This is a genomic window from Sphingobacterium sp. 18053 (genome assembly GCF_902706145.1).
GTDB classification, from domain to species: Bacteria; Bacteroidota; Bacteroidia; order Sphingobacteriales; family Sphingobacteriaceae; genus Sphingobacterium; species Sphingobacterium paramultivorum.
The window spans coordinates 403,700-447,898 of sequence record NZ_CACSJW010000006.1 but is presented as its reverse complement, the minus strand read 5'-3'; the positions used below and the strand labels follow the sequence as shown (position 1 = coordinate 447,898).

The following is a 44,199-nucleotide window of genomic DNA, read 5'->3' as shown; positions in this document are numbered from 1 at the left end:
CATAATCAGAATTCTTTTTTTATATCTCTGATCTTGGATCGAATTGAACTAATTCTTGAATTTGTTCATGACTTTCGTTTGTCTACTCGTCACGCTTACATGATTGTGTTTTCTTAAAGAACTTTTCTCGCTTCAACTTCCGTATCCGCTATATTCCGATGGCATTGCGCCGTCTTTATCTTTTTTGTTTTTCCCTTCGTTTCCGTCGGGACTGCAAAGGTAGAAATCTTTTCTGAACTTCCAAAAACTTTTTAAAGTTTTTTTTCTTTTCCCTTTTTTCGATTTCCGCGTTTAAAATAAACTGAACGGGATTTTAAATCCTGTCAGGCTTCTCTTAAACCCTTCTTTTTTCATGATTCCCTCTTTCGGGGTAACCGTTCCTCCCTTGCGGAGTGGTGCAAAGATAGGGAGTTTTAACAATCACTTCCAAGCCTTTTGTTCTTATTATTTTCATTTCGCCCTTAACTGCCTGTAACGGTGCGAGATTCTTTTTGTAAAACAGGTGATCGGAGGGCCAGGATGGCAGATCCGGCCCCCAGATTGGGCCTTTGGAGAACCCCAGGTCATCATATAGAGTATGGAGACAGGCTTCGCATCGGATCTATTACCAATTTCGTTCAACTTTTGTTCCTAATTAAAAGGGGTATTACAGGGGGATAACAGGGGGTTAACAGGGGGTTAGCAGGGGTGTACCCCCTATTAACCCCCTGTTAAAGCGGTGCTATAGTGCTGTTAATTACAAATCAATATTCAATTTGAACATAAGCAACGCAACAACAGAGCTCCGCAGCGTTTAATACCATCGATATACATAATAGAGATAGGACGTGACAGCGAACCGCAACCGCAGCGGAATAGAGGATGGCGGAACCAGTCTAAAGTAAACCTTGATCAATTCTCATTTTGGTATAGCTTTTACTCAAGGTTTACTTAGGGTTTAGTTAGGGTTTGTTTAGGTATAGCTTAGGTTATACCTAAACAAACCCTAACTAAAAGCTAACTAAATACCAATTAAAATCTAGCTTAAAGAAGAACTAAATAAAAGCGAATAAATAGAACACTACACAAATAGCCCTAAAAGTGTCCCAGCATCCAACCAGAATCGCCATGATATAGGCATTTTTGGAGGGTTTATGGGATTAAAGAAAATGAGCAGGAGAAAGCGTTCAGCTTGTAAAACGTTTAGAATAACGACTAAGTTCAAAAGACATAACAACCAAACAAAAGGCTCCGAATCAATTTAGATGATTCGGAGCCTCAGACATTATTATAGTTTACATTCTCTAGTCTCTTAATGCTGTAAGATCAGCCTTAGGCTTGGGCAAGTTCATGTTTTTAATTGCCAGGCGGCAGGCATCAACCATTTCCTGCGTCATGGTATAGGTATACTTTCCATAATCGTCGTATTCCAACGTACCAACAAAAAAGAATCCGTATTTATCAAAGAAATCCGTCAAATCCAATTTGGCCACTTCGCAGGCTGTTTTAACAAAATTCAGCTGATGAACGGCAGGATTGCGCTCTCCCATCATTCGATCGGAGCTCCAATCTGAACGCTGTCTTCTGGGTTTATTCATATTCTGCTGACGGAAGGCTTCAAATAGATCCGCATAAAAATCGGAACGTTTTCCTTCGCCCTCAAAATAGAGCTGTAACTGCCAAAAAGGAATCAAACGATCGAATACATCCGGATCTGACAAATAAGAAATTCGCTTTTCAATAATATTGGTCTTCGCTTTTTCAAAATTGTTCTGTTCTGAAACCCGAGTTTTATTACCAAACGAACGTGTTACGTATAAGGAGAACAGGTTGTTGCTCACTTCACCCAAGCCACCCCAATTAAACATTGGACGTGTCTGGTGTACGTGGCCCACCTCATGACTGAAACCCCAACAAGGATCCCCTTTAATCACCGATTCTGGCGTTACCACCATTTTCATCGCGTAACCAACTTTATCACCCATATAGGCAACACCATCTCCATCACGGAACATGTAATAATTATAGTTCACCCGCGCCAGAATACGATTTTTAGGTACTTTATTATACTTCTCCAGTCCCATCAATCGATGTTGCCTATACACCAGCGAATCATAATTACGAATTAGCTCGACGCCTTTTCCATAAGCATACTGTTTCAATGCCTCTATTGGATAAGCGGTCTGAATATGCTCGCCTTTTGCATCCATAATCGGGAATACAGCATGATCGATCAGACTATCCCATTCCTTATTCCCCTGTTTTTTAAGATCAAAGTAACCGTTTACCTGCCCTGTCGGAAAATGAACACTAATCGGGTTTTCCTTTTCAGGTTCTTCCGAGAAATAATCGATATAAGCTAAACTTCCGTAATCATCGAGCTGGATAATGTTCACGCCATTCTGCAATCTGAATTCCTGTTTTTCCAATCCCCAACCTTTCGGGTCTTTTGTAGGATCCTGCGGATTAGGGGCTTTTCGCAACCAGTTGGGTACAACAAGGTTTACCTCTTTACCAGCTGCAATACCGTCCACGATAACAATATGCTTCCCTTTGGGAAGATACACACCGGTCATATTTTCATATTTACTGTAACCGTCCCCAATACTTAAGTGATCTCCTAATGTTGTCGGATTCAACAAGGCATAATAAGTTGCATATTTATAATCCTTATTATAGTTGCCATCAAGTATAGACTGCGCAACCCTGCGCAGGGTAGTATCAGCAATCTGATTGAGCTGTTTTTTCTTAATCCCCTTTTTTAGTGTTAATGCCAGAGGATCTTCGAATACAGAAAGATCGGCATAGGTTTGTTTAAAATCCTGAGCGGTTTGAGCTTTTAGATTGACGGTTAGTATAAGACCTAACCCGAAAGCGATAAATTTTCTTTTCATCATTAATTTAATGTAATATAAAAATAACCAATAGACCACCGCAGCAATTAGGACAATTTACATCGCTAGCGTTGATGCAAAGAATAACTCAGGTGTAAAAACAAGTTTGTCATTACATTGAATTGCGGATTTAAGTTCATATTCTGTTGTAGGCTTTAAACCAACAATTCGTACAAGAGTAAGTTTTCCCACACCAGTGAAATAAGCTCCTATTGAATTTATTGGATCCGTTTGACTCCACTCTTGATTAGATCCCTTTTCTCTATATAATACTACTATATTTACATTAATTTTATTATCAGTTGGATATAATACAAATAACTCACCATCTTCCATCCATAAATAGCTCCCGTTTCTATCAATGACAGAGGGAAAACTGGGATAAGCCAATGTTGGGGGATAAGTGCATGATGCGCTTCCTCCGGACTGAGAAATATTCAATATTGCTGTTTTTGTAATTGGGGACATTGCGGATCCCGTCTTGGATTGATAAGAAACGGTAGCTACAACCGTATAGCTAAATCCCTTAATTCCATAAAATATCGCATTTCCTCCTCCGGCACCCAAAACGCTATTCATAACAGTTCCGTCTGTCCCATTACAACTAACGCTCACCTCAGTAACCACATAATTTGGATCAAAGTTGCTTAGACTCACATTTGCCGTAATAGCCGTCCCTGTACTTGATGCTTGCAAAGTAACTGTTGGCTGCGTAAGCTGATTAGCCTTTAAAACTTGATTTGGAGAATCTACATTTTTAACAACATCGTTAACATCGGGCTTTGAACAACCTGAATTGATACCGATCAAAACACATAATAGAATAAGGAAATTAAAATTTTTCATAAAAATTTAAGTTTAATTAAAAAATATAAAAGGGTTATAATTTTCTGTTAGCAAAAAAAGGGAGAGTATTATTTCACACTCTCCCTCTCAATATATTCAGTTATAATCTAAACACAACGCTTCCTACTTCGCTGTGGGATTTTTCGTCGCTTTTAAATGTAGCTCATAAATATACTTTCCGGCTTTGTAAATCTTCGTATTAAACCTTATGTTAAGTTTAACAGGTTGATCATAAGTCAAATACTTCATATCCGTTGGCGGGTTCCAGTTTTTAGTATCCGCATAGTCTATTGACTGAATCCATTTTGATTGGATTCTGTAATAGCAGTTGATACCATTCGACTGACTATCCCAATATACATCCGGGAATCTCACCTGCGCATAATCGTAGACCACAGCAGTATCTGTAACTGTTGTTTTATAAGCAAAGGTCGCTAATGTTTTAAGGAAATCATTGCCAGATGGTCTTCTGTCCAAAGCACTACCAGGAAATAATGCTCCATTTTTGTCGTAAACTTTCAATACAATTTGATTTGGACCGTCTGCTACACGTTTAATATTTAAGGTCAAACTAGTACTCTGCCCTTTGGTCTGATCAATCCATTGATCATCATAGGGGAAACGGATACCTGTTTCGCTATTTGCCTCAACCGCGATAAAGTAAGGAACATTTTCATAGGTATATTCTTTTACCGCAGACAACTTGATTGTTGTTATATTCTTATAATCTTTTGTACCCTTTGGATTTTGAACGCGTATATCGACCTCATATTCTCCCGTAGGTACATTATCTGTCGCTTGGGTAAACATAAACTGGCCGCTTTTTTCTAAAACTGTAAACGGCAGTTTCTTCTCTATACCTCGTTTACTATTAATCAATTCAAGTGTTGTATCTGTTTTCGGATCATATTTCTCTTTCCAAACAGTAACGTCATATTCCTTAAAAAAAGTTTCTTCTCGCTTGCCAGTTGCTTTATTACGGACATCCAAAAGAGTGACAGTAAACGGCGGCGTTGAAGCATCTGGGATAATTCCAGTTGCTATATAGAACGTTCCTTGATCTACAGCAATCGGATTTGATCCATAACGGATATTGTCACTTAGGTAACCAACTTCAATTTTCTTACAACCTGCATACATTAAGGATGCCAATACACCGATGTATACAAATATTTTATATCTATTTTTCATATCAATACCAATTAAATTTATCTTCTAAATGCCCAAATATGCTGGTTGTTCAACACGTGTATTATACCTGTTGTTGAAATAATGCCCGACGTCTGACAGAGCAATTTGGTGTCATTCAGATTTGCTTTTCCTGAAGGATCAGATAATAAGCCATTTTTCATGACATCACGCTCGCCATAGATCTTGGTTAAATAGAGCAATTTAGGTCCTTGAGAAATGACACCATCCTCCAAATAATCATCACTACTTGATTTTTCCAAGGTCACCAAGAGTTTTGTCATTGGTTCCTGTGTCTGAAACATAGTTCCCGTTTCGGTTAAATTATCCCGGACGATACGATCAGAGAAAAGATAAACACTCATCGTGTCCTGGAGCATTTTTTGTGGATAATATTTAAACAATGAATCCAGATTAAAGTTAAGTCGTTCATCCTTTTTACGCCATTCATTCTGTTTCGCTAACAGGAAATTACGAATGGAATAATTTGTTGGGACAAAAAAGGTTCCCGCGCTGTTTACTTTATCTTTTAGTCCAGCTTTATCGATAATCATCAAGGTCGTATCAAATAAGTGCTGTGGATGCGATTTCAAGAAATCATAGGTTGTCATATTGACATGTGGATCACTTACGCCACCATCTATTACCGCTTCTTTTTTACAACTAAAAATTGTTACCAAAGCAATAATACTTAAATATATAAATGTATTTTTCATGTTGATTCGCTTAATATTTACCCATCCAATAAGGATTCTGTGAGATTAATCGGTTCGAGTTTAAAATGCTGTTCTCGATTGGGAATAGATAACCTTTTTGTTCCATACGCGTAGCATCCATACTCCAGGAAGCCAACTGCACGAAAAGATTATTATTTTTCGTTTTCCAGGCATTTCGAACAATATCAAAGTAACAATGACCTTCACCAATCAATTCACGTTGTCTTTCTTTCAATATATCACGCTTTAGATTTGCTCCACCGCTGCTAATCATGGTTTTGGCACCTGCTCTGCTTCTGATCGAATTTACAGCTGTCAACGCTTCACCATCCTTTCCAAGCGCATTTAAAGCCTCCGCTTTTAGCAAGATCATATCGGCCAATCTAAAAATCACCAAATTACTTTCAACCCTAGGATCCGAGTTTGTCGCCGCATTTTTGTAGACAATATCAGAATACTTCATCAGCGAATTATTTTGCGAATTGGTGATATTTCTAAAGAAGTCAGTTCTTCTGGTATCCCCATCTTCCTCCTTACCATACATTTCCTCTAATTTTGTATTTGTCACATAATAGACTGGAACCAACGACGGCATATTTACGTATATACTACTACTTACCGTAATAAAACCCACTGCTCCTGAAAATACCCCCATCCCTTGATAAGACGCAGATTCATTTTCCGCATCCTTATTTGTAAACACGAATATGTTTTCTTTCGCGCTCGCTTCCTTAAAAACGTTTCGGACATTTCCTTTTGTCTGCAATGCGAAGAGATCTGGACGACTGATAATAGAGTCCGCGTATGTTACCGTTTTCGCGTAGTCATTTTGCCAGGCAGTCGCATGTGTTAACAAGGCCAAAGCTGCAGCTTTATTTGCCCGACGACGACCAAGCCCGTCAACCCCTTCCCAAGTCAATAAACTTGAGGCTTTCTGCGCATCACTAACAATAAACTTCAAGATCTCATCGGTCGACGTACGGCCAATCAATACAGCCTGATCAGCTGTCTCCGTTGGTTCAGTTTGTAAAGGTAAGTCACCCCAAACCCGTGTCATATAGAAATAGGAAAGTGCACGCATAAAATATGCTTCACCAAGAAGGTAGTTTTTGGTTCCAGCTGAAAATTTATCTTCCGAAATGTCCGGAATCCTCTTGATAATCAAATTAGCTTCATTTATGACTCGGTACCAGTTTGTCCAATTAAGCCCGCCCCCTTCTCGATAGGGCAATTTAAAGCTACCACTCGTATAGATATCCGAATGCAATGTACCCTCGCTGGTTGTCAAAATTCCAACAGGGGTATCTCCCCATGCGAAAAAAGCTTGGTTCGTCACCATGGCTTTTCGGAATAAACTGTACATTCCCAACGTAGCACCCGTAAAATCCTTTTCATTCTTCCAAAAGGTATCCGCATAGGTATCATTAATTAAATTATTCTCCAATTGCTTGTTACATGATCCTAGAATCATAGCGGAGAAAAGAGTCGCGACTACTCCTATCTTTTTATATGTTATTTTTAAAATCTTCATATTGCTAGCTATTAAAATTCGAATTGAACACCTAAAGTATACTTAGATGGCAAAGGGTAGCCGTCACCATAATCAAAGCCTCTCGCATCAACCATTTCGGCATCTACACCTGAGAATTTTTGGAACATGTGAACGTTATCCACTGTACCATATAATCTGAGTGAATTAATTCCTAAACGATTCATCCAAGGATTTTGACCTTTATTGAAACGATATGCTAAGTTGATATTTTTGATGCGCACGTACCATCCTGGCTCCATAAACATCGATTGACCGGCTCTCCAAGCATACAATCCCATATATGGATTTGCCGCAGGGTATCTAGCCATATCGCCTTCTTGTCGCCAAAAATCATACTTGTCTAGATCTCCGATCGATGCTTTAGATAGGTCTTTAGGATTTCCGTAGAAGAATCCATTGGACATACGGCGCGCAAAAGTACTGTTGATAATATCTCTTCCTAAGGTAAAAGTTGTTAAAACTTGTAAAGAGAAACCTTTATAGGTGAAATTATTGATAAAACCACCGGTCACTTTAGGATTGGGATCGCCGAAAAAGGTCATATCATTTTCACCAATGGCATCTGAAATTTTGTAATCACCATTCACATCCACCCAATTTGGATATCCCGGCTTAAGTGTACCCCATTTTGTTGCGCCTACCGCTCCAGTGTATGGGTTTACGATAATATCATTGGATGAACTAATGGCTCCATTCACAAGATAACCATAAAACATGTTCAGGGGTTTACCCACAACATATACACCTTGATCATAATATAAGTCTCGGTTACCATTAGGCAATGCTGTGACAACATTCTTGTTAAACGATAAGTTCAGTTGCGGAATCCATTGGAATTCTTTACTCTTTTCAAATACTTTTCCCTGGATATTAATCTCGATTCCTGAGTTCCGCACTCCTGCAGCATTCGTAAAAGTTTGCAGGTAGCCTGAATACTCTGGTATCCAGATTTGCAACATCTGCCCTGTCGTTGTTCTTACATAGGTGTCAAAATTGACAGTAAGTCTGCCCTTTAATAGGTATGCATCAAATCCAGCATTCCAAGTATCTGATTTCTGCCAGGTGATGTTATCATTGGTTATACCTGAATAGTTTGGAATAATTGCTGTGCCACCGCCATAAGTATTTCCAGAATTTCCTGGATAAGATCCGTCTCCGGCAACAAACGCATTATAGCGATCATTATCACCGATGCTACTTTCATCACCCGTACGTCCCCAGCTAGCACGCAGTTTGAATTCATCTACCCATTCTTTGGATTCCATAAAAGGTTCTTCCGAAACAATCCATCCAGCACCTACCGATGGGAAATATCCCCATTTGTTATTCTTACCGAATCTTGAAGAAGCATCCGCTCTCCATACGGCATCCAACAAATATTTACTTTTATAATCGTAATGAAACGCACCAAGGAATGACAACTTCGCATAGGTCGATTGATCAGAATATCCATTTAGGTTTTGAGAACTCACACCTTTAATCACTTGAATATTGTCATTTGGGATATCCTTTCCTAACAAATATAAACCCTCATTTTTACGCGTCTCATATTCCTGAACTGCCGTAGCCGTGAAGTTATGTACGTCATTTAAGGATTTTGTCCATAGTAAAGAGTTGGTCAACAAATATTTTCTGTACTGGGTATAAGTCGATTTCGCATAGGCTAGACCATCAGTATTTAAAATAGATGGTGAAGCAAAATCATTTTTTGCCGTAGAATAGTTAATAATACTACGTGTGCTCAAGCGGAAATCTTTTAAGAAGGTATATCTTAACTCACCGACTCCACTTAGGTCCACATTAATATTATCGTTGCGCTGATAGTCATAGGGATTCACAATACTATTGATATCGTCTTGACTCATACCCAGCAATGACGTTGGCATATCCACTGGATTGATAGCAAAAACATTACGGTATCTATTAGTTTTTAAGAACTCCGTACTGCCTTTACCGTCCATGCGTCTGTTTGTTGAAGCCTTGAAGTTGGTCAGAAATTCCAATTGCTTCGTGATATTAAAAATCAAGTTACTTGTAAAAGAGTAACGCTTTAGACCAGTACTTTTTACAATTCCTTTTTCATTATACATCCCGCCGCTGACCCTATAGTTTAAATTCTCGGTAGCCCCCGAAACGGAAAGGTCATAGTTTTGTACGTACCCAGATTGATAAAATAAGTCCTGATAATCATTGTTATTGTTAAATGCTGGATTCAAACTATCTGTCAATAACTGAGGTATTGTTTGAAGTTGAGCATCATTCGCAAACTTATAAATCAATTCCAGTTTCTTTCTTCTTTCTGCCGCACCGATCAATGTAGCAACTGTTGCAGGTTTAGTCACATATCCTTGATAGGTATTTAGGCTAAATTTGGGACGCCCCAGCTGACCACGCTTTGTCTTGATCAAGATAACACCGTTGTTCGCTCTCGCTCCATATAGCGCTGCTGCCGATGCATCCTTCAAAACGTCAACAGACTCGATGTCATTGGGGTTTAGACTTGCAAGAAAGTTGGTTCCAGTAACATTAAAACTTTTGATTTCATCTTCTGATGTAGGAATTCCATCAATGACATACAATGGGTTACTCGTCAAATTGTCCGCGTCAAAATCATTATTCGAGCGAGGAATATTAGTATTCCCGCGAATGACCAAAGAGGTCTTCATTCCAGGTTGTCCGGTGAAGTTCTGCACGTTTACTCCAGGTAACTTTCCTTGAAGCAACACGTCGATACTAGCAGCAGGAAGATTCTCAATATCTTTACTGGTGACGCTGGCAATCGAACCGGTACTTTTTTTACGATTGATTGTTGTATATCCTGTCACAATCGCCTCTCCGAGTTCGTTACTTGATTCAACTAGATTCACTGAGACATTTTGCCTCCCTCCTAGGGCTATCTCCTGCGTCTCAAACCCTACGCTTTTAACAACCAGAATATCATCTGATTTGGCCTGGATTTCAAATGTTCCTGTACCATTGGTTGAGGTGACAGTTTTTGTATTATTTTTAATAAAAACCGTTGCTCCAGGGAGAGGTCGGTTATTGTTTAAAACTTTTCCCGTTATCTTCGATTGTGCAAAAGAAAATAACTGAAAGAGCATTAGGCTAAACAGAAGCGGGATTATTCTCGTCCACTTCCTTTTGGTGTAGATGTCCATTTCCATAAATTGGGTTTGGTTTATAGTGTTCTTTTCAACACTAAAATCTTCCAATTTATCAATATATCAAAACCTCGATTTTACTAAAAATGGTGCTTTTGAAAACACAATCGATTGCGTTTTGTTACGCAATCGATTTCGCTATTTTCAAAATGTTAAAAAATCTTAATTTTTTTGTAACGTAAAAAACTTTTTCCATAAAACGTACTGTATTTCGTCCATCTATGCAGTGTAATTCCTAAATCAAATTCTCATCAAGGAAACTCCACCACATACGTCCGGTTATCGCGCCAGGTATTATAGGTACTTTTTCCAACTTGATTGATCACATAGCCATAGCCGCGATTGGGACCACTGGACAAGCTGTTGTTACAGATATGTTTGAGTCTTACACCAGGTTTTACCGGTACTTCCACCGAACTTTCAATGCGAATCGGATTGACCAGCACATCATATATCCCAAAAGCATAGGCCTCATGTTGCTGTACCGCATCGGCAACTTTATAGGCCGCATATCCGTCACGCGTTCCATGCTCACTTCGATAGGCCGCCTGATTCGGCGCATCGTAAGGGCTTTCACATTGAAAGAAATAGGTGCGGCCATAATTACCGGTCCAATAGGTTTGATACTCCTGAAAATGTTCATTGAACAAGGCATACATGGTCATATAGTCTCCATTGACCACCAAGCCATTGCGTGTCGTATTAATATCCCAGCCAACACTGCCCTTCACCCCATGATCGGCACGCCATATCCAAAAGTGATCACCGATCACATCATTACTATTGATAATAACCGATTGGTCTACATGAACTTTGTCGGCCCGAAATCCGCCAATACGTAGAAATAGATCTGCCAGCAGGGTTGGGTTACTGTCATGTCTTATTCCGCTCTTTTCCTGCCCGACCTGAATCAAACTATGCGAACTATAATGCGCATCAAACATCAATGAGGCAACAGTGACACCTGCAACATCATCAACGTCTATTGCCGTCTGCGGATTTGCCGAGCCGGGTATCAATGTGGCCAACCCAAGTCCAAGTATGATGGTATTGGCCTTGCTGACATGAAGGGGTTCGGATAACTCATACATCCCAGGTGTAATCAGCAAATGCTTGCCATTCCCTAACTGTCGGTTCATCTCCGCCGCTGTATCGCCGGGTTTGACAACATAAAAATCCTTCTCCACATCAATAATATCTCCCGCCCCCATATTGTCCCGTGTATAGGATACGCCTGTATGATTATGCTTTAGCGCTGGTCGAAACACCTTATAACGTCCATCTCTGTCAAAAAACACAAAGGGCTTTTCACGAATCACGGGTGTTGTTGGAATGACTGTCACGTTACCCCCTGTTGCCCAATTATTTTGATAGCTATTCTTATCAACAGAAGGTCCAAAATCGACCCCCTGAAAACAATAATTGTATTTAATTTCTTCAAACTCACCTCTTCCTTTGTTTAGAAATGAGTTTCGTGTATACCACTGCTGTTGATTTTTGGAGCCTGCCGCTGCCTCAAAATAGCAGTCTGCGGTATAACCACCACTAACCCATCCATTTGCCCATTGATTGCGCACCGCCCGTGTGGAATAAATACGACGCAGTGGGGCCGCTTGGGAAACCGCCCATTTAAATGTTTGCTCTTCCTCATAGCTCTCCGGACCAATGACAGACAGATTCTCAGCAGCACGCCAGAATGTACAGGTCCCATTCCCATCGGCAAGATGAGGCGGCGTGTGTATATTTGAAATCGCAACATCATAAGGTACTTTGCCCAATCCAGCAATCTGCACATAAAAAGGAATCTTCAATAGTCCTGCCTCTTTGTAATCTCCCGATTTGAACAGCAATGCATAACGATTGGGACTAAATTCTTTTCCAAACATCTTTTCATGGAGCTGATTGACTTCATTGCCGACACGCGCCTTATTATCTGTTGGACTATAAACAAACGTATTTTCACCAAACAGCTGGAGTTCTAGACTCAAACGTGCAACAAGCTCTCCTTTTACGGTCTGGATCTCATAATAATAGTCGTATGGACTACCATCGAGCACTTGATCCACAAATTTGGGCTGCGTGACTTTGGCAATAGTTTGATAATCGCCCAACCTGCCCTGGCTCCGTCGGATAAGAAAGGGCCCTTTTATCTCTTTATCGGTCAGCCGTTTACTAAAGTTAAGGCATATTCGCCCCTTTTGTATGAAGACTTCTGGACTTCCTTCCTGGGATTTATCTTTCTCAACAGCGGTTTGTGCCCTGGCTTTTGCCGCAGTCTTTTTCCTTAGGCCATTTGGTCTTTCCGCTACCTCACTTAGATCAGGTTGATGTACCACAACGGCGGCTACTGTAGTTCCTTGCGCCCCAGTATAGGCTGGTTTAATTAGATTATAGTTATAGCTTGTTCCTGCAAGGACGGGTTGTATCATCAACAACGCTATAATAGGCTTAATATAGTTTCTAAATGGCTGCATAAGTTTTATTTTTTTATGGGTTGACTGACTGGTTTATCTTTTTAAGTCGGATCGCATTCAGCATAGGTTCACCTTTCTTAGGAATAAACGAAATCACTAAGTTACCATCGTCGTGCACTTTCACCTGAAATTTTCGACGAAGGATCCTAAATGCCCCGGCTTCAAGCAACACATTTAAATCCGTAGCAAGCGCATGGTCTCCAATGCGAATGTCAAAAACGCGATCTATCCCATTTTGCTCCTGTTTCTTCTCTCGCTGCTCGAGATCATATAAGAGATTTTCCTTGTCATTCGGGCCATCCAATTCGGCAAAAAATAATTCGACCTCGTAATTGCCATTAGGCAGATCAAATCGGTAGGATTCCAATCCCTGCAATTGTGTCTGGAAGAGCGGATCGTCTTCTGTACCTCTAATATTCACATCGGTTCCCAGGTTTTCACGGCCTGTATTTTTTAGACGATATTTCTCGCCATTTAAATAGCCCCAGCTTCCCCTTTCATAAGGCTGGTCTGGGAACCACCGATTTCCCATGGAGTCAATGTATTCTCGATTGTCGCCAACATTGATGCGGAGTTCTTGCCAGTCTTTATCCTTCTTCAGATCATAAGGCAATACCTCACAATCCATTACGGTTTCATCGATAGAACTTAATTTTCCGTTATGGAAAGCCTGGGCTTTCACAGTGTGTAATCCACGGCTTAGGTTTACAGGCCATAATATCATCCGATCCACAGGCTTGCTTACGCCCAACGACATACCATCCAGCAGGAGTTCCACCGAATCAGCATTACTGAATATGGGCAGCTTTAGCCATCCGGATCCTATTAATGCTCGGTCCGGTTCAGTCCTTACAGCCCATTTTTTTCCAAAAGTACCTCCTATTTTTACAAAAGGGACTTTCTTGAGATAAGCTTGATATAGAAAGTAGCTATCCTTCGCTTTCCGGTCCCAGGTCAGCAATCCTTTGGTATTGATATGTGGCATGCTTTCCTCCCTGGTCTCCGAATTAAAATCGGATAAATTCCATGCCACCCCGCCAGCGACAAATGCTTTCTGTAGGATATCATTGAGATAGCCCTGATGGTACCTAATAGCATATTCAATACTTTTGTCGAAACGAACTGGTTTATCCGAATGTATTCGATAGTCGGCATCTGCTCCATATTCGGTTACCAATAAAGGTTTCTCGGGCAGCTGTTGATGAATATGTTCTAACTGCTTGCCAAAATCTGCAATTTTACCACCATACCAGCCCGGATACAAATTCCAGCCCACAAGCATAGGAACCTTGGTCAGCCCCGTCCGATGATAGAGATCAAAGTTCCCATGATTGGCGATCATCGTATAGCGTGTAGAATCTTCTGTTCGTGTGAGCGTTTCCAGTTTTTCCGCCAATGATACCACTGATTTAAAATATTTTTCCTGACGTTCTTTATCTTTTGGAAAATGGGGCCGAAGAAAGATTTCGTTCATATAACCCCAGATAATGATACTCGGATGGTTAAAATATTGTCTAATCATCTCCTTCTGCATCTGAAAGCTATGATCGGCAAAAGCAGGGCTTTCCGTAATCTCGTTTACAAGCGGAATTTCCACCGATGCCAACAAGCCCAAGCTGTCACAGGCTTTCAATACGGCAGGATCCTGCGGATAATGTGCCACGCGCAGGAAGTTACCACCCATCGCTTTTAATTTCACAAGATCCTGTACTTGTAGGGTATCGGGAACAGCATTGCCCATACCTTTAAAATCCTGGTGTCGGCTGGCTCCTACTAATTTTAGTGGTTTCCCGTTTAAAAAAAAGCCTTTTTCGGGATGGAATGAAAACCAGCGGAAACCAACGGAATTATCCAGATGATCCAGCTGTCGGCCCTTGGAATCATAAATCCGCGTTATTAAACGATACAAGTACGGCAAGTCTGGCGACCACAATCTTGGGTGCTCAATTTCAGCCATGTTCAATTGGAAATTGTTCTGTGAATGAGGTTTCAGATTTTCTTTCTGCTGTACTTTTTTTACCGCCACCCCATCGGCATCCACAAGCGTAGTTTCAATCACAATAGCTTGTTGTGATGCTGAAGCATTCTGAATAGCTCCATCAAGATTAATTGTCGCATTTTCTCGGGAATCAACTTTTGCATTTACGCGCAAACCACTACTTCCGTAAACAGGATCTGCAAAATGGATCTGATCCAACAGCAGCAAAGACACTTTTCTGTAAATACCTCCAAAAAAAGTAAAATCGCCACTTAATGGCGCGATATCCTGATTGAAGCGATTGGTGACCTGAATGACTATCGTATCTTTTCCATTTACTCTTCGATTGAGATAGTCTGTAATGTCGACATTGAACGCCGTATAACCACCAATATGTGCTTTCACCTGTTTACCGTTGACAAATACGGTTGCTTCCTGATTGGCGGCCCCTACATGAAGTACTATTCGTTTAGTTTGCCAGGCGGTTTTCCAATAGAGGGTGTTTTGATATTGGGTGGCACCACGATAATAGCCAGGCGTATCGTCCATGACATCAGCTATATTCCAGGTATGCGGTAGATCAACAATCTCTTCCCTTTGTTTTTGTTTAACTATACGGTCTGTGGAAGATTCCTCCTTCCTGAATTTCCAGTTTGACGAGAAATCAACTGAAACTCTTCCATCTAGTACGGTTTGCGCATGTACGCTCGAAGAGAAAAATAGACAGGCTATATAGCCTAGGCTGATGAGTTGTTTAAATATAATATTCATGTATAGCATTTATGTTGGTCGATCCAGTGCGTGCAGCACCAGTCTTGTCCAACCTGATTTTTCATTTTTTTTATGTTTTTTACCACTTGTTGTCAGGATGTCTTTTACCTTGCTTGCATAATTCCAGCAGGTACTCTGCCGAATACCCAATTTCTGCGAAAGCTTATAGGAAGAGATATCGCCCTGATGGAAATGGACGAGATAAACCAGATAAAAAGCTTTATTAATTGGAATACGTACGTTTTCAAAAATCGTATTGTTCAACACAGATTCTTCATAGGTACACTTGGTGCACCTTCGGCTATAGGGTGTTTTACCGACACAGTAGTTATCGTACCCACATTTTATACAACGGTATTCTTTTTTCCATTTCAGCTCGGACAAGACCTTATAACAGGTCTCCTTATCTGGATATTTTACCCCAAATTCTTCAAAATTCATTTCCTTGGAAAGCACCCGATCATCGGTAATCCGTTCAATATTGGTCTGTAGGTTTTTATTATCCTTTGTCAACAACTGGTTCATCCGGCCAATCTCTTCCGACTGAGCCCATAACAGGCTATTCATCTCTTTCAGTTCGCGATTCTGATCGTTAATAATTTCGGATTTTTCAAACAGTTCTTTTGATTTCTGTATCACTTCCAGCGTGCGTTCCTGCACTTTCCGTTCAAGATCTCTGTTGTGTTTCTCCTGGAGTTTCTCGTTGATCTGCATCTGTTCAATAACTCTCTTTTGCGCCCGTTCTTTCTTGCTTTTCAAGAGCCGAACTTTATCATGAATTGCGAATGAGAGAAAAGTCATCTCCAGTACAAAACCAAATGTGATGCTATAATGCCCGATCGAACTGGGCAGGAAACGCGCATAGCCCAATACATAGATTACCTTCATTACAAAGCCGAGGAAAAGAAACGTATAAGCAAGTACGAAATACCGGGCTGGACGATAGTTTTTCTTCCAAAGCCATATCCCCGAAAAAAAGGCAACTGACAATGGAACGATCTCAACAAATTTGTAGATAAACCAGTTCTGGTTAAAACTTAAGCAGTACAGAAAGAATGCTATTCTCAAAATAATGACCAGATCCAACAAACGATTCAATTTAGGTTCTTTTTCCTTTACATGCAGTAAGGATTTCGTAAATAACAAGGCAAAAACGCTGACACAGCAGACAAAAACTGCTGTTGCGTATTGATTGAACCAGGGATTTTCGGGCCATAGATACTGAAAAGCAATACCATCCGAAGACATCTCGTATAGTCCTACACACAAGATATAGAGGACATAATACAGGTATTGACGTCCTCTGACAGCAAAATACATGAGTAAATTGTTGAAACTAAACAGAATAATCATCCCATAGAACAGGCCGAAAGTAAAATATTCAGTCAGCGTATATTGAACAAAACGATCTAGCGTACGATAGACCAAAATTACGTTGACCATCTGTCTTGATCGTACCTTAAAATAAGCCTCATAAGTACCTTTCTGCAATGCAGGAATTAGAAATTCAAAATTCTTGTGCATAAATTGCCTATTCTCGAAATCGATCGAAGCGCCGGCCTGATAATGTACAAAACCGCCAGTTCCATTTGGAATAAATGCTTCCACCATGTCGGCAGTCTGATCGAACAGTTCGATAATCCGGTCACGGGATATGTGTTGATCAAAAGACATTCGCACCCTAAACCAATAAGTTGAGGATCGGTTGAAATTTTTCGGATAGTATCGCTCATTAGGTTTAAATTGTTCTGCGTATTCCGGTGATCTTAATTCTGCAAATGACAGGGCATTGGTACTATCTTCGATATAGTATACTTCTGTGGTCTTAAAAATATGTTCGGCTGTACCGGGCAATAGCGCAATAGGCTTTTGACCAAATAGCAAACCCATTTGAAATAACAATAGCAATAACGCAAATCCGCGTATTCTCATCCTTTTTACAGTATACATAGCTCGTCTCACCTCTTTCTTTTGGTTATTTATGACCGGATAGGCATTCGTATTTGGATACGGATCCTATCCGGTTTTTAGAAGGTCAAAATAACAAAATTATCAGAAAGCTTATAGTGCTCATTTACGACCTGACCATCGCAGCTAATCAACAATCTTATCGAGCGGCGGCACATTGTTTTCTGCGCCGGCATAACCTTGGTTTTGATTGATCATCCCGTTGGTATTAAATCGTTGCGCGGATGCAGGTACAGGCCATAGCACATGGTATGGAGCAATCTCATAATGTACCCCCTGTACAGTAGGAACCTTATCGCGATAGAAGGAATTTTTTTCAATAATACGGTCGTAGAAGAAATTGTTTTGTGCGAAGTTGGCCATGCTATATGTTTTGCCATTATAAGCAGGGATGCCGGTCTGTGCAAAAATATAGGCAATACGTGTCAACTCTGATTTACGTGCTTCTTCCCAAAAGAGTTCTCGTGCCCTTTCATCCAATACGGTACCGATAGTAACTTTTGCCGCATTTTGCAGTAACGCAGCATTTGCTCTTCCCCGAACGGCATTGATATCTGCCATAGCCTGTGCCTGCTGGCCCTTCCATACGTAGGCTTCTGCACGCAACAAGTATGTTTCAGCCAAACGGAAGACATACCAGTCCGTGTTTGTTCCACGCGGTGGATTCCAATTTGGATCTTCGGCGAATTGATTGGTTGAATTGATGAAAACCTTATAATGAGGCCATCCAAACCAGTGACGAATGGTATCCAACGAACCATTGGTAAACACTTTATTGATATTTTCTTTTGTAAACTGTTGGATCGGCTGACCATAAAGTTTACTGATTTCGGGGTCTTTTGAAGCTTTGATTGCCGGATTATTGTAAACAAGATCCGTCATATCCATCCACATTCCCTTTGCATGGCGGTAATCTGTCTGATCTGTCCATATTTCTTTGGTACTGTAGTACGTACCGCGATAGCGACCAATGCCACGACCATACATACGTGTCAATGGGATCTCTGCACTCACAGCATCGACAATAGCTTGCAATCCGCCTTGTGGGATCTTTAAGTTGGCAAAATGCCAAGCTGGAACGGTATTCCGCATCAGCTGTGAACCAAGATCCGTACGGCCTTGCAGCGTTTGTCGATCAATCACCAGGAATAAAGCCTCTTTATTTGCAGGGATTGCTTTGTTGTCCATGCGGTGTAAATCCCATACGACATTTTTAGATTGGTCTGCCGCGGTGCTACCAAAGCGGTTTTTCATCAGGGTGTATTTACCACCGTCAATAACTCTACTGGCAGCAGCAATAGCTCCGTCAAAGTCTCCCAATGCCAGATCTATCTTCGTCAACAGGTGATTGACTGCCCCATTTGTCACTTCCCCTTTATTAACACCATCTTTAACCCAGAGCTGTGCAAACTCCAGGTCTTCTTTCATCTTTTTAAGAATAACCTCTCTTTTGGTTGAGTAAAAATCATATTTCGGAGCCGAAAGATCTTTCAACTGTAGCGGTACATCGCCAAATTCGTGTACCAATCGATAATAAAAATAAGCGCGATAGAAATAAGCTGCGCCCAAGATTTCATTTTTCTGAGCCTCTGAACTATATGTTGGGCGATCGATATTACTAATCACCGTATTTGCCGACCGGACTGCAGCGAAAAAATTGGTCCAATACCAACCAATTTTATTGAAGTCGTCACTATTGAGGTTGGCATCTGGTGTGATCAAAGAAACAAGGTTCTGAGCCGGTGTTGCCTTGTCTGTTGTTCCTTCCACAGCAACATCCGAGAAGATAGATTCGGTCAACATGGGTGCAGCATCACCAAAAAATTCGCCCCGTGCAGCTTTACCCAAAGCGTTCAATACACCCTTAAGAGCATCGACATTGTTTAGATTATCCGGAGAGTACTGCGATAGCTGATCAGAGTCCAAAAAGCTCTTTTTGCATCCATGGACAGCCAACAAGGTGATTGACGCAAAAACGGCAGCTACTTTTATATTTATTTTCTTCATTTTCTTCGTTTTGATTAAAGAGATACATTCAAACCTAGTGTATAATATCGCGGCGTAGGACCGTCATTCTGCGGATCCCAATAGTTCCAAACCGGTGCATATACCGCAGCATTGTTGACGTTCATATACACTTTCAGGTTTCTTACTTTAAGTCGTTCTGACACCGTTTTCGGCAGGGAATAGGCCAGCGATATATTGTTCATACGTATAAAACTATTTTTCCAATAGACATTGAAACTCGTTCCGTTCGCGCCGCTTCCTAAGCGCGCATAGTCGTTGCTCGGATTTTCTGGAGTCCAATACGGTTGAACGTAGGACGTTGAACGCATAAAGCCCACACTTCCGGGATTGTTCTTCGCCTGATTAAATTGTTTTTTCTGACCCCAATTAGAAATCAATTGAAATGAAAAGTCGAAGTTCTTGAACAGGTTAAACTCATTCCGTAAGGACCAAGTAAAACGTGGGGAAGTGTAACCTATAAATTGCTTGTCTTCATCGTTATAGACATAATCACCGTTTACATCTTCTAATTTGAAATCTCCGGGACGTATACTTGCTTTTGTATACTTTTTAGCCTCCTCGACCTCATTTTCCTGCCATACGCCCAATACTTTATAATCCCATATTACATCGATATCCTGTCCTATAAACCAACCGTTACCGGGGTCGTTATTTGGTGTTGCAAGACGTGAAATCTTATTTCGGTTCAAGGAAAGGATAAAATTGGAGTTCCATTTAACATTTCCGTCGACAATATTGCGACTTGTCAAACTGACTTCGAGTCCTTTATTTTTCACTTCAGCCAAGTTGGAATAAACAAATTGGTAACCTGACACACTGGAAAGCGATTGTTTGACCAAAAGGTCATTTGTCCTTTTACTATACACATCTACTGAGCCACTGATTCGATCCTTGAAAATTGAAAAATCCAATCCTGCATTGAGTGAGGTGGTTTGCTCCCATTTGAGATTTTCATTTCCCATTCGGGAACCGACCACAACTGTATTGACCTCAGCCGGTGTACCGTTGGCGTCGACAGTCTGGTATTTATTGACCGTCAGTTGCGATAAAGCGGCATAAGGATCGACAGTTCCATTATCAGGATTACGAAGATCTCTGTTACCGTTGATACCATATGAAAGTCGAAGTTTACCGAAATTTAGCCAGGAAAGGTTTTTCATAAACGATTCTTCGGAGAAGGTCCATGCTCCAGCTACAGCCGGAAAAGTCGCTCTCTTACTATTGACTCCGAACACAGAGTAACCGTCCCTACGCACCGATAAGGTCAAATTATAGCGATCCATAAGACTATAATTAACCCGTGCCATCAGGGCGTCACCGGTATATACTTTATCCTCGCTATTGACAGTAGGCAGATTACCACTGGCTAGATTATGATAGCCAAGATAGTCCCCGGGAACAAAACCTTGATTGGCCGCCTGCGTCCACCAAGTTTGATATTTTTCAGAATTTGCCAAAAGGGTTACATCCACACTGTGGATTTCAGCAAATTTCCGGTTCCATTTCAGGAGATTATCGATCTGCCAATTATAACGCGTTTCCTGATCACGACTTGCCGATCCACCAGTAATAGTCACATTGGGATTTGCAGAAGAGTTATGGTTGAAGGTACGATACATATCAATACCGGGACTAAAGTTGAACTGATAAGTAATACCAAAAGGCAAGTTAACTTTTGCAAAGAGACTTGCAAAAAGGGTATTCTGCTTGTTCATCCGGTCATTGTAGGTCATATTTAGAAAAGGATTACGGGCATTCAATCCGCTATCATCTGTCGGAATCCTTCTTAATGTACCATCTGGATTGTATTTATCACCATAGGGCGATAGATTTGTCAACTGTGCCCAGTCGGCCTCAATTGCTCCCTCGTCGCGATCAGCATATTGCACATTGGCCCCCATACGCAGAAAGTTCGTCACCTTACCTTCGAGATTCAATCGCGCCCGAAATGTACTGAATTCACCACCCTCGATCAGATTTTGATTTTTGTTATACCCAACCGACATGTAGTAATTGACATCTTCCTTTCTTCCGCTCATACTCACCGTATGATCCTGACGAATTCCTGTTCTAAAGATCTCATCATACCAATCTATGGTCTTACCCGCCATATAGTTGGCTTTTTCATTCGCCACTAGACCAAGCCTATCTAACCAAATATCTACTGGATCCAAATCTTTATTGCCCCCTGAAAGCCATTGATCAAATGTCACGTCGGAAGGGAGGTTACGCGGATCGTCATAGAAATAGGATGGCCTTGTACCACCAGCGCGCCCCACATCTGCTCGCCATTTCAGAAAACCAGGGCCATCGTAAACACGTTGATTACGCGCTAGGGTAGCTAATCCCCAGTTGGTATTCGCCGTCAACACGGGTTTATCGCTTGTTCCTTTTTTGGTGGTAATGGCAACTACCCCTGTAGCAGCTTTAGCACCATAAACAGCCAATGAGCTCGCATCCTTCAGGACATCTATGGTCTGTATGTCATTGGGGTTAATATCAGAAAGCTGCCCATTGTAGATAATCCCATCCAATACGATCAATGGTGAAGTCGAGGCACTGAGCGTGGTTTTACCACGCACCAATAGATCTCCGCCTCCTTTCGCAGAAGTATTTTGTGATACGCTAAGACCTGCGATATTCCCTTTTAGCAGATCCGCAACACTCTGCGGGTTCTCGTTTTCAAGCTGTTCAGCTTTTACACTTGCAATGGAGCCCGTGACATCCTTTCGGGAAGCGGTTCCATAACCGATGACAACAACTTCGGTCAATTCGGTATTGCCCGAGTCCATGGTTATATTCAACGTTGTCTGTCCATCGACGTCCTGCTCCTTATTCAGAAAGCCCACACTTGACAATACTATCGTAGACTTAGGAAAGACAGCAATAGAAAACCTCCCCTGGTCATCCGTTGTCGTTCCCCCAGAACGATTTTTCAGTTTGATAGATACTTGTGGAATTGGCTTCCCTTGGCTATCCACTACAGTACCGCTGACTGTCCGATTTTGTGCATTTGCCATATAGGTACATGCAAGTACACTTGTAATCAGGAGCGTTAATTGTTTGGCCATAATTTATGGAAATTTAGCGTTCAAATAATTGTTAATTGGGTTATTTATGGAAGCTAAATTAATTCGATCAAATCAAAAAAACAACTAAAATAAAGTGTAAAGTATTGCAAATTAGATAGTTATAAAAAATAATAATACACTTAAATCCCAAGTAATTACATCCTTAACTGATTGATCTACACAGGTTATATCGAAAGGAAATAGCGATTATTAATACGGTATATCAACAAGCAATATTTTTTGATTTTTCTTGTCCACCATTTGGTCTTATTATTTTTAGCGCTCGCGAGAAAAACATAAGCCACAAAAGGCGTTGTTATGATTTACGCAAATTGCATCACTCAATCAAAATGCAGCCGTTCAGGTTTGTTGTATTAAAAAATAAAAAGAATCCCCCTTATTAGTCATTTAACTATTGAAATACTATATTCGCCATAAAAATAATTAACCAATGAAAAGAATATTTTTTATAATGCTTACCCTGTTGGGTCTGCAAACTGTATCGGCCCAAGAAACACCAACAGCGATCTCTAAAGGAAAATGGATGGTCGAAACGAATCTCTCGCCACTTACCGGCCTCTCTACTTCCGGCTTTAGCTTTTATTCCAACAATGGCGCCCGGCTCTGGTCTGTAGGCGGTGAAGCAGGTTATTTTTTCCAAGATAAACTAGCTGTCAAAGCAGGATTAGGTTTCACTGGTCAAAGGTATGCATTCGATTTTGATGGCCAAAAAATCGAATTGAATTCTACACATTCGTTTATTTATAAAGCGGGATTAAAATACTATATTATCAATCAATTGCCCGTGCAGATAGATCTAGGTGGTATTAATAGTGGTGGCGAGAATGCTTTCATTTTTGGAGGTCAACTTGGTTATGCCCTATTTGTAAAAGAAAACATTGCTATAGAGCCGGCAGTACGTTATGATCATGGCCTAAACGACAATGCCGATGGCATCAATGCTTTCAGCGCAAGAATAGGTTTTTCACTGCATTTCTAGAACAATTAAAACAATAAAAAAGGGGAAATGATTAGAATCATTTCCCCTTTTTTATTGTTTTAATCCATTCTTTTTTAATGGATACCTTTAAAAATTCTATTCCACCGTACTTTGGAAAGCCCATTGCCATTTGCGTTCCAGCTCATCCAGGTAAATAATGCTTTTCCGACAATATGATCCTCAGGAACAAACCCCCAATCCCTCGCATCGAGCGAGTTGTGCCTATTATCTCCCATCATCCAATAATAATCCATTTTAAAGGTGTAGGAATCTGTTCGATTTCCATTGATATAAAGCCCATCCGTTTTCTTTTCCAACAGGTTATTTTCATACACCCTTATGGCTCGCTCATAGAGTGGTAAGGTCTGTGCATTCAGTGGAATAGTCATGCCCTTTCGAGGAATAACAAAGGGGCCGAAATTATCATAATTCCATTTGTATTGTGGGTCGTTCGGAAAGGTATTTGCTTGAGCCACTCCCGGTTTTTCCAAGTTCATTTGCATGGATTTGACATTGGACCAAGATTTTACCATGGCTGCCTGGTCTTTTGTTAGAAAGATTAGGTAAACTCCAGGCTGAATTAAAGAGACTTCTATTTCCATATCTTTCAGGCGCTGTTCGTTCAGACCTGTGTCATCTGTGATCACCGTATAATCCATCTGACTTTCCGGGGCTACAAAACCTGGTTGGTCGTTCACAAACAATACTCCTTCTGTCATGCTAATTTTATCCCCGGGCATTCCCACACAGCGTTTAATTAAATGTTCGCGTTTATCGACTGGGCGGGTCTGAATTGTAAATTGTTGATGTACTGCTTCACGCCCCATGCTACGCACCAAGTCATAATAGGGCAAGTCTTGATTTTCGACAGCAACGGTATCACCGGCAGGCGCATTAAAAACGATCACATCATTCCGTTTTATTTCTTGAAATCCGGGCAATCGTTTGTAAGGAATTTTAATGAGTTCGGAGAATGCTTTTCCTCCTACTAATGGCATCGTATGATGTGCAAAAGGAAACGCTATAGGTGTATTTGGAATACGGGGGCCGTAATTTAGTTTACTGACAAAAAGATAATCTCCTATGAGGAGAGACTGTTGCATAGACCCCGAAGGAATCATAAATGCCTCCAATAAAAAACCACGAATCAAGGTTGCAGCGACAGTCGCAAAAACAATCGCATCCGCCCATTCTCGTACCATCGATTTTTTATAGGGATATTTTTTCTTATAGTCTATATACGATTGATGCGCAATTTCCAGTTCAGATTCCTTTGTCGCCACGCGACCTTCGGCATGCGCTGCTTTCAGATTTTTGGCATATAGCCCATTCAGAAATTGCACGTTTTTATCTCTGCCCCAAAGTGGCAGTACGATAAACGGAAGCAGCGCCGCGGCGCAGTTTTCCCAAAATCTTCTTTTTCCAAAACAATGAATAAAATCAAGGTAGAGATTATAAAAGACAAAAACATTGACGATCGGAACAAGCAAAAGGATAAGCTGCCAGGTCTTCTTGCCGAGTATACGCGATTGTATCCACTGACTATAGACGGGAACAATTCCCTCCCAGCCTTTGCGCCCTGCCTTTTCAAATAGCAACCAAAAGCCGTAGGCTGCGACTATAGTCAATACAATAAAGATGATAAGTATCATAAATTCGTTTTAATAAATAAAGAATCGCTCTGTTGATTCCGGAGAGCTCTTCGATTTTTGTAATTCGTTATATCGCATGATGTATTTAATAAAAAGATCATAATCATACTTTTTTTCATTTTCAAACTCAGCAAACAACTCCGGTTCGTCATTGATCAATTTACCAAAAGTAATGGGTCTTTTCTTTTTCACATCACTAAACCACCCATTATGGTTGCTATTGATTTCAATGACCTCGCCAGTTGATTTTTTCAATGCATAAGCATGTTTATATTTATTGACCATGATATTTCCCATCGTACCTGCACCACCACCAATAGCTATGCCGGCCCCACCACTGACCTTCGTTTCCGAAACATAATATGCAATAATTTCTCCATCAGCCAGTACTTCTGCGAAAGTGGGATTTTGATTGAGCCCCTTCTGAATTCGATACATCTTTGGAGATGTTCCAGGCACCACTTCTAGTCCATCTTCTACATAAGAGGGCGCATAAACTTTCTTTTTGGATTGCCAATATACACGATAGATATCGCCCGGCTCAAACGTTAACTTTTCTTTTTGCTGATTCTCAAATTTGAGTTTTTGATCTTTTACAGAGGAGATTTTCCCATAAAGGGTATCTGCATTCATAAGCACTAAGTAGTCTAAATTTTTGGCGACTTCCTGTGCGTGAGCTGTGATCGAGATGCCTACACAGGAAGACAAAATCACGGCAGTTAAAATTGATATGGCTTTCATTGGACTCTGTATTTGTCAATAGCTTATGCACCTATTAACCTATTTTGATTGTATTAATGATATACTTGGCACTCTCCGTCCAAGCTTCATGTAAAACTACATAAAAATATGAAATTCAAGTTCGGCCTTCGGAGTTTTAACGTTTGTTAGCATTTTGTTTTGCTAGGCGCATTCCTACAATATTCCGCAAAGATTTTAAGACCCCTAAAAACGATCTCTAACAATACAAGTCAATACAGCCGTATTTCTTAAGCAACAGCTGTACTGCAAAAAACAAAGCCACATCATTTCTTGGTGATGTGGCTTACCCAATTGCTCATGCAATAAGGTTAACTTTTATATTTACTTTCAAATGCTGTAGATGCTTGATTGACACCATTGCTCATATTTTCAAATGCTTTATTGATATTTTCAAGCAATTCAGACTCTTTAGCAGCATCAGGTGTCTTATTTTTTCGGAGTTCAATCAATTTCGGATAATCCTCTGTAACGATTTTTTTATACCCATTTAAGCCATCAAGAACTGCTTTTTGGAATATCGCATCGCCTTTAAAATCTCCCAGATCTTCGACTTTCTTGATATCATCATTCAAAGATTTTTCCCAATCTGCGCGGACCTGTTCGGCTTTCGTATAATCGGAGCCATTCATGGCGGCATTCATGTTTGTCACATGTTTTTCACTACTATTTATAACGGTAATAATTGAATTGTTGTATGCTGCAGGATCTTTTTCTCCCGAACCACAACTTGACAGGCTCAGAACCGCTGCGGTCATCATGCCCGTAATAAATTGTTTAATCATATTAATCTATTTTGTTGATGTATTTCAGTATTTAATGCTCATTTACACAAAGATAGCCTTCAAAACAACTGAATTTCATCACGGAAATCAGGGATTTCTGCAGCCATTCCAAGCTAAAGGGACATTAACTGATTGCGAAAGTTGTGATTGCCATTACGTTGGTCAAAGCGGTCTGCGAGTTGATCCGCCAGTTTTCCATAATGATTGGCCAATTCGCTTGCGGTGTAGGTATTTTTCCCTTGAAAAAAATTATGCTGATTGCCGAGCTCAAGCATAAAAGATTCATCAGGGCCAAAATTCCTCATGGCTTCACAGATATAGCAGGCCAACTGAAACATGGATCGATTGTCGGGACCATCAGCCCAAGGCAAAAATCGTTCGATCCATTCCTTCGCTTTACCAATATTGGTATAGGAAAAATAGGTTGCTAGTTTAATTGCCGAAATCAAAATTGCGGAGTCCTTTTCTTTCTTAAACACCTCCTTTTCTGCCAGCTGCGCCATTTTATCGGCCTGCTCAGTATCACCTTGCTTAAGACCTTCATATGCCAGGTTCACGGCCGTACGCAAAGGGACATGCGAACAGGTAAACTGGCCTTCAATTAAAGGTAAGGCTTTATCGACTGCTTGGCTATAGCCATCCTGTAATAGTGTTGCTGATACTTCTGCATCCATTTCACAGGCTTCACAATCGCTCATGTCATCTCTTTGCATAGCATTTACGTTCTTCAATGCGCGCTCGATGGCGACAATATCTTTTTGCGCCAGCGCATCACTCAGCTCCTCATTGTATATGGCACGCTTACCATAACCGTTGCGGATCAATCGTTGTTCAAAGTCGCGCAAAGCCGCTTCAATCTGCTCACGGCTGACAGCAGGATTATCGTATAATTCGGACATCATCCATTTGTATTGCCACAAGAAGTCTTCTTCATTAAAGAGTTCAGGATTTTCATCGTAAGCCTGTAATATCCACGCAAATGCAGGTAATGATTCGGTTGAAAAAGCAAGGTCTATCTCTTCGCTGATTAAATCTAAGCGAAGGTCATATCCCCATTCAATATCTTGATTTTCATCTGCAATCCGAATAGCCTGTGTCAACAGGTTAACCTTTTCCAAGGTATTGTCTACTCGTGCAACCTGATTGCGAAGTTTCTGAATTTTAAGTGTGTACATCTAATTACTCCCTCTTTTTTTTGAGTATATTTACTTTTTAATATATTTTCTATGCAATAAAAGGAAATCCTTACGCGGAGAAGTATACTCAACCGCTTTAAAGATTCACAAAATTATCCAACCCCATGACGATGAGGCTTTTCAAGGCCTCGTTCATGACCTTCATTTCCCGCTCCTGGACAGGGTACTTGCCCAAAATTAGCGCCTGCACGTAAAGCACTTCCATAACTGAACGAAGCATGTAGACATCTTTTATATCCATTAGCGTTTTGATCAACGCATTGTCAGCATTTAAACATAACGTATTCTGGATCTTATTCGGCCTCGATGTCTTGAGTACTTGCGCAAAAGGATTTGCATTTTCCTTTAATTGGCTAATCGTATTTTCTACATTATTTTGCTCCATTTTTGTAAAAATAGCCGGCGTATCAATCGGTTTAAACCGTCTAATTTCAAGGACGCAGCTATAATCGTCTAAAATGCGCTGCACTTCTTTCTGAAAAGAAACATAGTGATTGTGCTCATCTTCATGAATCGGCTGAAACGTTTCCAGGAGCTGATTGGGCGACATCTCTGTTATCTTATAATCGCTATATTTTTGTTTGATCCTGCGGAGCAACTCGGTATCAAATGTGTAGGACGCATTCACAAGAATCATCCCCTGTGTATCGGCCATACGGTCAATCTGTTTGAAATCTTCAAAATCAGCACAGTAATAGAGCTGTTGCTGATGATCAATGATATTTTGAAAGCTTCGTTGTCCGCGATTGGTTTCAAACGGAATATCTGCCAAAAATATCGCTAGAAAGTCCGGATCTTCAAGCGCAAAAGCTTTCAAGTGGAGATAGTGAGTTTGGATAATGCGAATATATATATCGAAATCGATCTTCTTCACCTGTTGCAGGTACGTTTTCAGCACAGCAGCTATTTCTTTTCGCGCCTGCCGTAGTAGATCATTTTTCATCAAAGACTCCCGTGAGGCGGTGGCACTAAGTTCCTCTGTGTTGACAAGCATCCGGACAAAAAAAGCCCAATTTGGCAAAATAGACTGATCTTCTTCAGCGAGAAACATGCGCTTCAAGTAGATACGGTGACGCTGCTTACTGCTAAACTGCGTACGGAAAGGTAAAATATACAACACCCCTTTTGCCTTTCCCGCCGTCGTTTCAAATGGAATTGCATCTAAAAAGTTGACATGAAAGAGTTCTTTTCCAACAGCCAGCAATTCTGCTTTCGAAACTGATGAAGCAAGCCATTGGGGTTCTTCTTTATGAATAATCTTTTCGGTAGCTCCAACTACAATCGAAATGTTTTCTCGCAGCGCATCTCCATAAAACTTGATTTTTTTCTCAAGATAATCCGCTTCAAAGATATAGTTGAATTGTTTTTTAGGGCTTAGGATAACACGTGTTCCGACAGGAATATCTTCAGTAAGCCGCTCGATTTTATAGTCCCCTTCAGCTCTCGCGGTCCAACGTAGAGGCAGTTGTTCAAGGGCCGATTTTGTTTCCACAATTATCTCATCGCTGACCACAAAACAAGAAAGTAGTCCAATACCAAACTTACCAATGAAATCCTGAGCATCCTTAATGTCTTTACTCTTTGAACTCTCACCTATAACCGACAAAAATTGATGAATATCGGTCTCCTTAAGGCCTATCCCATTATCGCTGAACAGAAACTTCGGTTGTTCAATGCTTGGCAGCTCAATCGTTATTTTACCCTGATGCTGTTCATCCAAGTGTTTCAATGCTGTAATTGCATCCACGCCGTTTTGAAGCAATTCCCGAATAAATGTATTGGGATCGCTATACAGGTGCTCGGAGAGCAGTGCGATCATTCCTTTCAGATTGACCTGAAAGGAATAGGATTTTTCTTCTTGCATGTTTTTCTTACTTTCTCGTTTTCTTTGTCAATCGAATAGCTTCTTCATGTCCATTGTCTGCCGCCCTTTCAAACCACTCCAGGGCAAGATCTTCATTTTCTTCTACCCCATCACCCATAAGATAACAGTTGGCCAGTTTATATTGTGCTTCAGCATGATCGGCTTCAGCGGCCTTCATAAGCCATTCTACACCGTCGCGAAGATCCATCGGTATGCCATCTCCTTCCAGCAGCTGAACCGCAACAAAGTAACAGGCATACACATTACCTTGCTGTGCTACTTCCATAAAATACCCATAGGCAGCTGCTTTATCGATCTCGGTACCTACTCCAAAATAATAGCAACGGGCTAATCGGTAGCTCGCCTCCTGATTTCGTCGCTCTGCAGCTTGTTTATAATATCCAAAAGCTTTCGCTGGCTGTGCTTCCACGCCGATACCAAACTCATAACACATGCCAATTCCCTCCGTCAGATAGCCAAGTTTTTCGGCACGCGTGTAGTAATCAAAGCCTTTGTCGTATTCTTCCAGCTGATCATAGTCGAAGAAAAAGTAGTCGCCAAGCAGCAAGAGCGCCTCAGCTACATTTTTTTGCGCGGCCTCTTCCAAAAGCTGAAGACCATGAGCTGCATCCTTTTGCACCAATCCGGTCAAATAGTATCGTCCCAATACATAAGTTGCATAAGGGAACCCCAGATCAGCAGCCTTCTTAATATTTTCCTGTGCTTTAAATGTATCTTGGTTCAATCCATAACCATATTCATAACAGAGACCCAGATCAGTCAAAGCCTGTACGTGATTTCGTTCAGCAGCCTGTTGGTATAAAGCAATCATCCGGTCCAGATTTATCTCCGTACCTATGCCCCCCCGATAGCAGCGCGCCAGTTCATATATACTATTTAACTCCTGCATATCGGCTCCAATTTCAAACGCCGTAAAAGCTGCTTTCGGTTGGGGAGCTCCGGACTGGTGATAATCATTTTCCAAATAAATACCTTTTAAATAATACGCATATGGATAACCAAGCTCTGCCGCACGCGAGAAATAATCAAAGGCCAATTTATAATCCGGTTCGGACTTTAATTCAGCAGCTAAACCCATTTCCGTTAGCGCAGTGGCGTTATTATATCCTGCCGCTTCTTCAAAATAAGGCAATGCAGCGGCCAAATCTGGTTCCTCTCCATGGATACCATATTTTAGGTACCTACCAACCTGATATAAAGCTTGAGGCAATTTATCTGTTGCTGCATCCTGATAGTAAGCAAAGGCGGTTTTGTAATCCGGAGCAACTCCATCATAGCCAGATTCGACCATATTACCCATGCGCAACTTGGCGTAAGCAATGTTTTTTTCCGCCATTGCGCTGAAGCGCCGAAAGGCTAATTTTTCATCCCTTGGGAGGAACCTACCTTCGAGGAGAATTTCAGCGAGTTCAACCTGAGCTTCCACATACCCGTCTTTCTCGTCGAGCAGACGTAATAAAGATAGTCCCTTTTCGATGTCCTGCACAGCCTCCTGATAGAGATACAGACAGGCGAGACGATAACCCGCATAATTATTATTATAGTCGTATGCTTTCTGAAGATACCACAGCGGTTCTTCGAAATCCTGTTTTTCCTGATTGTTGTTGGCCAGTGCCTGAAGTTTGATAAGTGCAATTTGCACCGCGGCGTCCATCATTCCGTATTCAAACAGTTCTCGATATTCCGGTACAAGAAGCTCCTGTTCACCTATGGAAGCCGCCTCCGCACGTTTTATTTCATTCAGCACAAATCTGCAATAACGAGATTCAGCCATCGTGATACCCTCTTCCAGGGCTTCCAAGCGTTTGCTCTTATCCTCTTTACGCGCATAGTAAAATTGGAGCGCCTCATAATAATGGCGCAGTATTTTCCTTTCCGGAGATTGCTTGAGCAGCTGAATACGGTCAAAGACTTCTTCATATTTATCGGTCCAGACATCAATATGGGCAGCATATGCAATTCCCCAAAGATATCCGCCCAAAGCGAGTGCATCCAGTTCGGCCTTGGCGATATCGCGGTCGATATCGGCCAGCAAACCTAAATAATTGTAGTATAGATAAAGGGGTCTTGCCCATTCAACCCCAGCATCGATGCCTCTCTTCAAATAAAGGGAAGCCTTTTCTTTCTCTACCACATGTCGGCGACATAAAATATGCTGTAAGCCAAGCTCCACCCATGCATGAGGATTGATCGCAGCATAGCGCTCTAATATTGTTCGTATTTTATCGATAAAAAAGGTATAATCCTCTTCGTTCAGATATACGTTTACGGCAAAATCAGTTCCTTTTTCAAATAATGCATCATAAAGTGCAGCCGCACTGGACTGCTCCAAGTTGTGCTCAAAATAAATCAGGACATCAAGCCATATATCGGGCGTAATTCGTTTCGAAAGGTCAACTGTCAATTGATGTTCAGCCGATTGCAATGCGGCAACTTTAATAGAATATTCTTCACTTAACTTCATATATCATCGTATGTACTACTTGTAAAACATGCTTTTTATACTCTTTAGGCGCCAAAAAGCAACAAAAACTTTGCCACTGTATCATACAGTCAATTCTGTTTATTATAATGCAACTATATTGCTTTTAAAATCTTTTTACTTATATTTGTTGCAACTTAATTGCAATACATATTAATTGTAATACATATTGATTGCACTGATTACTCTTTACGAATCGAATCCACATAGATGAATAGGTATATCATTTTTTCACTTATCGCAGCACAACAGCTATTTTTCCCATGTTATGGACAGGAGAAGAATATCGAGCTTGAAGAAGTAAAAGTTGGAGGGCGACGTTATCACCGGGCAGCAGAAGGAGCATTATCGATCCAGCTATTAACTGCCGACTCTATACAAAAATACCAAGCAGGTAGTTTAATGCAGACATTAAGCAGACTTCCCGGTGTCAGTGCCATAGGCATAGGTGCCAATCAGTCTAAACCGCAGATTAGAGGGCTCGGATTTAATCGTGTGGCCACGGTAGAAAATGGCATTAAACATGAAGGCCAGCAATGGGGGCTGGATCATGGATTGGAAATCGATCAATTCAGTGTGGGGAGTGCCGAGGTACTAAAGGGGTCCAGCTCATTTCTGTATGGCTCAGATGCCATTGGCGGTGTCATTCGGCTATCACCGCCAGCGGAACTACAGGAGACAGGTTTTAAGGGGCAGTTTAACCTATTGACAAAGTCAAACAACGCGACTTTTGGCGGATCGCTGCAAACACAGGGCCGAAAAGGAAATTGGGTATTTGGAGGAGGATTCACGCATCTGGAATATGGCGATTACCGTGTCCCCACAGATACAGTCTATGTTTACAATTATGCGGTACGTCTGAAAGATCGGCATGTTCGCAACACTGCGGGACGAGAGACACATTTTCAACTACGTGGCGGATATCTATCAGATCGTTTTTCTTCGATTTTCTACCTGAGTAATTATCATACAAAGTTTGGCTTCTTTGCCAATGCGCACGGCTTGGAACCAAGGGGCGTAGATACAGCACTTTATGACAAATCCAGTCGTGACATTGGTTTCCCAAGCCAGACGGTCAATCACCTGAAGCTTATTAACCGCAACTTTATCGATCTGAATACGCATAAGCTTTGGATAGACCTGGGCTATCAGAAAAATTACCGGCAAGAATATAACAATTACACCGCGCATGGTTATATGCCACCTGTTTATCCAAAAGATATGACTATCCCAATCAATTTGGAAAGGTTATATGACAAACAGGTCTATAGTATCACTGTAAAAGACCAATTTGAGTTGGCCACACATCGACTTACCATTGGTGCAAATGGAGAGTATCAGGATAACCGGATTGATGGTTGGAGCTTTCTCATCCCCACTTTTAGCCAAAAGGCAATGGGCCTATTCGTTTACGATCAATACAAGATCGCGGACGAAACCATGCTATATGGGGCATTGCGTTACGATTACAGCCATATTCAGACCTCACCGTATCAGGATTGGTTCGAATCACAGCTGGAAGATAATCAGTCGGGCAGAATAGTCCGGGCTTCGGCGCTCAGTCGCCGTTTCAATAGCCTGGTTTGGTCTATAGGAGCGGCACATCAATTCGGAGATCTAGAAACAAAAATCAATGTAGGAAAAAGTTTCAGGGCCCCCATTGCACAGGAGCTCGGCGCCAATGGTGTCAACTATCACTACTTCAGTTATGAAAGAGGCAATCAATCATTGTCTCCCGAACAGTCCTACCAGCTGGATTTATCCTTGACCTGGAGTCCCAGAAAAGTCTTTGTCGCCTTTACACCATTCTTTAATTACTTTTCCAATTATATCTATCTCAATCCCACGTCAAGCTACGATCAATATTATGGCGCCGGCAATCAAATCTTTGAATATATGGAAAGCCGTGTTCGCCGTTATGGAGCAGAATTGAAGCTCAGCTACCAGCCTCTGAAACAATGGAAAGTAGAATTATTGGGTGAATATGTTCGATCGGAACAACTATCGGGTGCAAAGAAAGGATATACACTTCCTTTCTCTCCGGCACCTTCAGCTTTGATGGACATCAGCTGGACAGCAAAAAATAGCAAACATTTTAAAGAGACCTACCTTTCCGTCGATTGCAAATGGACAGCAGCGCAGTATCACGTTGTTCCACCAGAAGAGTCCACAGCAGATTATCAAGTCTTCAACTTCCGGGCAGGAACACAACTTCGGTTTTCGGGATCTGTCCTCCAATTGCGCTTACAGGTTCAAAATCTCTTTGACAAGAAATATATGGATCATACCAGCTTTTATCGGCTGATCTCTTTGCCTGAACAGGGAAGGAATTTTATTCTATCCATTGGAGTTCCCTTTGGGAAACAGTCCCGATCATAAGATTATTAAAACTAAACCCTTTGCTCCCTATAAACAACCGTTGAGCAATATACGAGCATCGCAAGCTCATGAATATCGCTTAACACATACACGAATGAATAAAATTTATATATGAAAACACTTCAAAAATACACACTTATTACAGTGTTACTTGCCATGACTGTTGCCTGTAAAAAAGATAAGGAAAGCATTGATACCGAAAAACCGACCATCGCCATCGATTCGGAAACGGCTTTCCCAAAACAATGCAGCACAATTAAACGAGGTACAAGTTTTACTTTCCACAGTAAGCTATCTGATAATGTAGCGCTCGGGAGCTATAGCATCGACGTACACCATAATTTTGACCATCATTCGCATAGTACAGAAATCGGCGAATGCACGGTTGAAGCGATCAAAACTCCCATCAAGCCCTTCACCTTGGTCAAGACAGTTAATATTCCGGGGCAGCCACAGCAATATGATGCTGAATTAAAAATCGATGTACCAGCAGATATCGATCCGGGTAATTATCACTTTATGATTCAGGTGACTGACCTGGCGGGATGGAGCAGCCAGAAGGGAATCAGCATCCGTATACTCGAGTAATACCATACATATTTATCAACTCAATTTAATTAAATCCATTTTACATGAAAACTAGAAACATTCGCTTCTTCTTCCTGTTAAGTACAATTCTTTTAGGCTTCCTATCGTCCTGTAAGAAAGATAACGAAGAAATTCCAGCACTTGCAAAGCCCCAGGTAGGCACACTTGAAATCGGCAGTGGCAATAACAAAACTGTCCAAGCGGGATCAGATCTTCATCTTGAAGGCGATATTGTTGCCGAAGCACTGATTGCTAAAATCGAAATTGAGGTTCATCAAGAAGGTGGCGGTCAGTATAAGTTTACAAAAGCCTATACGGATGGGAAATACATTGGCGTGAAAAATGCAACATTTCATGAACACATCGATGTTCCTGCTGATGCTCCCGCCGGGGCATATCATTTTCATTTTACGGTAACCGACAAAGCCGGAAATACAACCACCGTAGAATCTCCATTAACCATACAAGGTTCAGATGCCAAAGTTGCTTATAAGCTTGTATTTACGGAAGTAGCCGGCGAAGCCCATGGAGACCATTTCCATGATCTTGCCGACAAAGAAAAAGTAGAACCAATCGCTATCAGCTTTGATGAGAAGGGAACAGCATTGGCTGGAGGACATGCTCACCTCAATCCTGCAGGTATCTATAAAATTGAATTAAAACAATTTGATGCTTCTTCAAAAGAAATTCAGGGTCAATACATCAGCAATAAAGCAACTGCAGATTACTACAAAGCATTCCTTACGGGTGGTTCTTTTGTTTTAAATCCGAATAGCAGTACAGGAAATGGTGCGATCTTTCAAACGAAAGAAACGACCTACGGTGATGGCTCTGCAGTCAACGGAGCAACGGAGACGACAGGGATTATCACTTATTTTACGGCAGGAAAAGATAATGAAGGCGAGAAAAATGTATTCTTTATACTTCGCAAGTTTAACGATGCCAGCACAAAGGCAAAAGTTACCCGTGCGGACTGGAACTTATCGGATTATGCCACTAAGTTTGCTGGTCAAGACCTCATAAAGCTATCTTTTGAAATCCACGCAGAGGAAGGAGAAGATTAGTTAGCGCAATAAACTTAGCTTACTTGCCCAAAAGAACCTTCATGATTTCGCCGCTATGAATGCGTGTAAAATCATGAAGGTTTTATTTGTACAGAAATATCGGCTTAGTCCCTTACTTTCGTAAGAACATTTCCCTGTGGATCGAGTACCAACTTCCACTCCTCTTTTCGACTTTTCACTTCAAACGCATAACTCACTTTCTGCTCGGCTGCAATCTTTTTTGCGTCTTCAATGCGATAGCCCGGAAAATCTCTTTTCACCCGGTCCAGCACACTCTTCGGTAGTTCTCTTTTGTTGATTTCAGTCTTGTAGCGCAAAAGTTTTCCGTTATGCTGAAACCAAGCTTCCTGGTCAATGCCAAATAAGCCCGTTTCAAACTCCGCTTCATAAACATTCCCCTTCAATTCCCAATCTACTTTTTTGGCTTTTGGAAATTTCTGCTGGAAACTATTCACCACGACAGCGGGAACTTGACTTTGTGGTATATCTTGAGCAATAGCTCCTGTGGTTGTCAGTGCAAGTACGAAAGCACTACAGATTAATTTACAGTTCATGATTCTATTTTTTAGTGTACTACAAAGTAAAAAAGCGAATCTGTAAAGATTTGGGAACACATGCCTGCTCCTGGAATATTTTCTAAGGGACCATATTGAGCTGAAAGCTATGCTGATTGTTTTCATAATGGTAGACGATTGCAAAACTATAGAGGTGACAGATGGCCTGCACAATGGCAAGCCCCAAGCCAGTACCTTTGGATGCTGCATCTGATTTATAAAAACGGGAGAATACCAGGTTAGCATCCAACGCAGCATGTGTACTCGTATTGGACACGGCCAGCCCTTTGTTCGTTATATGGATATTCACCTCGCCGCCCAATCTATTGTGGAACAAAGCATTTCGTAGGAGATTTGATACCACTATATTTGCCAAAGCACCATCCATCTGTACACTCAGCTGATCTTCTTGTACAACATTGATTTTTACCCGTTTAAATTCAGCAATAGCCTCAAACTCCGCCACAATATTTAGTACAAGCGTATTGAACGAAAGATCCTCATTGTGCAAAAATTGTTTATTCTCAATTTTACTCAACAGCAACAAGGATTTATTGAGGCGAACAAGCCGCTCGGCAGTTGCCAATACCGCTGCAACAGTCTCAGACTGTTCCTGGTTCAACCCCTCTGTTTCCGCCATGATTTCCAATTTGTTGATCATAATGGCCAACGGTGTCTGTAATTCATGCGAAGCATTGCCAATAAACTGTTTTTGCTGTTCATAGCTTTCCTCGTTATGGCGAATTAAGGTAGCCACAGCAAGCTGTAGATCTTTAAATTCTTGGATCTGCGTATCCATAGTAGGCTTCTCCTTGGTTTTGCCTAAACGAAACCGTGTCAACTGATCCAAGAAAATATATAATGGTCCCCATAAACGTTCTATTACGACTTTATTGATGGATACGATACTGATGACCAACAAAACAAATAAAATAACAACAGAATAAAAGAGATTCTTGATTAGATCGCTTTCTTCGATCATCGAGTTGATGATCGAAAGTTCATAATAATGTCCTTGATGTTCAAATGCTGTCGTCAACATTCGGACTGGTTCCAGCTCCGGTTCGGGATCATCATCGTCCTGCATATACAACATGGTGTCCTTATAAACGTTTTGCATCTTAAGAGCTTGTTCTTCGGAGATCTGGCGCACCTTATAGTTATTTATCCCAAACTCTAAATCTGGAGCTACGGTGGGATTGCTAGAAAGTTCCTGGATAATGAGCCGTTTTTGGTTTTCGAGTTCTTCGTCGATATTATCGTGGATCACCTCCAACATAAATAGATAGAACACTGTTGACCAGAGGGCGATGACCACCAACACGGAGATAGAAAGGTACTTTAGTGTTTGGTTGGCTAATCTCATTTTTCGACAAGTTTATAACCGATTCCATATACCGCTTCAAAATCCACATCAGCATGACTAGCCAAGAATTTTTTGCGCAAGTTTTTTATCTGTGAATAGATGAAATCAAGATTATCCGCCTGGTCCGTATTATCGCCCCATACATGTTCTGCCAGCGCACTTTTGCTGACCAGTCTATTTTTGTTCAATAAGAAGTAGTTGAGCATATCGAACTCCTTCCGATTTAAAGGCACAGGCTCCTGTGCAATAAATAAGCAGCGTTCATTGAGATCCAGCACGATGTTTCCCATTTCCAATGTATGCTTACCTTCCCGTTGTTTCCTTCGTAACACGGCTTTAATCCGTGCATTCAGCTCAGCAATATGAAAGGGTTTTGTCAAATAGTCATCGGCTCCAAGTTCGAGTCCCTTTAGCTTATCGTCCAAAGAATCCTTTGCGGAGATAATGATCACATTATCGGACTTACCCTCATTTTTGAGCTGATCGAGGATCTGCAAACCATTGCCTCCAGGCAGCATGATGTCGAGCAGGATACAATCGTAATCATAAACAGCGACTTTCTCAAGGGCTGATCCATAATCAGCGGCAGTTTCTACCGTATATTCTTCCTTAAGTAAAGATGCCTTCACAATTTCCCTTAAATCCGCTTCGTCTTCAATAACCAATATTTTCATCTTCTTAATTCTATTTAGAGGAAAACTTGTGTAAACAATAGTAATCTGTCCATGCTAAATGACAATTTACATACACAATTGTTTATGACAAAGGTACCTTGAATTTAGGAAAGATTTAAGAATACACTGCTAGCCTCCTATTTTAAGCTGACATCCAGGTAAACCGAATGACGTCCGTAAGTATCATAAAAAGGTTTATAAAGCACATCATCAATGTAAAATTCCAATGTTTCGGGATTCCCTTTAATAGACTTAGCAATATCCTTTGCGTCTAAGGTTACTTTACGCCAGTCCTTTCTTGCTGCAGGTTCTTGGGCTGCTAATAAGACTGGTCCATAAAACAGACTTGCAATATTGGGCTGATCCATAACCGGGTCCAGATGAAACTGAAATGGCATTTTGAGGTTGATCACATCCCCATCTTTCCAGGTACGGTTTAAGGTCAGGTAAGTACCCGGCTCAGCTTTAATTTTTTGATCGACTCCATTTATTGTAACAAAAAATCCCTTTGTTGCCCAGCTTGGCACCCTCACATGAAGTTCAAATTTGCCATTCCCCCGTATGGTCAGCGCTGTTTGATCCGCTTTCGGAAAACTGGTTTGTTGCTCGACGCTGATTCCGCGTTCCGTCCAGTGTAAGGTAGAAGGAATATACAGGTTGACATACAGCGACTGGTCATCTTTGCTTTTAAAATAGATTGTATTCTGCAATTTAGTACTGCTCTCAATAGCCGTACCATTACAGCAGGTAAAGCCTTTCATATTGGCATTTCCAAACTGCTTAATAGATCCTGCGCGTAAAGGCACATGATACGTGTTTGCTGGACTATTTTCTGCAACAGAAGCTAAGATATGATTGTATAATCCACGTTCATAATAATCCATCAACTCTGCGCGCTGATCGAACATAAACAAGTCACTTGTCAATTTCAGCATGTTATAGGTTGCACAGGTTTCGTTCTGCCCGCCTGCAGAAAATCCATTTTCATATAATGTCGCCGGCTGGCTAATAAAACATTCGGCATTGGCCGGATTTCTGGCCCCAGCCACACCACCGATACTATACATATAATCGTTGGTGGCCTTATACCAAAAGTTGTCCGCGATTTTATAATATTGGGGCTCATTGGACACCCGGTATAGCTCCATGCTACCCACAATTTGAGGAATATGCTGATTGGCATGTAAGCCCCTAAAAGTATCTACATTTTTGGCCAGTCCATGTGTGTGCGCGGCATTGCCGTAGAACATATCAATATTGTCAAATAAGCGGGCGGTTTTTAAATAGTTCTCCTCACCCGTTATACGATATAACCTTGCCATCACTTCATTCATTCCCCCAAATTCACCCGCGATATACGTATTCCACATCTTGATTAATGTTTCTGTCGGGACTTTATTTAAACGTGTATACACCCAATTGCCCATTCCCTCTGCGATCTCCAATGCTTTTTTATTCCCACTTACCTCATAAACGTCCATCAGACCGGCCAGAATTTTATGCAGGGTATAATAAGGTGCCCAAATCTGGTTCTTCTGCCCTCCATATTTTGCGCCATGTTCAAGCATAATAAACTGATCCGGGGGATAGGCACTGATAAAACCAAGTCCCCAGTTCCAATAATCTGTACGGATTCCTTCGTCACTCAGGTCAGAATCATAAGCTGATTTACCGGGGCCATAAGGTACCGCAGCAGGATCCGCAATAGAAGCCTGTCCCGCTTGTCTCGGCGTACCCGACAACTTTGACAAGGAATAAAGCACGTTGACCATGGTATCCATCTTCCCCAAAAATTTTGACTGGAGTACCTTATCATAGCCTGTACTCGCATAAGCTTGTGCAATTGCCGTCAGGTAATGTCCTGTAGCATGACCGCGCAGCTTGATATCCTGGCTGTCCCATACCTCCAAGGGCTGCGCACCGATCGGTTGTGTTTGCCCAAAGGCGTGACGAAACATATAGAGGAATGAATTGGGATCCGATTTTGCCAATGTATCAATGAATTTATTGCGATTTTCAATAAACTTCGTTTGATGCTCCTTTACATCCGTATTAAGGGAAACCTGATCCAAGTGAAATGCGTCCAATTTTAAGCTAGGCATCTTGGACTTTACCTTCCCTTTGACTGTAATGATGGCTTTGGGTTTCAGATCAGTCCCGGGAACACGCCCCGTGACGGTGTAAGCTGTTTGCTGCGCGACGGCACTATTGTCGGTTGGTGCAGGCCACAACACACGCACTTTTGGTCCCACCATACCGTCTTTATATGTACCGACGACATAACTCGGCAATCGTGGCAGCTCGCCTACCTCTGTTTCTACCGTGACATCTGCAACTCCGGTTAAAAAGGCATTATAAAGCTCTGCTTTGTTCATTGGAAATCGCGGTAAGTCATCCTCAGCCTTACCTTTAGAAGTAACATCTTCACGCACACCTTTCAGCGCATTTCTGTACACCATGCCGATCTGGTTTCGATTCAGTGGCACACGATAAATGCGAAAATCATGCAACAGTGCATTTAAGCTTACATTTCCACCCAACAGGGATTTTCCAATGTATAGTGTCCTCTTACTACCTGTCTGTCCAAAAACCTCGGTCAACTCCTGTGGGATACCTTTAACTTCTCCGGTAGGCATACCATCTAAATACGTTTGCATGGTCCCCGTAGCAATATCAACCACAATGGCCAAGTGCACCCATTTGTTTAAAGGCACTGCCGAAGAGACCGCATTTTTTACTTCGGCCTTCTTTTGCGTGATTATCCCCATATAGCCATTTTGTAGCGCTGTACCTGTTGGTGTTCCAGCAAAATGCCTGGTGATATCTTGTCCAAAATCGAATAAATACTGGCCAGACTGCGCTGCACGTAAGTACATCCAGCCTGTAATGCTGATCGACTCGAGATCAGCGAGTACTTGCGGTGGAAGTACGACAAAATCGTCCTTTCCTCCAGCGAGAGAAAGCACCTTTGTAAATTGCTTATCTGACACAAATGACGCTTTTGTCCCCTGGAATTTACCATGTAGTCCATTGCGCGACCAATCCTTAAAATCCCCATCAAAGACGTAACGGGCCACCATGCCTGTCTCCCCGATACCATCCAAGATCTGATCCCCACCCTGTGCCACAGCTATAGCTGTCGTTTTGATTAAAATCGTAAGAATTGCCGCAAAATATATCGTATATCTTTTCATATCGCTATCTTTTATTCGCTAATGATTTATTGTTTAAAGATCACCTTCTAGCCAGGTAAAAGCTATTAACGTATCCTTTTTCCTTGATTGTCTTCAAAAGATGACAATCAAAAAGAAAAGCAATGCCTATTAATAAGCTTCCAAATTAATAAGCTTCCAAAGTCGAAGAACATTTTCCGCATTGCTGTCTATTTGACATTTATAAAATTAATGACTCTACATCATTATACATAGGTTTATTTTAGCCGATATTCTCCAGATTTTAACTAAGGTGTATCGCGTCGACTGCCGTCCATGGGGCCACAACCCCTCCCCCCCGTAGGAGCGGTAAAAAACGCCAATATATTACGAAGATACAAACATGCGCAAACTCAGCTCGCTATGATCGATTACTCCTCGGTAATTTGTATTTTAGATTCGATATGATCTACTATGGATAAACGAAATTCAAAAATTTGGGCACCAGTGATCAGTCTGGATGGTTTCCGCAAGGAACAGACTGCAGGACGCGACGAACTCCTATTTAATGAACTGCATGGCGAACGGCTCATCGACAAACCGCATAAACATGATTTTTTTATCATAAATCTGTTCGATAAAGCATCAGGCGTCCATACCATCGATTCGATTGACCATATCATAAAAGACCATCAGGTTCATGTGCTCTTTCCGGGGCAAATGCACAAATGGCATGTCTATGCGGGTACAATAGGCTATCAACTCATGATTGAACGATCTTTTTTTGAGCACTTTGCTCCTTTTTTCCGCTTTTCATTCACCAATTACCAAAACCATCCTGTCATTGATCTTACCGCGGATGCTTTTGCACAATTGCATTATGAATTTGAATCTGTCAAGCAGGAGTTAAAAAGAGAAAATTCACTTATTCCATTGATAACTGCCCGAGCGGGAGTCATCGCAGCGATTGTAAGTCGAGAGGCGGAGTCTTCCTTCACCGAATTCAAAGTCTATCAATCTGTTCCACGACTTGCCAAGTTCAATATGCTCATTGATGAATTTTTTAGGGAGCAAAAGCTCGTCGCCTTTTATGCCGAAAAGCTTCATATTTCACCCAATTATCTGAATATACTGTGTAAAAAACATCTGAAAATATCCGCTACACAACTTATTCACCAACGGGTCAGCATTGAAGCCAAACGTCTTTTGCAAAGCACCGAGCGGTCCATCAAAGAAATTGCCTTTGAATTGGGCTTTGCAGATCAAGCTTATTTTTCGAACTTTTTTAAACAGCAAACTGGGGCAAGTCCAAGTGACTTTAGAGAAAACATTCATGTGGGGGAAACTCCAAGTCCCTTGAAAGCAACTTGAAAAAAAGATAAATCACACAAAGAATGGCAGAAATCTCCCAGCAATAATAGGGTACCAGCTATGTAACTTTGTAAAAGACTGGTAGACTTTTTATTCCGGTCACAAAATAACATAATAGGAAATCAAATGAAATCAACGGCCCTTACACGCAAGGAATTTATCAGAAACTCTGCTCTGGCTCTTGCGGGTGCAACATTTATCCCAGGAATGCTATTTGCAGAAAATCAACATAATGCGGTTCATCAAGCACTTTTGAGCGGCTACCAAGGCAAAAAAAGTTACACGTTGAAAAACGTGTTGTTGGAAACCGGATTTGAGTACGATGGTGATGGCAATGTAACCGCAACAAAGACCGGTCTTTTTTCCATTCAGATAGCAAACGGCAAAATCAAAAATATAAGTACCAACAGCAACAGTGTTGATGCGATCGATGCAAAAGGACTTTTGATGCTGCCTTCTTTTAAAGATATGCATATCCATTTGGATAAGACCTATTATGGCGACAAATGGCAGGCAGTAAGACGTGGCCCCGGAGGTGTAAAGGGTATGATTGCTCTTGAACAGAAAATTTTGCCCGAACTGCTCAAAAACTCTACCCATAAAGCAGAAAAACTAATTGAACTGTTACAATCCAAGGGAACTGCCTTTGCACGTAGTCATGTCAAT

27 protein-coding genes (1 of these 27 running past the window's edge) are annotated in these 44,199 nt (G+C 41.3%); 6 read left to right on the top strand and 21 right to left on the bottom strand.

Features of this window, described 5'->3' with window-relative positions:
- Positions 1 to 1,283 precede the first annotated feature (1,283 nt).
- The 11 genes from GVK91_RS16980 to GVK91_RS16930 form a co-directional block, all read right to left on the bottom strand.
- Positions 1,284 to 2,876, bottom strand: a complete 1,593-nt coding sequence (locus GVK91_RS16980; protein ID WP_235032944.1) for a M60 family metallopeptidase — start codon at positions 2,874 to 2,876, stop codon at positions 1,284 to 1,286.
- 54 nt (positions 2,877 to 2,930) lie between these two features.
- The gene (locus GVK91_RS16975; RefSeq protein ID WP_159730405.1) at positions 2,931 to 3,719 is read right to left on the bottom strand and encodes a hypothetical protein; all 789 of its coding nucleotides are present in this window, start codon (positions 3,717 to 3,719) and stop codon (positions 2,931 to 2,933) included.
- Positions 3,720 to 3,842: 123 nt separating this feature from the next.
- Entirely contained in the window at positions 3,843 to 4,910 is a 1,068-nt protein-coding gene (locus GVK91_RS16970; protein WP_159730403.1) for a DUF5007 domain-containing protein, read from the bottom strand.
- 17 nt (positions 4,911 to 4,927) lie between these two features.
- The gene (locus GVK91_RS16965) at positions 4,928 to 5,623 is read right to left on the bottom strand and encodes a hypothetical protein (protein ID WP_159730401.1); all 696 of its coding nucleotides are present in this window, start codon (positions 5,621 to 5,623) and stop codon (positions 4,928 to 4,930) included.
- Positions 5,624 to 5,633: 10 nt separating this feature from the next.
- Positions 5,634 to 7,154, bottom strand: a complete 1,521-nt coding sequence (locus tag GVK91_RS16960; protein WP_159730399.1) for a RagB/SusD family nutrient uptake outer membrane protein — start codon at positions 7,152 to 7,154, stop codon at positions 5,634 to 5,636.
- Positions 7,155 to 7,165: 11 nt separating this feature from the next.
- Positions 7,166 to 10,339, bottom strand: a complete 3,174-nt coding sequence (locus GVK91_RS16955; RefSeq protein WP_159730397.1) for a SusC/RagA family TonB-linked outer membrane protein — start codon at positions 10,337 to 10,339, stop codon at positions 7,166 to 7,168.
- 248 nt (positions 10,340 to 10,587) lie between these two features.
- Complete coding sequence (locus GVK91_RS16950) at positions 10,588 to 12,810, bottom strand: glycoside hydrolase family 16 (RefSeq protein ID WP_159730395.1); 2,223 nt, start codon at positions 12,808 to 12,810, stop codon at positions 10,588 to 10,590.
- Positions 12,811 to 12,823: 13 nt separating this feature from the next.
- Complete coding sequence (locus tag GVK91_RS16945; RefSeq protein WP_159730393.1) at positions 12,824 to 15,559, bottom strand: glycoside hydrolase family 2 TIM barrel-domain containing protein; 2,736 nt, start codon at positions 15,557 to 15,559, stop codon at positions 12,824 to 12,826.
- Between the two features lie 9 nt (positions 15,560 to 15,568).
- A complete protein-coding gene (locus GVK91_RS16940; RefSeq protein ID WP_159730391.1) occupies positions 15,569 to 17,491 on the bottom strand; it encodes a 7TM diverse intracellular signaling domain-containing protein in 1,923 nt (640 codons plus the stop codon).
- Between the two features lie 162 nt (positions 17,492 to 17,653).
- Positions 17,654 to 19,534, bottom strand: a complete 1,881-nt coding sequence (locus tag GVK91_RS16935) for a RagB/SusD family nutrient uptake outer membrane protein (RefSeq protein WP_159730389.1) — start codon at positions 19,532 to 19,534, stop codon at positions 17,654 to 17,656.
- A gap of 14 nt (positions 19,535 to 19,548) precedes the next feature.
- Entirely contained in the window at positions 19,549 to 22,626 is a 3,078-nt protein-coding gene (locus GVK91_RS16930; protein ID WP_159730387.1) for a SusC/RagA family TonB-linked outer membrane protein, read from the bottom strand.
- A gap of 451 nt (positions 22,627 to 23,077) precedes the next feature.
- Here GVK91_RS16930 and GVK91_RS16925 point away from each other — a divergent pair, with 451 nt between their 5' ends.
- Positions 23,078 to 23,626 carry an outer membrane beta-barrel protein gene (locus GVK91_RS16925; protein WP_153848040.1) on the top strand — a complete coding sequence of 183 codons (549 nt, stop codon included), beginning with the start codon at positions 23,078 to 23,080 and terminating at the stop codon, positions 23,624 to 23,626.
- A gap of 74 nt (positions 23,627 to 23,700) precedes the next feature.
- Here GVK91_RS16925 and lepB read toward each other — a convergent pair whose 3' ends face one another.
- From lepB to GVK91_RS16895, 6 genes are all read right to left on the bottom strand, one after another.
- Positions 23,701 to 25,278, bottom strand: a complete 1,578-nt coding sequence (gene lepB, locus GVK91_RS16920; protein ID WP_153848039.1) for a signal peptidase I — start codon at positions 25,276 to 25,278, stop codon at positions 23,701 to 23,703.
- Between the two features lie 9 nt (positions 25,279 to 25,287).
- Entirely contained in the window at positions 25,288 to 26,019 is a 732-nt protein-coding gene (locus GVK91_RS16915) for a hypothetical protein (protein WP_153848038.1), read from the bottom strand.
- 329 nt (positions 26,020 to 26,348) lie between these two features.
- Complete coding sequence (locus GVK91_RS16910; protein WP_159730385.1) at positions 26,349 to 26,822, bottom strand: hypothetical protein; 474 nt, start codon at positions 26,820 to 26,822, stop codon at positions 26,349 to 26,351.
- A gap of 113 nt (positions 26,823 to 26,935) precedes the next feature.
- On the bottom strand, positions 26,936 to 27,997 hold the full coding sequence (locus GVK91_RS16905) for a hypothetical protein (RefSeq protein WP_159730383.1): 1,062 nt from the start codon (positions 27,995 to 27,997) through the stop codon (positions 26,936 to 26,938).
- 97 nt (positions 27,998 to 28,094) lie between these two features.
- On the bottom strand, positions 28,095 to 29,882 hold the full coding sequence (locus GVK91_RS16900; protein WP_159730381.1) for an HSP90 family protein: 1,788 nt from the start codon (positions 29,880 to 29,882) through the stop codon (positions 28,095 to 28,097).
- A 7-nt stretch (positions 29,883 to 29,889) separates the two neighbouring features.
- The gene (locus GVK91_RS16895) at positions 29,890 to 32,367 is read right to left on the bottom strand and encodes a tetratricopeptide repeat protein (RefSeq protein WP_153848034.1); all 2,478 of its coding nucleotides are present in this window, start codon (positions 32,365 to 32,367) and stop codon (positions 29,890 to 29,892) included.
- Positions 32,368 to 32,595: 228 nt separating this feature from the next.
- On the opposite strand from GVK91_RS16895, the gene GVK91_RS16890 reads away from it, so the two are divergent.
- The 3 genes from GVK91_RS16890 to GVK91_RS16880 all read left to right on the top strand — a co-directional run bounded on the left by GVK91_RS16890 (position 32,596) and on the right by GVK91_RS16880 (position 36,416).
- Positions 32,596 to 34,764 carry a TonB-dependent receptor gene (locus tag GVK91_RS16890; RefSeq protein ID WP_159730379.1) on the top strand — a complete coding sequence of 723 codons (2,169 nt, stop codon included), beginning with the start codon at positions 32,596 to 32,598 and terminating at the stop codon, positions 34,762 to 34,764.
- 111 nt (positions 34,765 to 34,875) lie between these two features.
- Positions 34,876 to 35,352, top strand: coding sequence for a DUF4625 domain-containing protein (locus GVK91_RS16885; RefSeq protein ID WP_075990700.1), 477 nt, complete (start codon positions 34,876 to 34,878; stop codon positions 35,350 to 35,352).
- A gap of 44 nt (positions 35,353 to 35,396) precedes the next feature.
- The gene (locus GVK91_RS16880) at positions 35,397 to 36,416 is read left to right on the top strand and encodes a DUF4625 domain-containing protein (protein WP_159730377.1); all 1,020 of its coding nucleotides are present in this window, start codon (positions 35,397 to 35,399) and stop codon (positions 36,414 to 36,416) included.
- Between the two features lie 104 nt (positions 36,417 to 36,520).
- Here the strand turns inward: GVK91_RS16880 and GVK91_RS16875 are convergent, their stop codons facing one another.
- The 4 genes from GVK91_RS16875 to GVK91_RS16860 form a co-directional block, all read right to left on the bottom strand.
- Positions 36,521 to 36,970: a PepSY-like domain-containing protein gene (locus GVK91_RS16875; protein WP_159730375.1), complete on the bottom strand. Its 450-nt coding sequence runs from the start codon at positions 36,968 to 36,970 to the stop codon at positions 36,521 to 36,523.
- Between the two features lie 82 nt (positions 36,971 to 37,052).
- Positions 37,053 to 38,336, bottom strand: a complete 1,284-nt coding sequence (locus tag GVK91_RS16870) for a cell wall metabolism sensor histidine kinase WalK (protein WP_159730373.1) — start codon at positions 38,334 to 38,336, stop codon at positions 37,053 to 37,055.
- Positions 38,333 to 39,010, bottom strand: a complete 678-nt coding sequence (locus GVK91_RS16865; protein WP_153848028.1) for a response regulator transcription factor — start codon at positions 39,008 to 39,010, stop codon at positions 38,333 to 38,335. Before GVK91_RS16865 ends, GVK91_RS16870 begins: the two co-directional genes overlap by 4 nt.
- A gap of 137 nt (positions 39,011 to 39,147) precedes the next feature.
- The gene (locus GVK91_RS16860) at positions 39,148 to 42,204 is read right to left on the bottom strand and encodes a beta-L-arabinofuranosidase domain-containing protein (RefSeq protein WP_159730371.1); all 3,057 of its coding nucleotides are present in this window, start codon (positions 42,202 to 42,204) and stop codon (positions 39,148 to 39,150) included.
- A 432-nt stretch (positions 42,205 to 42,636) separates the two neighbouring features.
- Here GVK91_RS16860 and GVK91_RS16855 point away from each other — a divergent pair, with 432 nt between their 5' ends.
- Positions 42,637 to 43,533, top strand: a complete 897-nt coding sequence (locus GVK91_RS16855) for an AraC family transcriptional regulator (protein WP_159730369.1) — start codon at positions 42,637 to 42,639, stop codon at positions 43,531 to 43,533.
- Positions 43,534 to 43,659: 126 nt separating this feature from the next.
- Positions 43,660 to 44,199, top strand: the 5' portion of a protein-coding gene (locus GVK91_RS16850; protein ID WP_159730367.1) for an amidohydrolase. The gene runs 810 nt beyond the window's last position; only the first 540 of its 1,350 coding nucleotides appear in the window; the start codon lies at positions 43,660 to 43,662; its stop codon lies beyond the right edge, outside the window.

Excerpts from the sequence above, each read along its gene's own strand:
- GVK91_RS16875 (WP_159730375.1), bottom strand. The coding sequence starts at position 36,970 with ATGAACTGTAAATTAATCTGTAGTGCTTTCGTACTTGCACTGACAACC.
- GVK91_RS16885 (WP_075990700.1), top strand. The coding sequence starts at position 34,876 with ATGAAAACACTTCAAAAATACACACTTATTACAGTGTTACTTGCCATG.
- GVK91_RS16865 (WP_153848028.1), bottom strand. The coding sequence starts at position 39,010 with ATGAAAATATTGGTTATTGAAGACGAAGCGGATTTAAGGGAAATTGTG.
- GVK91_RS16860 (WP_159730371.1), bottom strand. The coding sequence starts at position 42,204 with ATGAAAAGATATACGATATATTTTGCGGCAATTCTTACGATTTTAATC.
- GVK91_RS16915 (WP_153848038.1), bottom strand. The coding sequence starts at position 26,019 with ATGAAAGCCATATCAATTTTAACTGCCGTGATTTTGTCTTCCTGTGTA.
- lepB (WP_153848039.1), bottom strand. The coding sequence starts at position 25,278 with ATGATACTTATCATCTTTATTGTATTGACTATAGTCGCAGCCTACGGC.
- GVK91_RS16870 (WP_159730373.1), bottom strand. The coding sequence starts at position 38,336 with ATGAGATTAGCCAACCAAACACTAAAGTACCTTTCTATCTCCGTGTTG.
- GVK91_RS16910 (WP_159730385.1), bottom strand. The coding sequence starts at position 26,822 with ATGATTAAACAATTTATTACGGGCATGATGACCGCAGCGGTTCTGAGC.
- GVK91_RS16970 (WP_159730403.1), bottom strand. The coding sequence starts at position 4,910 with ATGAAAAATAGATATAAAATATTTGTATACATCGGTGTATTGGCATCC.
- GVK91_RS16925 (WP_153848040.1), top strand. The coding sequence starts at position 23,078 with ATGAAAAGAATATTTTTTATAATGCTTACCCTGTTGGGTCTGCAAACT.
- GVK91_RS16880 (WP_159730377.1), top strand. The coding sequence starts at position 35,397 with ATGAAAACTAGAAACATTCGCTTCTTCTTCCTGTTAAGTACAATTCTT.
- GVK91_RS16960 (WP_159730399.1), bottom strand. The coding sequence starts at position 7,154 with ATGAAGATTTTAAAAATAACATATAAAAAGATAGGAGTAGTCGCGACT.
- GVK91_RS16895 (WP_153848034.1), bottom strand. The coding sequence starts at position 32,367 with ATGAAGTTAAGTGAAGAATATTCTATTAAAGTTGCCGCATTGCAATCG.
- GVK91_RS16955 (WP_159730397.1), bottom strand. The coding sequence starts at position 10,339 with ATGGAAATGGACATCTACACCAAAAGGAAGTGGACGAGAATAATCCCG.
- GVK91_RS16890 (WP_159730379.1), top strand. The coding sequence starts at position 32,596 with ATGAATAGGTATATCATTTTTTCACTTATCGCAGCACAACAGCTATTT.
- GVK91_RS16905 (WP_159730383.1), bottom strand. The coding sequence starts at position 27,997 with ATGTACACACTTAAAATTCAGAAACTTCGCAATCAGGTTGCACGAGTA.
- GVK91_RS16980 (WP_235032944.1), bottom strand. The coding sequence starts at position 2,876 with ATGATGAAAAGAAAATTTATCGCTTTCGGGTTAGGTCTTATACTAACC.
- GVK91_RS16855 (WP_159730369.1), top strand. The coding sequence starts at position 42,637 with ATGGATAAACGAAATTCAAAAATTTGGGCACCAGTGATCAGTCTGGAT.
- GVK91_RS16950 (WP_159730395.1), bottom strand. The coding sequence starts at position 12,810 with ATGCAGCCATTTAGAAACTATATTAAGCCTATTATAGCGTTGTTGATG.
- GVK91_RS16900 (WP_159730381.1), bottom strand. The coding sequence starts at position 29,882 with ATGCAAGAAGAAAAATCCTATTCCTTTCAGGTCAATCTGAAAGGAATG.
- GVK91_RS16945 (WP_159730393.1), bottom strand. The coding sequence starts at position 15,559 with ATGAATATTATATTTAAACAACTCATCAGCCTAGGCTATATAGCCTGT.
- GVK91_RS16935 (WP_159730389.1), bottom strand. The coding sequence starts at position 19,534 with ATGAAGAAAATAAATATAAAAGTAGCTGCCGTTTTTGCGTCAATCACC.
- GVK91_RS16940 (WP_159730391.1), bottom strand. The coding sequence starts at position 17,491 with ATGAGAATACGCGGATTTGCGTTATTGCTATTGTTATTTCAAATGGGT.
- GVK91_RS16930 (WP_159730387.1), bottom strand. The coding sequence starts at position 22,626 with ATGGCCAAACAATTAACGCTCCTGATTACAAGTGTACTTGCATGTACC.
- GVK91_RS16965 (WP_159730401.1), bottom strand. The coding sequence starts at position 5,623 with ATGAAAAATACATTTATATATTTAAGTATTATTGCTTTGGTAACAATT.
- GVK91_RS16975 (WP_159730405.1), bottom strand. The coding sequence starts at position 3,719 with ATGAAAAATTTTAATTTCCTTATTCTATTATGTGTTTTGATCGGTATC.